At 46.3% G+C, this 57671-nt stretch carries 59 protein-coding genes and 1 pseudogene (2 of these 60 running past the window's edge); 47 read left to right on the plus strand and 13 right to left on the minus strand.

Translation table 11 applies throughout. The annotated features are described in order from the left end of the window. The 5 genes from JOE49_RS15015 to JOE49_RS15035 all read right to left on the minus strand — a co-directional run. Positions 1–757, minus strand: partial view of an efflux RND transporter periplasmic adaptor subunit gene (locus JOE49_RS15015; protein ID WP_209941709.1) — the 5' portion only. It extends 656 nt beyond the left edge of the window; the window shows 757 of its 1413 coding nt (coding positions 1–757); its start codon is at positions 755–757; the stop codon falls past the left edge of the window. 226 nt (positions 758–983) lie between these two features. Next, positions 984–1661: a tetratricopeptide repeat protein gene (locus JOE49_RS15020; RefSeq protein WP_209941711.1), complete on the minus strand. Its 678-nt coding sequence runs from the start codon at positions 1659–1661 to the stop codon at positions 984–986. Between the two features lie 171 nt (positions 1662–1832). After that, positions 1833–2204, minus strand: a complete 372-nt coding sequence (locus JOE49_RS15025) for an iron chaperone (protein WP_160789432.1) — start codon at positions 2202–2204, stop codon at positions 1833–1835. 160 nt (positions 2205–2364) lie between these two features. Continuing rightward, positions 2365–2895 (minus strand): GNAT family N-acetyltransferase, encoded by a 531-nt coding sequence (locus JOE49_RS15030; protein WP_209941713.1) that lies wholly within the window; start codon positions 2893–2895, stop codon positions 2365–2367. A gap of 239 nt (positions 2896–3134) precedes the next feature. Further along, on the minus strand, positions 3135–4169 hold the full coding sequence (locus JOE49_RS15035) for a C40 family peptidase (protein ID WP_069080042.1): 1035 nt from the start codon (positions 4167–4169) through the stop codon (positions 3135–3137). 251 nt (positions 4170–4420) lie between these two features. Here JOE49_RS15035 and JOE49_RS15040 point away from each other — a divergent pair, with 251 nt between their 5' ends. Next, on the plus strand, positions 4421–5572 hold the full coding sequence (locus tag JOE49_RS15040) for an iron-containing alcohol dehydrogenase (RefSeq protein ID WP_025718549.1): 1152 nt from the start codon (positions 4421–4423) through the stop codon (positions 5570–5572). A 95-nt stretch (positions 5573–5667) separates the two neighbouring features. On the opposite strand, the gene JOE49_RS15045 is transcribed toward JOE49_RS15040, so the two are convergent. Continuing rightward, on the minus strand, positions 5668–6264 hold the full coding sequence (locus JOE49_RS15045; protein ID WP_209941714.1) for a TetR family transcriptional regulator: 597 nt from the start codon (positions 6262–6264) through the stop codon (positions 5668–5670). 247 nt (positions 6265–6511) lie between these two features. On the opposite strand from JOE49_RS15045, the gene JOE49_RS15050 reads away from it, so the two are divergent. From JOE49_RS15050 to JOE49_RS15060, 3 genes are all read left to right on the plus strand, one after another. Further along, positions 6512–7633, plus strand: coding sequence for an NADH:flavin oxidoreductase (locus tag JOE49_RS15050; protein ID WP_209941717.1), 1122 nt, complete (start codon positions 6512–6514; stop codon positions 7631–7633). 345 nt (positions 7634–7978) lie between these two features. Beyond that, the gene (locus tag JOE49_RS15055) at positions 7979–8401 is read left to right on the plus strand and encodes a MarR family winged helix-turn-helix transcriptional regulator (protein ID WP_209941719.1); all 423 of its coding nucleotides are present in this window, start codon (positions 7979–7981) and stop codon (positions 8399–8401) included. A 72-nt stretch (positions 8402–8473) separates the two neighbouring features. Continuing rightward, the gene (locus JOE49_RS15060; RefSeq protein WP_025718538.1) at positions 8474–9055 is read left to right on the plus strand and encodes an NAD(P)H-dependent oxidoreductase; all 582 of its coding nucleotides are present in this window, start codon (positions 8474–8476) and stop codon (positions 9053–9055) included. Positions 9056–9243: 188 nt separating this feature from the next. Here JOE49_RS15060 and JOE49_RS15065 read toward each other — a convergent pair. Then, positions 9244–9453 (minus strand): annotated as a pseudogene (locus JOE49_RS15065) (GNAT family N-acetyltransferase); the annotation flags it as partial. Between the two features lie 149 nt (positions 9454–9602). Between JOE49_RS15065 and JOE49_RS15070 the strand changes: the two are divergent. Together JOE49_RS15070 and JOE49_RS15075 are read left to right on the plus strand one after the other, a co-directional pair. Then, the gene (locus tag JOE49_RS15070; RefSeq protein WP_075154067.1) at positions 9603–10040 is read left to right on the plus strand and encodes a MarR family winged helix-turn-helix transcriptional regulator; all 438 of its coding nucleotides are present in this window, start codon (positions 9603–9605) and stop codon (positions 10038–10040) included. Between the two features lie 21 nt (positions 10041–10061). Further along, complete coding sequence (locus JOE49_RS15075) at positions 10062–10892, plus strand: DegV family protein (protein WP_023988146.1); 831 nt, start codon at positions 10062–10064, stop codon at positions 10890–10892. Between the two features lie 73 nt (positions 10893–10965). Here the strand turns inward: JOE49_RS15075 and JOE49_RS15080 are convergent, their stop codons facing one another. The 3 genes from JOE49_RS15080 to JOE49_RS15090 all read right to left on the minus strand — a co-directional run bounded on the left by JOE49_RS15080 (position 10966) and on the right by JOE49_RS15090 (position 15135). After that, positions 10966–11601 (minus strand): hypothetical protein, encoded by a 636-nt coding sequence (locus JOE49_RS15080; RefSeq protein WP_023988147.1) that lies wholly within the window; start codon positions 11599–11601, stop codon positions 10966–10968. A gap of 210 nt (positions 11602–11811) precedes the next feature. Next, on the minus strand, positions 11812–13038 hold the full coding sequence (locus tag JOE49_RS15085) for an MFS transporter (protein ID WP_053325222.1): 1227 nt from the start codon (positions 13036–13038) through the stop codon (positions 11812–11814). A 69-nt stretch (positions 13039–13107) separates the two neighbouring features. After that, complete coding sequence (locus JOE49_RS15090; protein WP_209941721.1) at positions 13108–15135, minus strand: beta-galactosidase; 2028 nt, start codon at positions 15133–15135, stop codon at positions 13108–13110. Positions 15136–15273: 138 nt separating this feature from the next. Between JOE49_RS15090 and JOE49_RS15095 the strand changes: the two genes are divergently transcribed. The 8 genes from JOE49_RS15095 (at position 15274) to coaD (ending at position 22463) form a co-directional block, all read left to right on the plus strand. After that, the gene (locus tag JOE49_RS15095; protein ID WP_023988150.1) at positions 15274–16110 is read left to right on the plus strand and encodes an AraC family transcriptional regulator; all 837 of its coding nucleotides are present in this window, start codon (positions 15274–15276) and stop codon (positions 16108–16110) included. Between the two features lie 193 nt (positions 16111–16303). After that, the gene (locus JOE49_RS15100; RefSeq protein ID WP_023988151.1) at positions 16304–18121 is read left to right on the plus strand and encodes an APC family permease; all 1818 of its coding nucleotides are present in this window, start codon (positions 16304–16306) and stop codon (positions 18119–18121) included. 313 nt (positions 18122–18434) lie between these two features. Then, positions 18435–19553 (plus strand): acyltransferase family protein, encoded by a 1119-nt coding sequence (locus JOE49_RS15105; protein ID WP_071558895.1) that lies wholly within the window; start codon positions 18435–18437, stop codon positions 19551–19553. 171 nt (positions 19554–19724) lie between these two features. Continuing rightward, positions 19725–20357, plus strand: coding sequence for a hypothetical protein (locus JOE49_RS15110; protein WP_023988153.1), 633 nt, complete (start codon positions 19725–19727; stop codon positions 20355–20357). Next, positions 20350–20865 (plus strand): accessory gene regulator ArgB-like protein, encoded by a 516-nt coding sequence (locus JOE49_RS15115; protein ID WP_023988154.1) that lies wholly within the window; start codon positions 20350–20352, stop codon positions 20863–20865. Before JOE49_RS15110 ends, JOE49_RS15115 begins: the two co-directional genes overlap by 8 nt. Before the next feature lie 5 nt (positions 20866–20870). Continuing rightward, a complete protein-coding gene (locus JOE49_RS15120; protein ID WP_023988155.1) occupies positions 20871–20993 on the plus strand; it encodes a cyclic lactone autoinducer peptide in 123 nt (40 codons plus the stop codon). Positions 20994–21307: 314 nt separating this feature from the next. Beyond that, positions 21308–21949 (plus strand): 16S rRNA (guanine(966)-N(2))-methyltransferase RsmD, encoded by a 642-nt coding sequence (gene rsmD, locus JOE49_RS15125; protein ID WP_028542741.1) that lies wholly within the window; start codon positions 21308–21310, stop codon positions 21947–21949. After that, on the plus strand, positions 21942–22463 hold the full coding sequence (gene coaD / locus JOE49_RS15130) for a pantetheine-phosphate adenylyltransferase (RefSeq protein WP_013309846.1): 522 nt from the start codon (positions 21942–21944) through the stop codon (positions 22461–22463). Before rsmD ends, coaD begins: the two co-directional genes overlap by 8 nt. Here the strand turns inward: coaD and JOE49_RS15135 are convergent. Beyond that, positions 22426–23709, minus strand: coding sequence for a nucleoside recognition protein (locus JOE49_RS15135; protein WP_209941723.1), 1284 nt, complete (start codon positions 23707–23709; stop codon positions 22426–22428). The genes coaD and JOE49_RS15135 overlap by 38 nt on opposite strands. A 199-nt stretch (positions 23710–23908) precedes the next feature. Between JOE49_RS15135 and JOE49_RS15140 the strand changes: the two genes are divergently transcribed. After that, positions 23909–24940, plus strand: a complete 1032-nt coding sequence (locus tag JOE49_RS15140) for a YlbL family protein (RefSeq protein WP_209941725.1) — start codon at positions 23909–23911, stop codon at positions 24938–24940. On the opposite strand, the gene JOE49_RS15145 is transcribed toward JOE49_RS15140, so the two are convergent. Continuing rightward, positions 24930–26165, minus strand: a complete 1236-nt coding sequence (locus JOE49_RS15145; RefSeq protein ID WP_209941726.1) for a nucleotidyltransferase — start codon at positions 26163–26165, stop codon at positions 24930–24932. The genes JOE49_RS15140 and JOE49_RS15145 overlap by 11 nt on opposite strands. A 355-nt stretch (positions 26166–26520) precedes the next feature. On the opposite strand from JOE49_RS15145, the gene JOE49_RS15150 reads away from it, so the two are divergent. The 28 genes from JOE49_RS15150 (at position 26521) to JOE49_RS15285 (ending at position 52750) form a co-directional block, all read left to right on the plus strand. Then, complete coding sequence (locus JOE49_RS15150; RefSeq protein WP_023988160.1) at positions 26521–27039, plus strand: YceD family protein; 519 nt, start codon at positions 26521–26523, stop codon at positions 27037–27039. 187 nt (positions 27040–27226) lie between these two features. Further along, positions 27227–27400: a 50S ribosomal protein L32 gene (gene rpmF / locus JOE49_RS15155; RefSeq protein ID WP_007429979.1), complete on the plus strand. Its 174-nt coding sequence runs from the start codon at positions 27227–27229 to the stop codon at positions 27398–27400. 282 nt (positions 27401–27682) lie between these two features. Then, entirely contained in the window at positions 27683–28279 is a 597-nt protein-coding gene (gene fapR, locus JOE49_RS15160; RefSeq protein ID WP_007429980.1) for a transcription factor FapR, read from the plus strand. Further along, the gene (gene plsX, locus JOE49_RS15165) at positions 28263–29255 is read left to right on the plus strand and encodes a phosphate acyltransferase PlsX (RefSeq protein ID WP_160790862.1); all 993 of its coding nucleotides are present in this window, start codon (positions 28263–28265) and stop codon (positions 29253–29255) included. Before fapR ends, plsX begins: the two co-directional genes overlap by 17 nt. 8 nt (positions 29256–29263) lie before the next feature. After that, the gene (locus JOE49_RS15170) at positions 29264–30253 is read left to right on the plus strand and encodes a beta-ketoacyl-ACP synthase III (RefSeq protein WP_023988162.1); all 990 of its coding nucleotides are present in this window, start codon (positions 29264–29266) and stop codon (positions 30251–30253) included. An 81-nt stretch (positions 30254–30334) separates the two neighbouring features. Next, positions 30335–31279, plus strand: coding sequence for an ACP S-malonyltransferase (gene fabD / locus JOE49_RS15175; RefSeq protein WP_160790178.1), 945 nt, complete (start codon positions 30335–30337; stop codon positions 31277–31279). A gap of 51 nt (positions 31280–31330) precedes the next feature. After that, entirely contained in the window at positions 31331–32080 is a 750-nt protein-coding gene (gene fabG / locus JOE49_RS15180) for a 3-oxoacyl-[acyl-carrier-protein] reductase (protein ID WP_023988164.1), read from the plus strand. A gap of 107 nt (positions 32081–32187) precedes the next feature. Beyond that, on the plus strand, positions 32188–32421 hold the full coding sequence (locus JOE49_RS15185) for an acyl carrier protein (protein WP_007429985.1): 234 nt from the start codon (positions 32188–32190) through the stop codon (positions 32419–32421). Positions 32422–32649: 228 nt separating this feature from the next. After that, complete coding sequence (gene fabF / locus JOE49_RS15190; protein WP_023988165.1) at positions 32650–33888, plus strand: beta-ketoacyl-ACP synthase II; 1239 nt, start codon at positions 32650–32652, stop codon at positions 33886–33888. 12 nt (positions 33889–33900) lie between these two features. Then, on the plus strand, positions 33901–34599 hold the full coding sequence (gene rnc, locus JOE49_RS15195; RefSeq protein WP_013309856.1) for a ribonuclease III: 699 nt from the start codon (positions 33901–33903) through the stop codon (positions 34597–34599). Positions 34600–34855: 256 nt separating this feature from the next. Continuing rightward, a complete protein-coding gene (gene smc / locus JOE49_RS15200; protein ID WP_209941734.1) occupies positions 34856–38425 on the plus strand; it encodes a chromosome segregation protein SMC in 3570 nt (1189 codons plus the stop codon). A 38-nt stretch (positions 38426–38463) separates the two neighbouring features. Further along, a complete protein-coding gene (gene ftsY, locus JOE49_RS15205) occupies positions 38464–39480 on the plus strand; it encodes a signal recognition particle-docking protein FtsY (RefSeq protein WP_068940638.1) in 1017 nt (338 codons plus the stop codon). A gap of 162 nt (positions 39481–39642) precedes the next feature. Next, positions 39643–40293 (plus strand): PAQR family membrane homeostasis protein TrhA, encoded by a 651-nt coding sequence (trhA, locus tag JOE49_RS15210; RefSeq protein WP_023988168.1) that lies wholly within the window; start codon positions 39643–39645, stop codon positions 40291–40293. 166 nt (positions 40294–40459) lie between these two features. Continuing rightward, on the plus strand, positions 40460–40828 hold the full coding sequence (locus tag JOE49_RS15215; RefSeq protein ID WP_023988169.1) for a putative DNA-binding protein: 369 nt from the start codon (positions 40460–40462) through the stop codon (positions 40826–40828). 52 nt (positions 40829–40880) lie between these two features. Beyond that, positions 40881–42257, plus strand: coding sequence for a signal recognition particle protein (ffh, locus tag JOE49_RS15220; protein WP_023988170.1), 1377 nt, complete (start codon positions 40881–40883; stop codon positions 42255–42257). Between the two features lie 67 nt (positions 42258–42324). Further along, positions 42325–42597 (plus strand): 30S ribosomal protein S16, encoded by a 273-nt coding sequence (rpsP, locus tag JOE49_RS15225; RefSeq protein ID WP_013309862.1) that lies wholly within the window; start codon positions 42325–42327, stop codon positions 42595–42597. Between the two features lie 23 nt (positions 42598–42620). Further along, positions 42621–42851, plus strand: a complete 231-nt coding sequence (locus tag JOE49_RS15230; RefSeq protein WP_013309863.1) for a KH domain-containing protein — start codon at positions 42621–42623, stop codon at positions 42849–42851. 97 nt (positions 42852–42948) lie between these two features. After that, positions 42949–43464 (plus strand): ribosome maturation factor RimM, encoded by a 516-nt coding sequence (gene rimM, locus JOE49_RS15235; protein WP_013309864.1) that lies wholly within the window; start codon positions 42949–42951, stop codon positions 43462–43464. Next, positions 43464–44282 (plus strand): tRNA (guanosine(37)-N1)-methyltransferase TrmD, encoded by an 819-nt coding sequence (gene trmD / locus JOE49_RS15240; protein WP_209941736.1) that lies wholly within the window; start codon positions 43464–43466, stop codon positions 44280–44282. Before rimM ends, trmD begins: the two co-directional genes overlap by 1 nt. Positions 44283–44506: 224 nt before the next feature. Beyond that, positions 44507–44851, plus strand: coding sequence for a 50S ribosomal protein L19 (rplS, locus tag JOE49_RS15245; protein ID WP_010346403.1), 345 nt, complete (start codon positions 44507–44509; stop codon positions 44849–44851). 101 nt (positions 44852–44952) lie between these two features. Beyond that, a complete protein-coding gene (lepB, locus tag JOE49_RS15250) occupies positions 44953–45579 on the plus strand; it encodes a signal peptidase I (protein WP_013309866.1) in 627 nt (208 codons plus the stop codon). 86 nt (positions 45580–45665) lie between these two features. Continuing rightward, positions 45666–46526: a ribosome biogenesis GTPase YlqF gene (ylqF, locus tag JOE49_RS15255; protein WP_023988173.1), complete on the plus strand. Its 861-nt coding sequence runs from the start codon at positions 45666–45668 to the stop codon at positions 46524–46526. A 210-nt stretch (positions 46527–46736) separates the two neighbouring features. Beyond that, the gene (locus tag JOE49_RS15260; protein ID WP_209941739.1) at positions 46737–47384 is read left to right on the plus strand and encodes a ribonuclease HII; all 648 of its coding nucleotides are present in this window, start codon (positions 46737–46739) and stop codon (positions 47382–47384) included. Between the two features lie 90 nt (positions 47385–47474). Further along, positions 47475–49583 (plus strand): DNA ligase, encoded by a 2109-nt coding sequence (locus tag JOE49_RS15265; protein WP_209941741.1) that lies wholly within the window; start codon positions 47475–47477, stop codon positions 49581–49583. Then, positions 49580–49879 (plus strand): EscU/YscU/HrcU family type III secretion system export apparatus switch protein, encoded by a 300-nt coding sequence (locus JOE49_RS15270; RefSeq protein WP_023988176.1) that lies wholly within the window; start codon positions 49580–49582, stop codon positions 49877–49879. Before JOE49_RS15265 ends, JOE49_RS15270 begins: the two co-directional genes overlap by 4 nt. Next, positions 49879–50262, plus strand: coding sequence for a YraN family protein (locus tag JOE49_RS15275; RefSeq protein WP_028542733.1), 384 nt, complete (start codon positions 49879–49881; stop codon positions 50260–50262). Before JOE49_RS15270 ends, JOE49_RS15275 begins: the two co-directional genes overlap by 1 nt. Positions 50263–50415: 153 nt before the next feature. Continuing rightward, positions 50416–50967: a nitroreductase family protein gene (locus tag JOE49_RS15280; RefSeq protein WP_025723284.1), complete on the plus strand. Its 552-nt coding sequence runs from the start codon at positions 50416–50418 to the stop codon at positions 50965–50967. Positions 50968–51130: 163 nt separating this feature from the next. After that, positions 51131–52750 (plus strand): YifB family Mg chelatase-like AAA ATPase, encoded by a 1620-nt coding sequence (locus tag JOE49_RS15285; protein WP_209941743.1) that lies wholly within the window; start codon positions 51131–51133, stop codon positions 52748–52750. A 377-nt stretch (positions 52751–53127) separates the two neighbouring features. On the opposite strand, the gene JOE49_RS15290 is transcribed toward JOE49_RS15285, so the two are convergent. Next, positions 53128–53556 (minus strand): organic hydroperoxide resistance protein, encoded by a 429-nt coding sequence (locus tag JOE49_RS15290; protein WP_209941745.1) that lies wholly within the window; start codon positions 53554–53556, stop codon positions 53128–53130. Between the two features lie 147 nt (positions 53557–53703). On the opposite strand from JOE49_RS15290, the gene JOE49_RS15295 reads away from it, so the two are divergent. The 4 genes from JOE49_RS15295 to dprA form a co-directional block, all read left to right on the plus strand. Beyond that, positions 53704–54174 (plus strand): MarR family winged helix-turn-helix transcriptional regulator, encoded by a 471-nt coding sequence (locus JOE49_RS15295; protein ID WP_209941746.1) that lies wholly within the window; start codon positions 53704–53706, stop codon positions 54172–54174. Positions 54175–54514: 340 nt separating this feature from the next. After that, positions 54515–55675, plus strand: a complete 1161-nt coding sequence (gene sucC, locus JOE49_RS15300; RefSeq protein WP_053325253.1) for an ADP-forming succinate--CoA ligase subunit beta — start codon at positions 54515–54517, stop codon at positions 55673–55675. Between the two features lie 49 nt (positions 55676–55724). Further along, on the plus strand, positions 55725–56654 hold the full coding sequence (gene sucD / locus JOE49_RS15305; protein WP_025723280.1) for a succinate--CoA ligase subunit alpha: 930 nt from the start codon (positions 55725–55727) through the stop codon (positions 56652–56654). A gap of 227 nt (positions 56655–56881) precedes the next feature. Further along, positions 56882–57671 carry the 5' portion of a DNA-processing protein DprA gene (gene dprA / locus JOE49_RS15310; protein WP_023988183.1) on the plus strand. The gene runs 329 nt beyond the window's last position, so 790 of the gene's 1119 nt are visible here — the first part of the coding sequence; it begins with the start codon at positions 56882–56884; the stop codon falls past the right edge of the window.

Here is a 57671-nt window from a genome sequence, read left to right on the forward strand (position 1 = left end):
CCTTCGCAGCGATAGCAGCTTCTTTCCCGGCTTGGGCTTGCTGTAGGCTGGATTCTGCCGATTGCCGATCTTCCAATGTTGCTCCCTCCTGGATTAAGGAGAGGGCTTCTTGTGTATCCTCCAGGTCCTTGGTGGCATTGGTCAAAGCGAGCTGCGCATTTTCATAATCGTTTTTGGTTGCAGCTCCCTGATCATATAAAAGCTTGGTGCGTTCAGCGGTAGCCTGTGCTTTAGTCAAAGCGGACTGTGCTCTTTGCACTTTGGTACGGACCTGTGCCCTTTCCTGCTCACGGGCACCCTTGTTCACTTTGTTAACTCCAGCTTGAGCTGCTGCCTTTTGCGCGTCGGCGGATTGAATGGAGGCATCTGCACTTGAAACGGCAGCTGTAGCATTTTTGATACCTGCCTGTGCTTCAAGAATAGCTGTACTAGCCTGCTCCAGTTGTAGCTGGTAGCTGGATGAATCAAGCATCGTCAAGATCTGCCCCTGGGATACGGAGTCTCCCACATTGACTACTGTGTCGCGAATCAGTCCGGATAACTCAAAAGATACGGAGGTATCCTCATAGGGCTGTAGTGTGCCTGAAAGGTCAAAAGAAGCAGACAGCGGTTCTTTTTTAACAACCATCGCTTCCACCTTTTGCTTTTGTTGTTCTGCTGCTTCATTATTACTCGATCCTGTAGATGAGCAAGCTGAGGTGAACAGAAGAATGAATATAGCAGATATGTAGAGACTGGGTTTTAACAAGATGATCATCCTTTCTGTCTTTTTGTACTTTAAAGTTTATGTATAAACTCATCAGTTCATAAACGGATTATATGACCTGATTTGTGGCATGTCAACGACTGATTACAAAAAAATGCCTCAAATTCAGGATGCGAAAGAGAGCCGATTCAGGTCCGTGGAAGTACATGGTAGACAAACGTAAAAACGACCTTTCTCAAAAGAAGAGAAAGGTCGTTAAGAAAATAAATATAGCTGTTTAGCCGATTAATTTACGGAATAAGCTACGTACAGCCCACTTGCGCTCACTTCGTTTACGGTATTTGGGCAGAGAGCGATAGACGGCAATGGACTGGTTAAAGGCTACAATGGCCTCATCCTTGCGTCCCAGCATACGGTACATCAAGCCTGTCAGATAATAGCCCTCACTGGAAGAAGACTGAATCTCCTGAAACTGCTGCAGATAATGAAGCGACTTATTGACGTCACGTTCCTTGAAAGCAGCGGCTAAATGCAAATAAGGCTCACCGTATTGCACCCGCGGGTTAATATCCAGTGCTTTCAATAAATGCTGTTCTCCAACCTCCAGATGGTTTGTGTGTACTTCAGCCGTTCCCCGTGCGTTCCAATAGTCTGCTGATTCTTCATAACGGGATTCAATTTCCAATAACAGCTCCAAAGCCTGCGGATATTTCTTGCTTTCGATCCAGATACGTGCCAAATCGAACTTGGCAGCCACATCGTTGGTGTTTAGCGCAATCTGTTGGCGCAATCGAGCGGCATTGCGTCTTCTTTTCCATGGTTTGCTGATGCTGGGCAATACACCGACAAAGCTGCGATCCAATATATAGATCACGATTAGGAGTACGAGCATTGCCAAAAACGGGTTGCCGAGCAAACTCCATAGTAGAGAGAAAATTAAAAATTTCCCAATCATTCTGCTCCAATCCTCCTGTGCATGTAACAATCCATACTTTCCACATTATAGCATAGGGTCACTTTAAGGGTCATTAGCATGATGAGATTTGGAAGGATGGTAGAGGGGGCGAGAAGAGAAATACTTATTTGTGATGCTCGATGTATAGTTTTACGAGAAAAGGAACCTTTTTTATTTCCGCCAAAAGGTTGAACAGTCTGCCTTATCCAAAATATTAAACTCGATCATTTTCTCAAGTAATGAGAAATCAACTGGACTATCCCACTGGATACGTACCAACTGCTTGGTGTGATCATAGCCAGCCTGCACAATTAACTCAGAAAAATGATTAATCCCTGCCTTTTCAGGGGCAACGGCCAAATGATGTTTGGCTACGCTAAAGCCAATAATAAATGTGCCGTGATCCGTAAACATAGGCTGACTCCACGCAATTTTTGCCATTAAATTTGGAAACTTCTTGGTTACCCAAGCCAAAACCTCTTGCGTTCGAGCCCGATGTTGGGGGTTATCAATATGCGCTAAATATTCTGCAAAAGCTTCCATGTTGTTCCCTCCTTAATTAAAAATTATATCGTTCAGAAAAATTCCTCAAACCTATTTGTAATTAAATGGTTTAACTATCATTTTATCGCAGCAACATGTTTCTCAAGGAGTAATTGTCTGTTGAATAATCAAAAATATATTTAGATATAAAAAACACCTTTTATGTCCTGTTATATTCCTCAGCAAGAATAGAGTACAAACATGAATCATGAAACTCACCTTTGTAGTACCAGTGTTCACGCATCAAACCTTCACGTTGCATTCCGATCTGTTGCATAACCTTCTCAGAAGCCTTGTTTTCTGGACGACATGTTGCATAAATACGGTGGACAGCAAGTGTGCTAAATCCAAAGTCTAGTAACGCTCGTGCTGCCTCTGCTGCATAACCCTTCCCTTGATAATCTGGATTCAAAACGTAACCCAATTCTGCATTAGTATCTTTGACATGAATACCCATACCGCCGATCAGGATTCCATTATTTTTCAGACAAAGGGCTAGTTCGTAGTCTTGTCGTGGCTGTTCCTGCTGCGAAGCTAAAACTTGTTCTATATATGCCTTTGTATCTTCTTCTGTATTCGGTCCCCAGGCTGTATATCTAGTAACTTCAGGCAATGACGTGTACGTATGTATACTTTCCCAATCAGATCTGAAAATATCACGAATGATGAGCCGGTTTGTCTCAAATTGCATAATTATTTATTCCTCCTGTCTATAGTCAAAAGACTCTACCTAGTATTTCAAAACGATTAATACCTCAATCCAATTTTTTAAGCGAACGTAGTCTTTAAACGTTATGACCTCCATTTTACAATGAATCCAGACCTTTTGCCGCCTGAACGCAATCCGCAAGGGAGCGTCCGGCAAAAGGCAATTAGAAGATAATGAATGTGGACTGGAATAGCCTACTGTTACTGGCTATCTGGTTCGTCCTAAAACAGCCTGCGCGCTGTTACGAAACGTTTCTGCCATTTATCGTCAAGCGTGTCAAAATGAACGCCGCGTTCTTTGGAGAATGTATGCAGCAATTTGTTGTTCCCTGCATAGATAGCCACATGGCCGATCTCTAGCCCGCGTGCGCTGAAGAACAGCAGGTCGCCTTTGCGCAGCTCGTTCAGCCCGACCTCCCGCCCTTCTTTAGCCTGATCATAAGAGACACGGGGGAGGTCGATAGAGAGCGTATGCTGGAACACTTCCCCCACAAAAGAAGAACAATCAAAGGTCGATGTCTGTCCGGTTGCTGCGCCGAATTCATAAGGGGTACCGAGAAATTTCTCTCCGTAGGCGATGAGTTCATCTCCCTGCCGTTCCGCCAGGGATGGGCTGGAATAGTCGCTGTATTTTGGTTTTGCCGATATGTATCCGGTCAGGTTGTCTTTAGTGCGCACTTCCAGCCAGAGAGCATTGACCTCGCGGATGACGTGAACCTTTTCGCTGGCTGGAATAAGCCGCAGGGAAGGGGAAGCTCCCGATGAATCCGGTTCGCTGCGCAGGTTGACCCTGGAAAGAACTGTTGTGAAAAAATCGTCCCTGGAGGCAATCCGGATTGTCCGGGTAAGGGCATCCCACTTCACTGTGCTCCCAAGTGCTTCGCTCACAAAACGCAGTGGAATCATCGTGTTGCCCTCAACGATCTGTCCCGGAACATTCAGGGACAGCGTTTTGCCGTTTAGGGTAGCAACGAGTTCCCCGATGTGGTAGGTCAGCACCGTGTCGGTTTTGGTTGCTGTTACGGTTTTGCTGAATCCGTTCCAGGAAAGCACAGCTCCTTGCGCCTCAAACAACTGACGCATGGGGACGAGCGTTGTCCCGTCTAGCAGCAGCGGCTCGGCGGCAAGCTGAAGCGGGTGGTCATCCACATAAACGGTCGTCACTGGAGTCAGCGGTACCGACTTCGCATAAGACGGGTTTGCTTGGAGCAGCGATACTGCCAGCAGAGCCAGCAATACTCCCTTGTTGATTGTCATGCTGTCATCACCTCGTTGTTAATGTGTTCATCTAAGTTGTACGAGGCTTCCTCCGATTAGTTGTGTACCAAATATTGGATTCACTAAAAAAACAAAACAAACAAAAATAAAACCAATAAATATCTGTGTTTTATTATTGACATCAAAATAAAATAAAGATAAAATTATAAATGTGAAATATTTCACTTTATAGAATAATTCCGTATTTAGCGAGGCAACAAGAAGTGAATCCTTTAGGAGGCCGATTTTATATGAGCGCACATGTATTTTTTGTACCATCTATCAATCTTATGGGAACAGGCTGTTTGCATGAAGTTGGGCCGTATATAAAAGAACTGAATTTAAACAAAGCTCTAGTCGTTACGGATAAATTTTTGATGAAGAGTGGCATTGCAGGCAAGGTTACATCTTTGCTGGATGATATTGGATTGAACTATGCGGTATACGATGAAGTAAAACCAAATCCGACCTGTAAAAATGTACATGATGGTGTTCAGTTTCTGCAAGAAAACGGATGTGACTTTTTAATTTCGATTGGCGGAGGATCACCACAGGATACGGCTAAGGGAATCGGCATTATTGCTACCAACGGGGGACATATAACCGAGTATGAGGGCGTTCATAAATCCAAGCATAAATCGCTTCCTATTGTAGCTATTAATACCACAGCAGGAACATCGGCTGAAATCACGATCAATTATGTCATTACGGACGAAGAGCGCAAGGTCAAGATGGTTATGGTTGATAAGAATAGTGTAGCTACGATTTCGGTCAACGACCCTGAGCTGATGGTAGACAAACCCGCCGCATTAACGGCAGCTACAGGGCTAGATGCTCTGACCCATGCTATTGAAGCTTTGGTTACACCAGGTTCCTATCCTGTAACGGATGCCACTGCGTTGGCAGCAGTAGAGATTATTTTTAATCATTTGGCTCGTACAGTGAGCAACGGTCATGATATAGAAGCACGTGAGCAAATGGTATACGCTATTTTCTTGGGAGGACTTGCATTTAATAATGCCGGATTGGGTTACGTTCATGCGATGGCGCATCAGCTTGGCGGCGTATACGATTTGCCTCATGGTGTTTGCAATGCCATGCTGCTGCCGATTGTGGAAGAGGAGAACGCCAAGCATGTACCAGAGAAGTTTCGTGCCATCGCTAAGGTCATCGGTTTTGAAGATAAGGGGAAAACGGATAAGGAATGCGCTGACTATGTAATCCAAAGAATCAAAGACCTGTCGAAGGAAGTGGGGATTCCTTCCAAACTTTCTGAACTGGGTGTAAATGAAGTGGATTTGGATCTGCTCGCCGAGAACTCAATGAAGGATGCTTGCGCTCCGGGCAATCCGTTCATACCTAGCAAAGAACAAGTTATCGAGATGTTTAAGAAAATTCTTTAAATAAAAGATGCAATTATTTTACTTAATACTATAAGGGCTGTCCCAGGAACTGATCGAAGTATACTGGGAACGGCCCTTTTTATTCGCATTTTCTGCTAACAGATTTGTGAGACTAGAGATAAGACAACCCCATTGAAGATTAAAGGCACAGCTCTCTCGGCTAAATCTGTAGGAGACTCTTTTTTTCCTTCCACATTCCAGCGAAAGGTTACACCATAAATGGACCAACTTAAAATGGTCGCGGCAAGTTCTAACGTTCTTTGGTCTGTATTATTGGCTTCTCTTGTTATGAGTTGAAGTATGAATTGCTCTAATTGATTCTTAATATGTTCTTCCAGGATCGGTGCCACTGAATTATATTTATGAACGCATTGGTTACTTGAGTCGTGATAGTCACATAACGAAAGAATAAGTTTCTGAATGATCTCCTCCGACAAACGTGCCTCAGCATCAATCCTCTTGATAACATACTCCAAAAATGCGTCTGACAAAAGGGTTTCAAGCAGTGCATATTTATCTTGAAAATGTGCATAGAACGTGGCACGGTTAATGGTGGCTTTTTGGGTAATGTCATTGATCGTAATCGTGTAGAAGTCTTTCTTATTTAATTGGTCAACGAATGCGTCGAGAATTAATCTACGTGTTCGAATGACGCGCGGATCGTTTGGGTTGGGTGAGGTTACACCAGGCATCCTCAAGACACTCCTTTCAGGTAAATTAAATGATTCCCCCATTATAAACATGTGTTGTTTTGTCAACAAGTGAGTTTAGATATACAACAATTTTATAACCCTTTTGGTTAAGCAACAGAATGAACATTTTGTCGGTTGAATGATAAATTAAACATTGCTAACATTTCACTTGCACCCCGTTTGATGGTGCACGAGCTTTTTATATAATCGCTAAAAAGCGAGAAAAGAAAATGGGGAGGTACAATCCTTGAGTAATCAACCGCAAAATGTCCATTCAACAGAAGCTTTATTTCAACCTTATACCATTCATAATCTGACCCTACAGACTCGTATTGTAATGCCGGCAATGGGCCGCGCTTTTTCACCAAATGGTGTGCCAGGACCGGATGTAGCCGCTTATTATCGCCGTCGCGCAGAGAATGATGTAGGTCTTATTATTACTGAAGGTGCAGTAATTGACCATCCTGCTGGAACAAGTGAGCCGAGGATACCTAATTTTTATGGAGAAGCGGCTTTAAACGGTTGGGCTGAAGTGGTCAGACAGGTTCATGAAGCCGGTAGTAAAATTTTTCCACAGCTTTGGCATATGGGGATGGCTCGCCCTTTGGGATCTCAGCCGAACCCAGAAGCGCTGTCGATTGGTCCATCAGGGCTGGATCTGGAAGGAAAAAAAGTGACCGAGCCGATGACAGAAGAAGAAATCGTCAAGGTCATTGGGGCCTATGTCGATGCAGCTGCGAATGCAAAACGACTGGGCTTTGACGGCGTTGAAATTCACGGAGCGCACGGCTATCTGGTTGATCAATTCTTTTGGGAGAGAACGAACCAACGTACGGATCGCTATGGTGGCGATATCATAAAACGTGCTCAATTCGCCATTGAGCTTGTGGAAGCTATTCGTGCTGAGGTTGGCCCTGATTACCCTATTGCCATGCGCCTATCCCAATGGAAAATGAATGATTACAACGCAAAGCCGTTCGATACACCGGATAAACTGGGGCAGCTCCTGAATGTGTTAGTACAAGCGGGCGTGGACATCTTCCATTGCTCGACACGTCGCTTTTGGGTACCTGAATTTGAAGGCTCCGATTTGAGCTTTGCCGGGTGGGTGAAGAAGCTGACTGGAAAAACCACGATTACGGTTGGCTCTGTAGGTCTGGATGAGGATTTTGTAAGTTATATGGAAGGGAAAGGGGCAGGACACCAAGATATTAATGAACTTCTGGAACGGCTGGACAACAATGAATTTGATTTGGTAGCTGTTGGGCGTGCGCTTCTGGGCGATCCTGCATGGGCTACGAAAATACGTGAAGGCCGAATTCATGATCTTCAAACCTTTACACCTGAGGTACTTCAAACGCTCAACTAAAACATATCGTACTTTGAACACCTCTTCATTTCATAAATAACACTGTAAGCCAAAATACTCAAAGTCAGATAAGGAACTTTGGTATTTTGGTTTTTTTATGCGTCTGCGATAGTAGTCCACCATGAACCATTTTAGATTAAGTCATATTTGCTCTAAAGTTGTCTTTTCTTGGGTACTCAAGTATTGAATTTTTTTAAAAAGCTGCTCCATTTAAAAAGCTACTATCTATTTTAGATTTCATTATATCAAACTTAATCGTAGTTCTTTGAATCATTCATATACTAAAACCAGATCAGACTGACACCAACACTTGATATATATAGATGTCTATGTAATAATGCTTGTATGTTAAAAAATAATGCAGCTGCACTGATAGGAACCATTAGAGACTCGATCAATAAATTGATTGTGTCTGAGCTCGAATCGAATGGAATTGAAGGGATTGTTCCTACTCATGGCGGAATCCTAATGTTCCTTTATCAAAAGGACGGGCTCTCCATTAAGGAATTGACGCAAAAAATTTCTCGTCAGCAACCCACGGTCACTGTTTTGATCGACAAGCTAGTGAAGTTGGGGTATGTCGAAAGAAAAAAAGAAAGGGAGGATAGCAGAGTTACCCTGATATATTTGACCGATAAGGGAAGAGAGATAGTGCCTGTATTTGAGATGATCTCCAATAGATTACAAGAAACCATCTATGGTGGTCTCAAAGATGAAGAAAAAGAACAGCTGGAATATTTACTGGAGCATGTAAAAAACAGATTATAAATTTTTTTAAGTAAATGTATAGATATCTATATTAATATCAAAATAACAATAAAACATCTGGAGGTTATTAAAATGAAACATCTTATTATCTATGCTCACTCTAACGCAGAAAGCTTTAATCACGCGATACTCGAAACGGTTGTAAATACTCTGAAAGAAAAAGGTGACGAAGTCGTTGTACGTGATCTATATGCCCTTGATTTTCAACCTGTATTAAAACCTGAGGATACTGCCGCTATGAGAGCAGGGCAAACTCCGGCTGATATCAAAGTGGAGCAGGAATACATCTCACAATCGGATACAATTATTTTTATTTCTCCCATCTGGTGGACAGGTCTTCCTGCCATCCTGAAAGGTTACGTTGACCGTGTATTTGCATACGGATTTGCATATACGGCTGGTGCGGAAGGGATTAATAAGCTGCTTACAGGTAAAAAAGGTTTTATCGTGAATACACATGGTACTCCCAACGCGATCTACGATGAAATCGGTATGACCGCAGGATTGAAGATCACATCAGATACGGGAATTTTTGATTTCGTTGGAATTGAATCCGTCGGTCACTTGCTGCTTGGAAGTATTGGTTACCTTGATGAAGATGGTTATAAAGGACTGCTGAAGCAAGTCCAAGACACGGTTAAAACGGTGCTGTAAAGTCAGTTTATGTTCTCTTAGAAACGTAAGACATTCTTTAATTGATGAGGTCAACCCGTATTTAGTGGTTGGCCTTTTCTTATAGTGCTTATATATCTCCAACATCCCGGTTCATAGATCTTTTGAATTTGTAATAGCATCTTGGGGCAGATATAACTGGACATTCAAGGGTGTGTTGAAGCATGACTCTATGATCTTTCGACGGTTTTGGAATGTCCCTCTACGATTAAGTACATGTAAACGTCAATAGGGTCCTCACGTTCAATTTTAAAACCAAACCGTTCATAAAGACGTCTGGCTGAGCTTCCTTGCAGAACATTTAAGGTTACATGTTTTCCTTTTACATGATTTTGTTCTAGCAGATTTTTTAATATTTGACTGCCGACTCCTTTACCTTGGTAACTGGGATGATCTTATTCGACGCTGAGCTCATTAACCCTTGTATTAAAATTCACAAATATTTCATTGTTATTATCGTGGGCAATTCATTATAGTACATAGTATTAATAGTTAACTGTATGTATTATGTGTTTTGCGGAGGTTCACTATGAAAGATTATGAACTAAGGGACGAATTGAGAGAATCCGTTAACCGGATTTATGACATGGAATTATTCAGTAGCCTGACGGAGCTTGTTCAGGGGGAAAACCATGTGCTTCAATATTTAGTTCAGCATCGGGATGATGAAATTAATCCTTCCTTACTCAGCGATCATCTGCATGTATCCAGATCAAGAATTACGGCAGCGCTTACGGGATTAAGGAAAAAAGGCTATGTGACTATGGAAATGTCTGAGCATGACAGACGACGAATGTGTGTAAGGCTCACAGTAGATGGTGAATCCTTGATCAAACAGAAGCAACAGAGAATTGAGGGTTATTTTGAAGCGCTTGTAGTAGGTTTGGGTGAGAAGAATGTGAAGGATTTTATACGGTTAATTGAGCTTTCTTTGAGTATTATGAATACGGGTTCTATTGAAAAATAACATAATGTGAGGGTGTACCGGGTGAGATATAAAATAATAGCAGACAGCTGCTGTGATTTAACGAGAGAGCTTAGAGAAGAGATGCAAGTTACTACGATTCCGTTAAATATGACGCTGGGAGATAAATGCTTCGTAGATGATGACACATTGGACTTGCCTCAGTTTATGGAAGAAATGAAAGCCTGTACAACCAAAATTGGATCCGCATCACCGTCACCTATGCTGTATAAGGAAGCCTTTCAAGGTACGCATACTTCTTTTGCCATTACATTATCCAGCAACCTGTCCAGTTCGTATTCCAGTGCATTGGTAGGAAAAGATATGGCGGAAGAAGAGGGGGCGGATGTTCATGTATTTGATTCGAAAAGCGCTTCGGCTGGACAGCTCTTGTTAGCTCTAAAACTACGCAAGCTAATCGACGAGGGCTATCATAAAAGCGAAATTATTTCTTCCTTGGAGAGCTTTATCAGCAAGATGAAAACGTACTTTGTTTTAGAAAATCTGGATAATTTGGTTAAGAACGGACGAATGAATAAAATCACTGGAAAGATACTTTCACTCTTGCATATCAGGCCTATTTTAGGCTCGGATGGTGACGGGAATATCGCATTTTTTACTCAAGCACGCGGTCAGAATCAAATTATCGAAAAGCTGGCAGATACTATTGAAAAAAGTGGCCGGGCTACCGAAGGAGAAAGCATCGTCATTACTCACTGCAATAATCCTGGGCTGGCGGAAAAATTGATGAATGCGCTGAAGAAACGCTATCAATTTAAAGATATTCATATTGTGTCCACCAGAGGGATTAGTTCAATGTATGCCAATGACAAAGGGATCATTATGGCCTTTTAAAAATATTCAGGGTTTATCCTCGCTGTATGGATAAACCCTTTTTAGTACACTGAGACTTTGTGGGAGTTCAAGCCTATCTCAATTTTTTAATGAGGACAGAAGCGTTTATACTGGCTTGAGTTCCTCCGGCTTGTGTTTGCAGGGTAACAGCAGTAGTAGAGCTATGGTTTCGCAGAGTAAGGACGTCACCGCATGCCAGAGCGAGGATAGCTTGCCCTGTGTTCTGTTGTGTCCCGGCTCCTGAGCCGTATACAGTTCCCACAGCCAGTGCGCCATTAATAAAGATAGCGAATTGGTTAGGTTCCACACCGGACACCGAAAAGTGAACTTCATATTTTCCAGCATCGGATACAGCAATCTGTGTAGTTCCTGGAACATGAGCAATTCCAGGTGTAAGTATACCGTTCGTATCCAAAATGACATCCCCTTCAATCGGAACAACTTGGGGCTTCACATTATAAATATAACCGAACTGCGCTAAATCACCTATGGTTCCAGGATCCCCTTCAGGCCCTAAAGCGCTATGATTAATATTCACACTTACAAGTTGCTTTTTGACGATGATATCTTTTCCAACCCCTTTCCGTTTCGAGCGGACTTTTCTCTTTGGGGGCTTTTCCTCAAACTTTTTTTCTAACTTATCAAACCAGGCACGGACAAAAACATTTTTTTTACGGCCTTTTTTTCGTTTTAATTCAGGATGACCCAATACAAACACCTCCATATGGTTTGTTGTATACTACTCCATTCATCTAGAGGAGGCATGGATATCTGTCCTGTGATTCATAGGAAACGATCTATTTTGACTAAAAACGGGCTGCTGTACAAGGTGCATTCGTCTAGTATGTAAAAAAGCACCTTTGAATGTGCACTTGGATGACAACCAAGGAACAGACAAAGGCGCCAGTAGAGACGAGTCTCATGATGAAGCGGTTTGAAGCCGTTTTTTGCGCACATATAGGGCGTACAAGATGCCCCCAAGCAGGCACAGGATACAGGCGAAGCCTGCCAGCAACCACGCTGATGAGACTGCTCCACCACGGTCCATGCTATTTCCGAGCCATAAAGGCAGCAGAGCTCCCCCAACTCCACCTGCGCCGATAAGCAGGCTAGTGGTAGATTCTTCTGTACCCGGCATCATTTTGCTGGCAAAAACAAGTGCGATGGAGAAGATGCCGGACATGCCCAGCCCCAGCAGTACAATAAGGATAAAGGCGCCTTCAGTCCCTTTGATCAGCGGGAACACGCACAGCAGCACGGTCGCTGCCAGTGAGCTCAGGGCGACAAAGACACCGTAGCCGTATCGATCGGCAATGTAGCCTGTGAATAACCGGCCGGTAGCCATTGCTAACCAGAAGCAGGTGACACTAAGTGCTGCTTCGGCTTGTGTGAGACCCAGCCGTTCGATGAACATGGAGGGCAGGAAATTAGCCAGGCTCATCTCTGTCCCTACATAGATAAAGAAAAAGACGATAAATAGTGCAAGTAGCTTCCAATTGCCTATAGGGCTATCCTTAGAAGCCTCCACCGTGGGGGATTTGGGTGAGTTAGTGGAACGCGTATGGTTGTCACCTTGGTGTTCCTGTTGGTCTAATACAGCGTCCAGCGTGCCGAAGGACCCGCGCAGCCAAGCTATGACAGTGACGGCTGCAAACATAGAAATGATGGGGAAGGCCAATCGCCACCAACCGAGTGCAATGAGCTGGCTGGCGATAGCGGGCATAGCCAAAGCGCCAATCCCAAAGAAGACTTCCAGACGGCTCATAGCCGCACCCGTTCCTTGAGTAATACCGCTGATAATAATAGTGCCAATGAGTGTTTCTATCATACCGAAGCCAAACCCGGCTGCTGCCCCGACGGCATATAGCCAACCCCAAGGCGGCAGCAATGAGTACAGCACTTCCGCCGCGCATAGCAGGAGCAGGGCGAATACCAGACTTCGGCGTTTGCCGAAACTCCGGGCAAGCCACGGCGACAGCAGGACTCCAGCCAGAAAACCGGAAAATTGAGCGAAGATTAGACTTCCGCCATCCGTATAGTTTCTACCGTAATGCTCTAACAACACAGGCAGTAGGGAGCCTACAACCACGTGTGCCAGGCCGATTAAAAAATAAGATAAGCTGCCGATCCATAGCAGTCGTTTCATGATGAACTCCTTTGATACCTAGATTTGACTCATGCGGCAAGCTAAACTGCATGAGTCAAATCTGAGTGATTATGATAGCTCCAGTACTTGAAAGCCGTAGCCTTCAATAGAAATTTCTCCTTCCAGGTATTTACCGCTGATCAGCTCATTCCCTTTCTGATCATCCAGATGATATTGCTGCGTCTGGGCGTTATGATTCAGAACGAATAGATATGATTTTCCATCTTTGGTCCGTACAGTGGCTTCTACACCCGCAGGAGCGCGCAGCAGGGATGGAATCCCTTTTTGCTCACAAATGTAGCCCAGCAGGCCATCAAGGAAAGCTTCTTCAGGGTCTGAAGCAACGTACCATGCCTCACCTTGACCGAAACGATTGCGTGTCAGCACTGGCATGCCCTGATAGAAATCATCGCCGTATTCGGCCAGCACCTCGGCGCCTTCGCTATGCAACAAGTCGCAGAGCAGACCGCATTTATATTCACCTTGTAATACGCCCACCTTTTCTTTCAATACAATGCGATTGTGTGATTCCGGCAGAAGGGCGTCAATTTCTTCCACCCAGATCCCGAGCAAGTTACGTAGTTTACCAGGATATCCTCCGGTTGTGACCAGATCGTTTTCATTTACAATGCCACTGAAAAAGGTCGTTACGAAGGTGCCGCCATGCTCTGTGAACTGTTCCAGCTTCTCGGCGGTACCCGGCTTGACCATGTATAGTACAGGCGCGATAATGAGATCATATTTCTGGAAATCTGCATCAACAGAAACCAGGTCTACCTGTACATTCCGCCGGAAGAGGGGAGCATAATACTTGTGTACCTGATCCATATATTTCAAGGCAACAGAAGGGCCACTTGATTTTTCCAAAGCCCACCAATTATCCCAATCGAATAAAATGGCTACTTTGGCATTAACGGTCGCGTCAAGTAGCCTGTTGCCTAATGCGCCAAGCTCACTGCCAAGCTGCGCCACCTCGCGAAATACACGTGTGTTCTCATGCCCGGCATGCTCAATGACGGCCCCGTGGAATTTCTCACAAGCGCCGATCGAGCGGCGAAGCTGGAAGAACATGACCGTGTCCGCGCCATGCGCGACTGCCTGATAACTCCATAACCGCATAACGCCGGGACGTTTAAGCGAATTATACGCCTGCCAGTTCTGCTGGCTCGGTGTTTGCTCCATCAGCATAAAGGGTTGCCCATCCTTCAATCCGCGCATCAGATCGTGCGCCATCGCCGTATAGCTTATCGGAGTATTGGCCCCGGGATAGCTGTCCCAAGATACAATATCCATGTACTTAGCCCATTTAAAATAGTCCAGTTGCTTAAAAAAGCCCATCAGATTGGTTGTTACCACGGCATCGGGAACATGTTTTTTAATCGCGTTATATTCCAATAGGTAGCAATCCAGCATACTGTCTGAATTGAAGCGCGCATAATCGAGGGATATGCCCTGAAAGCAGGAGTGATTTTCTCCCCAATGCTCGCTCAGATTATTTGGCGGTACAATTTCATCCCAATCATAGAAGGTGTGCCCCCAGAAGGAAGTATTCCACACCCGGTTTAGCTCTTCCAGTGATCCGTATTTTTGCTTGAGCCACACCCGGAATGCGGTCGCGCAGTTATCACAATAGCAATCCCCGCCGTACTCATTGGACACGTGCCACACGAGGATCGCGGGATGGTTTTTGTATCGTTCTGCAATTCGGTCAGCCATCTGCTCCGCGTATTTTCGATACGTTGGACTGTTCGGACAGGAGTTGTGGCGGCCACCGAATTTCCGCTTCCGTCCGTCAGCGTCCACCCGGAGAACGTCGGGGTAGCGGGTAGCCATCCAAGCAGGGTGCGCTGCCGTGCTAGTAGCTAGACAAACGAAGATATCGCTTTCATAAAGACTGTCAATCAATTGATCCAGCCATTCAAAATGATATGTGATTTCGTCGGACTGAATTTTAGCCCATGAGAATACGTTGACCGTGGCGATATCAATCCCTGCTTGCCTGAACATCCGTAAATCCTCCTGATGCGTGGCCTCATCCCATTGCTCAGGATTATAATCTCCACCGTAAAATACTTTAGGAAGTTTGCTGCTTATCATGCCAATCACCTCTGTATATAAGAATAATTCTATCTTATAATACAAATAACTGCTTTTAAATATAATAAAATGAACGTGTATATAACAATATGGATCTACATGAAGAATACATACCCGCATACGCCGGAGGTGCTTTTTATGATTTTAACTCCCCATCATTTAAGATTTTTCCTGACTACGCGTGAGCACTCTTTACCCCTTTTTATTGAAAGTATCGGATTTAACAGCAGGCAGGAGGATGTGTCCCGTCCAGAGGGTTATCCGTGCTTTCACTGGATTCAGACAGTGTCTGGTGAAGGGATGTTTACATTTAAAGGGGGGACCTTCCGTCTGGGAGAGCAGTCCGGGGTTCTGCTGTTGCCCGGGGAATCCCATGCATACAGGCGGGCGACCAAGGTATGGCGAACGTTATACATTACATTTGACGGCCCCATCGCCGCTGCTGTATTGACTGCACTGGGATTGAAGCATACACGCGGGTATCATTGGGACCCGGATAGCGAGCTGCACAGCTTTGGGGAAACTATGCTCCATTCCATGGTTAGTGAACGTGATTTGTCTGGATTAGATGCTTCGGCCAATATGTATCGTTTTCTGACTCTACTGCGTAAACATGGACAACATAGCTCGATGCCTTCCCTATCCCATAATGTGGAACGTTTAACCCCTGTACTGGCCTTTATGGAGCAAAATTATGCCAGTCCAGATGTGGGCCTAGGTGATATGGCAGTTATGATGAATGTCAGCTCCCGTCATTTAAATACATTATTTAAGCAAGCGTTTGGTGTGACTTCTTATGCTTATCTGATTGTAATTCGGCTGCGGAAGGCCAAGGAAATGATGACGGAATATCCGCAATTAACAGTAAAGGAGATTTCGGAGCGAGTAGGATTCCGAGATGCCAGTCATTTTGTGGCAACTTTCCGCCGAGCTGAAGGAATTACCCCGGAAAGGTTCAAATTACTGTATACATAAGGGTATTTTATCGAAATACTCTTTCTTACTCGGGAATGCTCTTTTTAGGGAGCATTCCTTATTGTTTTTTTCAGGATGAGGGAGTATAAAATAATAGTTCATTTGTTTCATCAAACTGATGTGCAGGTGACATAATAAACATAAGATCCATAGTTCTTTTGCAAAACCCTCATCCAAAGAAGGAGTCAACGAAATGCTGAGTAAAGTCAAAAGATTATTAATCGGTCGTCCGCGAAAGTCGACGGCCCTTGAAGATGAGAAACTGAATAAGCTCAAGGCACTGGCCATTCTGTCCTCAGATGCCTTGTCCTCTGTAGCTTACGGAACGGAGCAAATTCTGCTGGTTTTAATTACAGCAGGCTTCGCTGCCCTATGGTATTCCATTCCTATATCCATTGCGGTATTGGGTTTGCTGATCATTCTGATCCTGTCCTATAGACAGACCATATTTTCCTATCCTGGTGGTGGCGGAGCGTACATTGTTGCACAGGACAATTTGGGAAAGAGTCCGAGTCTGATTGCAGGTGGTTCTTTGCTGGTCGATTATATTCTGACGGTAGCAGTTAGCTCATCAGCAGGTACAGATGCCATTACATCTGCGTTCCCGTCGTTACATGATCATCGGATCGCCATTGCTCTGATTATGATTATCTTTTTGACTATTATGAACTTGCGCGGGGTGACAGAATCTGCCTCGGTGCTGGCTGTACCGATTTACTTATTTGTTGTTGCTATTTTTGTTTTGATTATTAGCGGTATCATTCATTACGTGGCAGGGGGAGCTCATGCTGCAGCACCGCAATTTGGAGCTACGGTATCCAACGTCAGCCTGTTCCTGCTACTGAAGGCGTTCAGCTCGGGTTGCTCGGCGTTAACTGGGGTAGAGGCTGTCTCGAATGCCATTCCGAACTTCCGCAAGCCAGCTGCCAAAAATGCAGCAACTACACTAATGATGATGGGTTTGATTCTCGGGTGTATGTTTATCGGAATTAGTTTGCTGGCTTATTGGTACGGTGTTCGTCCTAATCCGCATGAAACGGTCATTTCGCAAATTGCGAACGCCACTTTCGGGCGCGGTGTGATGTATTACATCATTCAGGGCGTAACGGCGCTCATCTTGTTTTTGGCGGCGAATACAGCCTATTCGGCCTTTCCATTGCTTGCTTTTATGCTCGCGAAGGACAAATACATGCCGCACATGTTCATGGTTCGTGGAGATCGGCTTGGATACTCTAATGGTATCCTGTTTCTGAGTATCTTCTCGGCATTGCTGGTTATCGTATTTGGCGGCAACACAGAAAATCTGATCCCGCTTTATGCCGTAGGGGTATTTATTCCGTTCACGCTCTCGCAACTTGGCATGATGATTCGCTGGATCAAGCTCAAACCGCCAGGCTGGATCGTCAAACTTGCTATTAATACGGTTGGGATGCTGACCACGCTGTCGATTACGCTCATCTTTATTTTCACCAAATTTAGCCAGGTGTGGGTAATCTTTATCTTTCTGCCTTTGGTTCTGTATTTCTTTATGAAGATCAACAGGCATTACAAAAATACGGCTGAACAACTGCGCATTGATATTACCAAGGATAAACCTATGGTGAAAGGCAATACGATTATTATTCCGGTGGCAGGTATTACGCGAGTCGTTATGAATACGATCAGCTATGCCAAAACCTTGTCGGATAATGTGGTTGCCGTATATGTGGGTGTGGATGATGAGGCGATTCAAAAAATGGAACAGAAGTGGGAAGAGTGGGACGTGGGCATACGTTTAGTAGTGCTGAGATCCCGTTATCGCAGCATCATTAATCCGCTCCGCAAGTTCATCGATACAGTAGAGTGGAAAAAAGCAGACGAGGACCATATCACTGTTCTCATTCCACAATTCATCACCAAGCACTGGTGGGAAAATATTCTACACAATCAGACCAGCTTACTGATGAGAGCTTATTTGATTAATTACAAAGACGTGATCGTAACGACCGTACCTTTTCATTTAAATAAATGAGGATTTTGCAAAAATCCCATAAGCGACTTCCGATGAACAGGATATAGATCGAAATGCTTTAGTTCGTCTATATCTTGCACTTCGGAGCGACTGGAATCGAATTTTGCAAAATCCTGAAATAAAGTCACTGCCAATTAGCCCATACTCATTTGCGTGAGCTGACTATAGCAAGGACAAAATGAACATCTTTTGGCCGCATTTCTTTGCGGTCGGAGGGTGTTTTTTTTGCATAACGGAGATATTTACTTTGTTGATACATTTTGTGTATTATAGATACGAAATGTATCATTCGAGACTGTTATGGAGGGATACGATGCCCGAAGCCAAGGGGAAAATGGAAGATGACAAACTGCAATTTGTAGATACGCTGAGGGCGCTGGCTATTATTGGAGTTTTACTTGTGCATGTCAGCCAGCATGTGGACGGATTAAACGGATGGTTGCAAAAAGGCTTGAGTATAGGAGCTAAAGGTGTCGCTTTATTTTATATGGCCAGCGCTTTTACGCTATTTTTATCCTTGAGCAGACGTTCGGGTGACAAGAGGGAAAGAATTTCAGCTTACCTGTTGCGTCGTTTTTTTCGGATTGCTCCTTTGTATTACGTGATGTTAGGAATCTATTTGGTTGTGAACGGGACAGGTCCACGATTTTGGCTTGGAGATCAGGAGGGAGTCACTGCCGCCAATATCGCAGCTCATGTCCTGTTTTTGAATGGTCTGAATCCGTACTGGATCAACAGCATTATTGGTGTGGAATGGTCCATTGCGGTGGAATGTATGTTTTATCTGTTTATCCCCCTATTATTTAAGCTGATTCGATCAGTCCGCCATGCGACCTGGTTTGTTGTGATGGCACTTGTGGTAAGCTTCGGGCTAAATACGGTATTTGTTCAATATCCGTGGATTAGTGATCACTCTTTATGGGGGCACTATCTGTATTTATGGTTTCCGAATCAATTGCCTGTCTTTGGGCTAGGTATATTGTTGTTTTTCATTTGGAAAGACGAGCGGCATTGGAAAAGTATAGACCGGGTCAGTGGAGGTTGGCTGCTGGTTTCTGTGCTATTTGCGTTTTTTGGAGGCATGACCGATTATCTCATAGGTGTCGGGTTGCTGCTGGGAGCGTATGCTTTGTATCACTGGCAGCCGATCTGGCTGCTTAATCGGGTGTGGTCATGGATCGGCCGCCTTAGCTACAGCATGTATTTGACGCATATGCTGGTTCTGGGACTAATCGTACAGGTTAAACTACCTTTTGCTCCCCTAGTCAGCCTCACACTTATGTTTATCATGACGTTGCTATTCACCATCGGACTATCCTGGTTTACCTACTCGTGGATTGAACAGCCCGGCATCCGTTGGGGGAAAAAGCTTATCTCACGTATGAAGCCTGTGCACAAGCAGGGAGATTCGGTCAAAGAAAGTGTTGCCTAAGCTGCAACTTGAAACAGCATCCGATAACATTTGGTTGAAGTGCTTGAATAAATCTATGAAATAATTGAAAAGACCTCTTGAAAAGTAGCTCCCAGCCCTTTATATTCGATGTACATCCAAGTTTTTGAATACACCGATGAGGTTTGTTGGAATTGTAAAGGAGATGCACGCATGCTTTTGAAGCCAATCGGCTTTTTGCTTTTCTCCACGCTTGAGGGAGTAGCTGTTTTTGCGCTGATTTTGAGTATTTTTAAAGTTAAAATGACCCCTTATCTATGGCAGGCCATTTTTGTTAACCTGATTATGAATTTGCAAAGTTATATGCTCCGAGAGGAGTTTTCCTTTTCGTATTTGGTGCCTGTCGTAAATATGCTGCTTTTTATTTTTTTACTTGCTACGGTCGTGAAGATTCCGATTGTGTGGTCCGGTATTATGACGGTTACAGGTTATTTTGCATATGCCGTTGTTCAGTCGGTATTCCTAAAAGTCATGTTCGGCAACCTTCCGGTTTCTGAGCTGCAGGATGGGTCCTTGAAGGGCTATCTGCTACAAGTGGTAAGCGCGGCAGTAGGACTGCTTATTTCATTGATGTTGTATCGAAAAGGGATCGGCTTTTCCCCTAATTTCAAGAAGCTAAAGTTCAAAGAGGAATATGGAATTGTCATCACGCTGATTATCCTGTCGCTCATTTCAACTTCTATTGTGCTCTACTATAACGAGGTATGGTTAAATATGATATTTTTTGCACTGGTTTCGGGATTTTTCATCTATTATGCAATCGGAAAGGAATACCGGGATGATTGAAGCGATGGCTTTCAAACTTGCTAACCAGATCAAACGTACTGTGCCTGATCATCCGGCCTCTGTCGCGGTACTTAAATACGCACTTGCTCTCATTCTGAATGCGTCCATGATCATCGTGTTAACACTATTCGCCTCAATCTTCACGGGGCGGATGGTAGAGGCTGTAATGATTCTCGTCGCTTTCGCCCTGCTGCGCCAAATATCAGGAGGCATTCATTTGAAAACGGGCATGGCATGTGTGTTGGTGACCTCAGCAGCTTTTACTTACATATCCTGCATGGCCTTAAATAGTTGGTGGACAAACCTGTTTACCGGAATAGCTCTCATTCTCGTTTTATGTTTTGCCCCGTCCAGAATTGAAAAGCAGTCGCGCATTCCAGTACAATTTTATCCCCTCTTGCGACTGTTATCCTCCTTGCTTGTATGTACTAATTTTGTAATCGGTTCCTCTGTAGTGGCTATTGCTTTTTTGGTCCAGAGCCTAACATTGATCCGGGGAAGGAGGTGAGTGGAATGATGAGGAAAATGGTATATGGATTAGCTACATCGTTGTCTATGTTTGCAACATTTGCTGTATCAGTGGCGAGTTACGTGTATGTTTATCAAGGGGATACACCCGAGGAACTGCTGAAATAAACAAAATGCCGAAATAGAAAAATGATACATAGAGCTGCTATTAAGCAGCTTCTTTTTATGCAAAAAAATCAGGCGCTCCATTAAAGAGCGCCCGAATGGGAGAGGAGAAACCGGACGAAGAGCTTATGGGGAAACGTAAGTCTTCTCCGCGGTTGTCTACGACATTGGTTGAATGCCGATATCCTAAGGATGCCCAGGGAATGGTTTTTTATACCTGCCTCATCCTAAGTTTTTCAAACGGCGGTGCATGTGGTACGATAGCGTCATAATCTTATATGGTTATGAACACATATAGAAAATAGGTGAGTTTCAGCGTGAGAGTGGTATCGGGTAGTGCCAAAGGAAGGCCGTTAAAGGCAGTTCCCGGCACAGGGACGCGGCCGACCACGGATAAGGTCAAGGAAGCGCTATTTAGCATGATAGGTCCTTATTTTGATGGGGGAGTCGCACTTGATCTGTTTGCTGGCAGTGGTGGCCTGGGTATAGAGGCGCTTAGCCGGGGAATGGACAAGGCTGTTTTTATTGATATGGAATCCAAAAGCATTGATGTCATTAAAGAAAATTTGCGAAAAACTGGATTGGAAGGACAGGCTGAAGTGTTCCGCAATGATGCCGGACGAGCGCTCAAGGTGCTGGCAAAACGTGGAGCTCTTTTTGATGCTGTTTTTCTGGACCCACCCTATCGTCTCAAACACGGAGATGAATTAATGAGCCGTATGGCTGAGTTGAACTTGCTTCGTTCAGATGCAATCATCGTGCTGGAGTATGAATCGGGACATGAATATCCGGAAAGCTTCGGGCCGTTCGAACAGGTCAGAAAAGCAGTTTATGGTGAAACGGCGTTATCTATTTATCATTTTGCAGCCGATGTTTTGTCGGATGTCGTAGAACATACAGAAGCCGGAGGGGTCAAATTCGGCATCAGCGAATCAGACGGGGAGGACCATCATGATTGAGCACAAACCACGTATTGCTGTATATCCGGGAACTTTTGATCCCGTGACGATGGGGCATCAGGATATTATTCAAAGAGCAGCCAGACAGTTTGATCTATTGATTGTCGCGGTTCTTAACAATATTAGTAAAAATCCGCTGTTTTCACTTGAGGAACGAATGGAGTTACTGCGAACGGTAACTCGCGATATCCCGAACGTTGAAGTGGACAGCTTCCGTGATCTGACAGCTAATTATGTACGTCAAAAAGGGGCCCAGGTTATTGTCAGAGGAATTCGGTCGGTGACTGATTTTGAATATGAGCTACAATTAGCCTCTACAAATCATAAGCTGAACCCGGATGCGGAAACGATCTTTATGATGACCAATCCAGCTTATTCATATCTGAGTTCCAGTATGGTGAAGGAAATTGCGCATTTTGATGGCAAGGTTGTAGATCTGGTGGCACCGGAGGTGGAAGACGCACTGCGTGCGAAGGTCAACGCGAATCGCGGCGGCTCCACCATGAAGTCATAAAGGAAAAGGCCAGCAGGGTAACTATAATTGTACCCAGCAGCGCAATGGACAGTACGGTTAGTTGCCAGGGGTACATAGATGTTCCTTCTATTTGTGTTAGTAAGCCGCTGGCTCCGGTCATGACAGGATGCGTGGCGGATTCATTTACGCTTTCCACAAAAGAAGACACAGAACTGCGACTGACGTAAGCGGGAGTTGTATTGCTGACGATGCGGTTAAGCGGGACCCATGTCGCTAAGGTAAGTCCAAAAGCAATGATCCCATGGAGCACTCGTGACAGGGTGAAGGTGATGCCCTTGTCGGAAGGTCTGGTGACGGCGGTAATTTGAAGCCAGCCGCACAGGCCGCCCCAGCCCAACACAGCACTGATCAGGGCTGCTTGTGTACGGAGATCGTAGGGCAGACGGCTGATTTCATAGGAACCCAAATGGATTTCCATCCAGGCAGGCCATATGAAAGAAAGCGATCCTTGGCCTGTGTATATGGACAGCAGTCGAATTAGTACGGAAAAGAAAATAATGAATCCACCTGTCACCATCAGCGTCTGTACAGCATGGGATACGGTTTCGCCCAACAGTTTTCCGAAACTGCGGCCGTCCCGTTCTCTGGCAGAGCGGGTAGCTTCCCATGCGGATCGGATCAGGGAGGGAGAAGTACGGGAAACTGAGGTGCGCCGTAGGGCAGCTGGCGTTTCCCGTTTTTGCAATTCTTTGGACGATACAGGTAGTCTGGCGGTGATCCAGCCTGCCAGCAGCCCGGAAATCCAGTGAACTGCAAGTAACATCACGCCTGCGGTAGCATTGTGCAGTAGCCCTGTCCCGATGACGAGCAGGATGGTAATCGGATTGCAGAAATGAGCGATAGAGGTTAGACGTCGAAGCTGAAACGCAGTCATATCCTCCTGTTGTGCCCATTGGCGCACCGCTTCCGCTGCAGCGGGGAATCCCGCGGTCAGGCCGAGGGCCAACACCCAGCCGCTTCGCCCGGGTAGACGGAACCAGGATCGCATAAACGGCTCCAGCAGGATACCTAGTCCATGTACTAGACCAAAGGCGATGAGCATTTCGGACAGCATCAAAAAAGGCAGCATGGCTGGGAAAATAATACTCCACCATAGCTTAAGGCCTTGAGTAGAGGCTTGAAATACTTCTTCTGGTGAGGCGACAACAGCCAGTACAAGCAAAATGGCTCCAAGGCCAAGCAGTATGGTTGTCCAATAAGGAGCGGAATGGGCTTCCTTTTGCATCAAAGAATTCACCTCTCATAAATATACTAAGGAGAGTGGGATGCTGTCTCCAGTGTTTATTCATGTTCGTTGTCTTGGGATAGGTTGTTCGTATACGTTGTCGTAAACAATGTATGCTTTTTCGGAAGGCTTGAGAACAGGTGGCGCAGAGGCACTTGGATAAAATAGGAGAAGTTAGGCTGCAAGGGGGGGAGAAGCAATGAAACGAATAAACCGGAAAAGAGCTTTTTTTACAACCGGTTATATCTTAATGCTGGCTGCAATGGTCTATGTGCTGGTCTATATGCCAACCCCTTATCTGATCTATGGACCAGGTGGGGCTAATGAGATCAAACTGATGGTTAAAGTCCGGGAGGGTGACAGCATCGAACGGGGGACCTTTATGATGACGACGGTATCGGCGCGTTATGCCAATGTTATTATGTTGGGCCTGTCCAAGCTGGACCGCAATTCGGAGATTCAGCGCAAAGAGGATCGTCTGCATGGAAGAAGTGAAGACGAATATGCGGCAGAGCAGGTATGGTATATGGGGGATTCCCAATCTTCCGCGATGGAGGCTGCCTACACCCGTGCCCATGTTCCCTATCGCATTGTGCCAGATTACGTGTATGTATTTAAGGTCCCGGGATCGAACAGCGTGTTTGAGCCTGGAGATGAAATATTGGAGCTGAACGGCGTGCGAGTGACCGATAATCGTTCCATTCGGAAGGCTTTGGAGGACGAAAAATCGGGAAAAATGGCTAAAGTGAAGCTAAAGCGCGATGGTAAGTTGCTGATCGTTCAAGCTCCCTTAACGACCATCATGGACAGTGAAACGGGTAAGCAACGTTCTGGATTTGGCGTCAGTATTGCCACGGTACAGAAGGTAGAGCCGAAGGATGAACGTAAAACGATTCATTTTACATCTACGGATGTTGGCGGTCCTTCGGCAGGTTTGATGTTTACCATGGAAATCTATAACCAACTGACACCAGGTGATCTGAGTAAGGGATATCGTGTAGCCGGTACGGGTACTATTGATAAGGACGGTCAGGTTGGAGCGATTGGTGGTGCAAAGTATAAAATAGTTGCTGCTGACCGTCAGAGTGCGGATTTGTTTTTCGTCCCTGCGGATAATTATAAAGAGGCGAAGGCCAAAGCTGAGCAAATGGGAACCCGGATGAAGCTTGTTCCGGTTCGCAAGCTTGGCGATGCGCTGAATTATATGGAAAAGCTGCCCATCAAACCATAATGGGCGGTCGCAAGTAATCAGCATACATGTCGCGGATGGCGGGACGTGGCATCCCGGCTGCGTGTATGGCGGCTGCGGCTGTATCCCAGTCCAGCTGAGGATATGATCCGGCAGACAGCTTGACCCATACCGGAAGGGTGGCTGTCTGCTTCATACGTGCCAGCAGCTCGCGTCCAGCCCTGTTAAAGCCGAGCACGCGGATATAGCCCGGACCTTTCGCCAGCTCAGCAGGAGTCATATCGGTTTTGGCATGATTCAGCAAAATATGTGTACACATCCGCTGAAGCTTCGTACGAGTATAGCGCCTTGTCTTGATCGCGGTGAGCAGGGCCTCCACAGAAGGCTGAGGGAGCGTGTACAGCGATTGCCGCAGACGATGCTCCAGCCCTTCGGTGACCTCGTGCAGCTCCGCCAGCTGCTGCGGGCTACGTGTGATCAGGGCGTTCAGCAACGGCTGGCTGAACGCTTCCCAGTGCAGCGGCGCGCGTTCAGCTTGCCACTCGCGCCGCAAAATCTCCAGTGTCGCCGCAGGTATGTAGAGCGACGCGGCCTCCGGCCCGCCGTCCAGCAGCAGACGGCGGATGGCCGTGGCGCTGGCGATGACTCCGTCCGCAGGGGCCACGGCTTCGTGGTAGCCCGATCCTGTGCGGGCTACCGTGAAGGGCTTGATTGTGCTGCCCAGTCTTTCCAGCGCAATCAAGTAATGCAGCCCCAACGTATTGTTGGGCTGCTGCATGAGGGCGGCGAGCGCAGCGCCGTCCGCTCCTTCGGCCGCGAGCGCGGCTGCGGCTCCCGCGTAGGCAGCGGGATAGCTCGTGCCGCTGCTCAGGCGCTGCGCGATGCCGGCCTTGAGCTCGGCCGGCTCTGCCGCCAGCACGCGGGCCAGCGCGCGCAGCGGGGCGATGTCTCCGCTCTCGCTACCGAAGCAGAGCGCGTCGACGATGCCCGTCGCATGGAGCAGGGCGACCGCTCCGCGGGCAAACCATTCTGCAGGCTGGACGGCATAGGCCACAGGCAGCTCCAGAACTAGGTCCACACCCATGGCGAGTGCCATTTCGGTTCGGGACCATTTGTCTGTAATCGCGGGTTCGCCCCGCTGAAGGAAAGGGCCGCTCATCACAGCCACTGTGCGCTGTGCACCAGTGATGCGAAGAGACTCCTCCCAGTGATGGACATGTCCGTTATGCAGAGGATTGTACTCTACAATCATACCGAGTGTTTTCAAGACCGTATGTCGGCTCCTTTCTTAAAGTAACTTATTGGGTAACTATTTTGATAATAATGGTTAAGTACCCGTGAATGATTGTTTTCAGGGCAGCTATACTGTTTTTCATCGTCGGCATGAACAAGACCATTGAGACCTGGACGAAAAAGCTTTATACTCGCATTATTGTACACGAAGAGTGGCGGGGGTACGAATACTCATCGGTACATGTTTAGCACAATGCATTTTTGCTTCTGCATAAAACTTGTCGAACCATTGGAAAACCAGTGGATTTGTGAGTGGTGTAAAGTGAAAGGTGTTGACAAACGACTCGATCAGTCGGTATAATAATTTTTGTTTGTTTGGAGTGATAGTGATGCAACTATTTTTTCGAAAAGTAGCAACAAGTGACGGTCCTTTTCCTATCCGTGAATCTCTTAATGTGAGTGAATTGGTGGATGATCGTGCTGATGTTACGGCCGTTTCCCCGCTGGAGACCGACTTGGTCGCCGTTAGTCTGGGTCAAGGCTTGATGAGCGTGGAAGGCACGTTGACCGCAGGTCTGGACATGCTGTGTTCACGCTGTTTAAGCCCGATGCACGAGGATTTAAAGATTGAATTCCGTGAACGGTTCAAGCAAACCTCTTCGAGTGTTGAAGAGGAGGATGAAGATGGCGATTTTATCGCAGTGACGGAGGACTCCTTCGACATTGCACCGTATTGTGAAGAACTGTTTGTACTGCATGTGCCGTTTGCGCCTTTGTGCAGTGAGGATTGTCAGGGAATCGCACCAAAGACCGGACAAAACTGGAGTATTGGCTCCGATGACAGTAACGATGGCGATACGGAAAAGATTGATCCGCGTCTGGCAGGGCTTAAGGATTTTTTTAAATGAGAATTGAGTTCAATTCTGAAAAATCATCATCCGCTTGTGCCGGAGAGTTACTGAACCGATGCGTGGATGTTGCAGGCTTGATTCACCGGCTGTAAGATAATTGCTTCTGGCATTTTCTTTCAGTCTTGAATGAGATAAGAAGTCATACCCGCTATGCGGGGGTGATCTGGTTAAGGAGGTGGGAATAATGGCAGTACCTCAACGGAGAACATCCAAAACTCGTCGCGACAAACGTCGTACTCACTTTAAACTGGCAGTACCAGGTATGGTGAAATGCTCCGAATGCGGCGAATTGAAACTTGCTCACCATGTGTGCAAAGTTTGCGGAACGTACAAAGCTAGAGAGATCATCTCTCAATAATGTCCGATAAGCGGATTCTTTGGAATCTTCGCAGGAAGAGTAGCGCTTCACTTCAGTGAGGCGCTACTTTTTTTTGTCTGCATGCTTCCTTTTTACGTCAGCATGCTATATACTGTTTTAGTACCAGGTTCTAAGAAAGAAGGGCCGAAGAGGTTCCTTTATACATACAAGAAGACAAATCGGCTTGAAGTTTCGCCGTTAGAAAGTGAAGTAAAGTAACCCGAACTGTCGTCTGAACGACAGTTTATTGTAGGGAAAGGAGGCGTCACTGACATCGAACGTTTGCCGAAGAGACAGAGACAGCAGCGGCTGACTCAATTAATTGATGATAATCCGTTCGTAACGGATCAGGAATTGACAAGACAGCTGAAGGTAAGTATTCAGACTATTCGGCTGGACCGGATGGAACTGGGAATCCCAGAATTGCGGGAACGGCTAAAGCTGATGGCTGAGCGCTCCTACGACCAGGTTCGTTCCTTGCCTTTGCATGAAGTGATCGGGGATATCGTTGATCTACAGTTGGATCGAAGCGGTATTTCGATTTTTGAGATTAAAGAGGAACATATTTTTTCGCGTACTGGCATTGCGCGGGGGCATTATGTATTTGCTCAGGCCAATTCATTGGCCGTTGCCGTGATTAATGATGAGATAGCATTGACTGCATCAGCGGATATACGCTTTGTCCGCCCGGTTCATTTAGGTGAGAAGTGCATTGCCAAGGCATATGTACGCTCAAATCCAGAACAAAAAGGGAAGGCTAAAGTGGAAGTCTTTGCCTACGTAGGAGAAGAAATGGTGTTCCAAGGCAACTTTGTCATTTATCGCTCCACGGAGGAAGAGTATAGCGAAGGAGGAAGTCAGCATGCGGATCGCCATTGATGCCATGGGGGGAGATAATGCTCCTGAGGCGACAGTAGAGGGCGCGCTATCTGCGGCAGCGGAATGGAAGGATACGGACATTACGCTGGTTGGTGACCTGGAACGAATTGAATCGGTTCTGAACGGTAGGGCGTTGCCGACGAACCTCAGCATTCGCCATGCATCCGAAATGATAGATGCGCAGGACGAGCCTGTAAAGGCAGTGCGCCGTAAAAAGGATGCCTCGATGGTCGTAGCTGGTCGAATGGTCAGAGAAGGCGAAGCGGATGCCATGATATCCGCAGGTAATACAGGCGCGCTAATGACCACAGGGTTGCTGGTGGTTGGAAGAATGGAAGGCATTGAACGTCCGGCTCTCGCGCCGATGATACCAACGATAGATGATCAGGGTATTCTGGCGCTGGACTTGGGAGCCAATATGGATGCCAAGCCTGAGCATCTTGCCCAGTATGCACTGATGGGGAGCTTGTATCGTCAGAAAGTTCACGGTGTGACTTCTCCAAGGGTGGGTCTGCTGAATGTGGGGACCGAAGCTGGGAAGGGCAATGAACTGACGAAGTTGGCATATCCACTTATTGAGCAGTTACCTGTCAATTTTGTGGGTAATGTTGAATCGAGAGATGTGTTAACCGGGAATTGCGATGTACTGGTGTGCGATGGATTTGCTGGAAATATCATGCTAAAATCGCTGGAGGGTACAGCCGGAGCCATATTTTCTCTCTTAAAAGAGCAATTCACCAAATCCTTGAAGACCAAGCTTGCGGCAGCCTTGATTATGCCTGAGCTTCGCAGTCTGAAAGGTAAATTGGATTATAAAGAGCATGGCGGGGCTCCTTTGCTGGGTTTGAGTGGACTCGTCCTGAAAAGTCACGGTTCGTCTGACGGCGTTGCCGTCAAAAATGCGGTAAGGCAGGCTCGTACGGCCTTGCAAAACCGATTGGTAGAAAGTATATCCAAGGAAATCAGCAGGAAGTGAGTGACGATATGAATAAATTACGGCCGGTTGGTGTTATCGGAACAGGGAAATACGTACCTGAGAAAATTCTGACCAATAAAGATTTGGAAGCAATCGTAGAAACAAGTGATGAATGGATTGTCAGCCGTACAGGGATTCAGGAGCGCCATATTGCGGCTCCAGAGCAGGCTACATCTGATTTAGCTTATGAAGCAGCAATTAAGGCGTTGGAGTCCGCGGGTATGACGGCACAGGATCTGGATTTAATTATTGTAGCTACGGTTACACCGGATATGGCGTTTCCGTCAACTGCCTGCATTCTTCAGGACAAATTGGGAGCCAAAGGCGCAGCAGCTTTCGATTTGTCTGCGGCATGCTCGGGTTTTGTATACGGACTGGCTACGGCAACGAGCTTCATTAAGACAGGTATCTATAATAATGCATTAATCATTGGGGCAGACTGTCTTTCTCGGATTACAGATTATACCGACCGCAATACCTGTGTTCTATTCGGAGATGGTGCAGGAGCTGTAGTGATTGGCGAAGTGCCTGAAGGTAGAGGATTCCAATCCTTTGATCTCGGGGCTGAGGGTGCCGGAGGCAGCTTACTCAAGTTGGAAGCAGGAGGCTCGCGTTTGCCTGCGAGTGCAGACACACTGGAAAATAAACAGCACTATATTTACATGAACGGACGCGAAGTGTTCAAGTTCGCGGTTCGTGTTATGGGAACGGCAACGGTCGATGTGTTGGAAAAAGCAGGGCTGTCCAAAGATGATATTGATCTGTTCGTTCCGCATCAAGCCAATGTTCGCATCATCCAATCGGCTATGCAACGTCTGGATTTACCAGAGGAAAAGGTAGTTGTTAATGTTCATAAATATGCGAATACATCGGCAGCATCAATCCCTCTCGCTCTTGTGGAAGCAGCTGAGGAAGGCCGCATGAAGGAAGGCGACCGTGTATTAATGGTGGGCTTTGGCGGTGGCTTGACCTGGGGAGCGTCGGTTCTTGTCTGGTAATAAGATGGAATTTTTGATATAATATTGAATTTGTGTAGTGTTTTACAGGACAAGCATTGGATACAGAGAGGTGCATACACGATGGGCAAAACGGCATTTATATTTCCCGGTCAGGGTTCACAAGCTGTAGGTATGGCTAAAGATGCTTATGAAGCAGTTCCAGCTGCAACAGAAGTATTTCGCCAAGCGGACGAACGGTTAGGGTTCGCACTAAGCACACTGATTTTTGAAGGGCCGGACACAGCTTTGAAGCAAACATCCAATACGCAGCCTGCACTGTTAACGGCGAGCATTGCGTTGTATGAAGCGTTCAAGGAAAAAATGGGCATTCATCCCGATTATGTGGCTGGACACAGTCTAGGAGAATACAGCGCGCTAGTCGCTTCCGGTGTCCTCGCATTTGAGGATGCGGTTGAAATCGTTCGTACACGTGGCGAGTTCATGGAGCAGGCCATTCCTGATGGGCAAGGCGGGATGGCTGCTGTGTTGGGAGCTGATCGTGAAGCATTGGCAGCATTGTGCCGTGATATTACGGAGTCTGGTCAACTGGTCGAACTAGCCAACATCAATTGTCCTGGACAAATTGTTGTATCTGGTACGAAGGAGGGCGTAGCTGCTGTCGCTGAACGTGTGAAGGAAGCAGGAGGCAAGCGCGCTATTTCTCTGGAGGTTAGCGGTCCTTTCCACTCGTCATTGATGAAGGAAGCAGCGACCAAGCTCTCCGGCAAGTTGGAGGCTGTAATTTTCTCGAAAGCTCAGGTTCCGGTTGTTGCTAATGTAACAGCTAAACCTGTACGTGAGGGGAGCGAAGTTCGCCAACTGTTGGTGGATCAGGTCTATTCTCCGGTACTGTGGGAAGACAGTGTAGCATGGCTACTAGAACAAGGTGTTGACACCTTTGTTGAGTTTGGACCGGGAAGTGTATTGACTGGACTGGTTAAAAAAATCGACAAAACGGTTAAGCTGTATAATATAAGTAGCCTGGAGTCGTTTGCTTCTGTAACGGAAGCCTTGGAGGCCCGTTAAAAGTATAATCATTGCCTTAACGGGTTATATACTTGCAAGGGGGGGACTATGATGTCTAAGCCATTGAGTGGAAAAACGGCGCTCGTTACGGGAGCGTCGCGCGGAATTGGCCGTAGTATTGCGCTGGCGCTGGCTGAAGCAGGTGCTAATGTGGCGGTAAACTATGCTGGTAGTGAAGCGGCTGCGACTGAGGTAGCAGAGCAGATTCGTGCCAAAGGTGTAGAGGCTATTACAGTTCAGGCAAATGTCGGTCGCGCTGACGAAGCAGATCAGTTGATCAAGGATGTGATTGGCGCTTGGGGCAAGATTGACATCCTGGTGAATAATGCCGGCATAACAAGAGATAATTTAATCATGCGCATGAAGGAAGAGGAATTCGATCAGGTGATCGAAACGAATCTGAAGGGTGTGTTTAATTGTCTTAAGTCGGCAACACGTCCAATGATGAAGCAGCGTTCTGGCCGAATTATCAATATCTCCTCCGTGGTTGGTGTACTTGGCAACGCAGGCCAAGCCAACTACGTTGCTGCTAAAGCAGGGGTAATTGGTCTTACCAAATCCTCTGCTCGAGAGCTTGCTTCGAGAGGTATTACAGTGAACTGTGTGGCTCCTGGATTCATCGATACTGAGATGACGCAGGTACTGGCTGATGATTTGCGTGACAATATGCTGAGCGGTATTCCGCTGGCCCGTCTTGGACGGCCTGAGGAAATTGCTGACGTGGTGCTGTTCTTGGCCTCGGATGCTTCCTCATATATGACGGGCCAGACTTTGCATGTGGATGGCGGCATGTATATGTAGTAGCATGTTGCAATCCGCATGCCCCGATGAAGAGTTGTCAATGAAAACTCTCTTCTATGGCATTTTAATTGTAATTTTCGTATAATACCTAAGAGGAGGTGAGCCGGATGTCCGATGTATTGGAGCGCGTAAAACGCATTGTCGTTGACCGTTTGGGAGCCGACGAAGCCGAAGTTACACTTGAAGCATCTTTTAAAGATGATTTAGGCGCTGATTCTCTCGATGTAGTTGAATTGGTAATGGAATTGGAAGATGAGTTTGATATGGAAATCTCTGATGAAGATGCAGAGAAAATTACAACTGTAGGTGAAGTTGTGAAGTACATACAATCTCATACCTAATTCATGTCATCAAAAGTCCCGTTCTGTTACAGGCGGGACTTTCTCCTAATTATACAGATTGAACTAAAGACGGAATTGCCGCGTGTTTTTGAGTCTGGCTCAGCTTCACTTAGTCAAAGGCTGAGGAGTATGCGGCATTACTAACTTTAGTTGATTCTATATTATTTTTACGCACAAGAGAGTGCGGTCTTAAAATACAATATGCAGTAGACATAGAGGTGATTATCTTTGAAACAACGTGTTGTCATAACAGGAATGGGTGTAATCACTTCGCTGGGACAGGATTTGAACACACTATGGGATAATCTGATGGCTGGAAAATCCGGCGTCAGTGAAATCGAAGCTTTCGATACAAGTGAGTACACTACGAAAATAGCCGCTTCCATTAAAGATTTTAATCCAGAGGATTATATTGAACGTAAGGATGCGCGTAAAATGGACCGCTTTGTGCAGTTTGCGGTTGCTGCTAGTAAATTGGCGCTTGAGGACAGCGGACTTGTAATCGGAGAAAATGCGGATGCTGAGCGTGTTGGTGTATCTGTCGGTTCCGGTATTGGTGGATTGGGAACTTGGGAGGATCAGCACAACGCACTGATTGAAAAAGGACCTAAACGCGTAAGCCCTTTCTTCATCCCGATGATGATTGCTAATATGGGTTCCGGTCAAGTGTCAATTTCACTCGGTGCTAAAGGCCCCAATACATCACCGGTTACGGCTTGTGCCACGGGCAGTCATGCTATTGGTGATTCCTTCCGCATGATTCAGCGTGGTGACGCAGACGCCATGATTTGCGGAGGAGCTGAGGCGACTATTCGTCCGATTGGTATGGCTGGATTTTGTTCCATGCGAGCAATGTCAACGCGTAACGACGAGCCTGAAAAGGCAAGCCGTCCTTTTGATACCGAAAGAGACGGGTTTGTTATGGGCGAAGGCTCTGGTGTTCTTATTCTAGAATCGTTGGATCATGCTTTGAAGCGTGGTGCGCGTATTTACGGTGAAGTGATTGGCTACGGTCTTTCTGGCGATGCCCATCATATGACGGAGCCTGATCCAGAGGGAGCAGCACGCTGCATTAGAATGGCGATCCGTGATGCTGGATTGAATCCTGAAGAGATTGATTATATCAATGCACATGGTACATCTACGCCAGTCGGTGATAAATCCGAAACGGAAGCAGTCAAGAAAACGCTGGGAGAGCATGCCTATAAGGTAGCGATCAGCTCAACTAAGTCGATGACAGGGCATTTATTGGGTGCAGCGGGCGGCGTTGAAGCCGTGATCTGTGGTCTCGCCCTTCAGCATCAGACGATTCCGCCAACGATTAATTTGGATAATCAAGACCCGGCATGCGATCTTGATTATGTACCTAATAAGCCGAGAAAAGCGGAACTGAATGTGGTTATGTCCAATTCCTTTGGTTTTGGCGGTCACAATGCTACGGTTATTCTAAAAAAATATGAAGCATAAGGGGTCAGTTCGTTGAGTGGAGACTTGAAGCAATTACAGCAGAAACTTCATATTCAATTCAACAATCGGCAGCTTCTGAAGCAGGCCTTTACGCACGCTTCCTACGTAAACGAACATCGGTTCAGTCAGCATGCAGACAATGAGCGTCTTGAATTTTTAGGTGACGCTGTTCTGGAACTGACGGTGTCCGAGCAATTGTACAATCAGTACCCTAACCGACCCGAAGGCGAACTCACCAAGCTGCGTGCAGCTATTGTCTGTGAGCCTTCTCTGGTGAAGTTTGCTGTCGGGCTTGAGTTTGGGCAATATGTACTGCTTGGAAAAGGTGAAGAGTTGACAGGTGGACGTACTCGTCCGGCTCTGTTGGCTGATGTATTCGAAGCGTTCGTAGGTGCGCTTTATTTGGATCAGGGTCTGGAGGCCGTCCGGTCGTTTCTGGAACGTTATATTTTTCCTCAAATTGTATTAAACGGTAAGCTTCAGATGAGTGATTTCAAAACAGAGCTTCAGGAACTGACGCAGCATCATAACATGGGGATGCTTGAATACAAGATTGTAGAGGAGCGCGGACCAGCCCATGAGCGCGAGTTTGTAGCTGAGGTATATATGGACAGCGAACGGCTAGGGGCAGGTACGGGACGCTCCAAAAAAGAAGCTGAGCAGCAAGCGGCGGCAGTAGCTTTAAACCGTTTGAAGCTGGCAGAATCGTAATCGGTACCTGAGCAGCCCGGACGGGTTACGCAAGCAGGGGACACAAAGTAAGAGCAAAGGGCAGTCCGCGGGGAGTCCCGGCCCGTAATGGCGAATGGACTGCGTTTTGCTCTTTTTTCGTGGCTTTGCTGGTGTAATGTGAGTGTCGGTACTGTGCTTTATACAAGCTAGTTTATGCTACAATAGGGATAATTCATATCAATCAGGTGTACGGTGTTGTACAAGCATATTTGAAATGTTAGAGGTGAGATTGAGCATGTTTTTAAAGCGCATTGAGCTGGCGGGCTTCAAATCGTTTGCAGATAAAACGGAAATGGAATTTGTCCGCGGCATTACGGCAGTCGTCGGACCCAACGGAAGCGGAAAAAGTAATATTTCCGACGGGATTCGTTGGGTGCTTGGCGAACAGAGTGCCAAATCACTGCGTGGCGGCAAAATGGAGGACATTATTTTTGCGGGTAGTGATGCTCGTAAGGCTGTTAATTACGGTGAAGTATCGCTTACGTTGGATAATGAAGATCAGGCGTTGCCTCTGGATTTTGGTGAAGTCACGGTAACGCGACGTGTACATCGAAGTGGGGATAGTGAATATTTCATTAATCGGCAATCATGCAGACTCCGAGATATTACAGAGCTGTTTATGGATACAGGGATTGGTAAAGAAGCTTATTCAATTATTGGACAGGGACGCATTGAAGAAATTCTGAGTACCCGATCTGAGGATCGTCGAGGTATTTTTGAGGAAGCCTCGGGTATCGTAAAGTATAAATCGCGTAAAAAAGATGCGGTTCGCAAGCTGGATGAAACGGAGCAAAATTTACTGCGTATTCACGATTTGGTTAGTGAACTGGAGGATCAGATTGGACCGCTTAAGGAGCAGTCTGAAAAGGCGATTCATTTTAAAGAGCTGCGCGGTGAATTGAAATCCAAAGAAATTTCAATGTACGTCCATCAAATTGAACAAATTCATACTTCGTGGAGCGATGCGACTTCCAAACTAGCTTTGCTGCAGCAGGAGCAACTTCAGTTGTCTACGGTGGTGTCCCGCCACGATGCGATGCTGGAAAGCGACCGCAACGAATTACGCCAGCTGGAGGAGCAAGTAGAGCGGTTGCAAAGGGATCTGCTGCAATACAGTGAAGCGACGGAGAAAAGTGAAGGCTACGGCGAATTGCTCAAAGAGCGCACACGCAATCTGGAGGCTAATCGGGAACAATTGATCTTATCACTTAGCACAAGCGAATCACGGCATTCCGAGCGCAGGAGTGAACTGGATCAACTGAACGAAAAGCTGTCTGCACTGAATGTAGAGCTTGACGAGTTGCGTGGGCGGCTGTCTGACGAAGAAGCCAAACTGATTGGTGTTACAGGCGGAATCAGCCAGGAGCAGGAAGAAAGCCTAAAGGGTGGTCTGCTGGAGCTGATGAATCAAATGGCACAGGCCCGTAACGAAATTCGTTATACAGACCAACAGAAGGAAGCATTGGAACGGCGTGTGACTCGCGTAAGTGACGAATCCGGCAAATGGGAAGCCCAGAAAGTACAGCTTGAACAGCGCAAAAAGGGATTGGAAGCTGCTGTTCAGAAGCTAGGGCAGGAAATAAGTAGTTTGCGTAGTGGCTATATTCAGGGAAGTGAAAAGTACCAAGCCCTGCAAAAACTTCTGGAAGAAAACCAGGGTACGGTTCGTAAATGGGAACAAAAACGAGAGGCTCTAATTTCACGGCGAGATACGATGAAGGAAATGCAGGATGACTTTGACGGCTTCATGCTTGGAGTTAAAGAGGTATTGAAGGCTGCACGAAAAGAAACCTTGCACGGTGTACATGGAGCGGTAGCGGAGCTGATTCGAGTGCCTGAGCATTTAGAGCAGGCGATGGAGACCGCTTTGGGTGCTTCAGTTCAGCATATCGTGATGGAAAATGAATCCGTATCCAGACAGGCGATCAGTTTTCTAAAGCAACGTCAACTGGGCAGAGCGACATTTTTGCCTATGGATGTTATCCGCCCGCGTCAAATCGGTGCGGGGGAACGCCAAATTGCAGAAGGCGCTGAAGGCTTTGTCGGGATCGGTGCAGATCTTGTTCAGTATGATGATCGATATGCCGGAATTGTAGGCAGTCTCTTGGGGAATGTGGTCATTGCCCGTACGTTGGAAGATGCAAACCGTATTGCGGCCCGTTGCCAATATAGATACCGCGTGGTCACTTTGGAAGGCGATGTTGTCAATGCAGGGGGTTCCATGACTGGGGGAAGCCAGTTCAAGAAAAATGCTAATCTGCTTGGACGTAAGCGTCAGCTAGATCAGTTGGATCAAGATATTGTAGATACGGAGCAGCAAATTGCAAGGTTGCGCCAGAGTGCAATAGATACCAAACGCCAGTTGGAGGAGACACAGATCCGTCTGGATGAGTTGCGCCAGGGCGGCGATGTGAAGCGCGGTGAAGAGCAGCAGATGGCAATGGAACTCAAGCAACTAGAGCATGAACTTCGTCATGTTCTGGAGCAGGTCGCTGCGTCTGGTCAGGAGAAAAAGGGCTTTGATCAGGAAATCAAGGAGCTGGAAACTTCCCGTGAAGAAGCGTTGGTAAAGTTGGCTGCGCTAGAGGAAGAAGAGAAGAAAACGCATCAGGCCATTCACGCTGCCGAATTCGCCCGTAAAGCCAACGAATCTGCCAAAGAGCAGCTGCAGGGAGAGCTCACGAATCTCAAGGTAAGAGAAGGAAAGCTGGACCAGGAGCGCTTTTCATTGGAAGAGCAGCTGCGCAGATTGCGTGGGGATTATGATACTCTTGGTAAGGATTCGAGACAAAACAAGACCTTGCTTGCTTCCATCGAAGCAGATTTGCTGACCAATGAGCAGGAGACCGTGAAGCAGATTGAAAATCTCAATCAATACCGTTTGAAAAAGGAAGAAGCCGCACAGCAACTGGAATTCAAGCGGGCTGCACGCAGTAGCTTGTCCAAAAAGCTGGAAGTGGCTGAGAACGACACGAAAGAACAGCGAATTCAGCTCAAGTCAGTGGAGGAGTTGCTTCGTCAAACGGAAATTGGAGTAAATCGACTTGATGTGGAACTGGAAAATGTTCTGAAAAAATTAAGTGATGATTATGAACTCAGCTATGAGTTAGCCAAGCAGCGTTACCCTATACCTGAAGATATTGAAGGTACGCAGAGTGAGGTAGAAAGGCTCAAACGTGGTATTTCCGCGTTAGGTGAGGTGAATCTAGGTGCCATTGAGGAATACCAGCGTGTGCATGAGCGTTATACGTTTCTTGATGAGCAAAAGTCTGATTTGGTGGAGGCCAAGACAACGCTTTATCAGGTTATTCGTGAAATGGATGAAGAAATGTCCAAACGCTTTAAGACTACATTCGATGCTATTCGGCGCGAATTTGGAACGGTATTCTCCAAGCTGTTCGGAGGCGGACGTGCTGATCTCGTGCTGCTTGACCCGGAACGCTTGCTGGAGACGGGAATCGACATCGTAGCTCAACCACCGGGAAAAAAACTGCAAAACTTGCAGCTACTGTCGGGCGGTGAGCGTGCGTTAACAGCGATGGCGTTACTATTTGCCATTTTACACGTTAAACCTGTTCCATTCTGTGTACTCGATGAAGTAGAGGCTGCATTGGACGAAGCAAACGTGGTGCGTTTTGCCCAGTATTTACGAGAATTCTCGGAGCAGACACAGTTCATTGTAGTCACACACCGCAAGGGCACAATGGAAGAATCAGATGTGCTGTACGGGGTTACGATGGAGGAAGGCGGGGTTTCCAAACTCGTATCTGTCAAGCTGGACAACGATGAAGCTGAGATTGCCTGACATTAAATAACATACTTTCAGACCAACGGAGGGAATCCATGAGTTTCTTTAGGAAATTGAAGGAAAGCATTGCAAACAAAACTGAATCTGTCACAAAACAGTTCAAAGATGGTTTGGAAAAAACACGTAAAGGTTTTGTTGAAAAAGTAACAGACTTGATGATTCGCCGTAAAAAGATTGATGAGGAATTTTATGAGGAACTGGAAGAAATTCTGATCGGAGCGGACGTAGGCGTCAACACGGTTATGAACCTCATTGAAGACCTGCGAGAAGAAGTGAAAAAGCGCAAAATCGAGGACGCATCCGAGTTACAGCCTGTATTGTCGGAGAAGCTGTCTGAGTTGCTGCGGGGTAATGACAATAGTCAGCTCAAAATGAATCCTGACGGGATTACAGTCATTTTATTCGTGGGAGTCAATGGCGTCGGCAAAACAACAACCATTGGCAAGTTAGCTCACCGTTTTAAACAAGAGGGCAAAAAAGTATTGTTGGCTGCTGGGGATACGTTCCGCGCGGGTGCGATTGAACAGTTGGAGGTATGGGGCGAACGGGCAGGTGTAGAGGTTATTAAGCAGCAATCCGGTTCCGATCCGGCTGCAGTTATGTTTGATGCCGTACAGGCTGCCAAGCAGCGTAAAGTGGATGTTTTGTTGTGTGATACCGCAGGACGTCTTCAGAATAAAAGCAATCTAATGGAGGAACTGAACAAAATTTTCCGTGTGATTCAACGCGAAATTCCAGATGCTCCACATGAAGTGTTGTTGGTACTTGATGCGACGACTGGACAAAATGCACTTAACCAAGCCAAGCTGTTTGGTGAGAAAAGCGGTGTAACCGGGCTGGTACTAACGAAGTTGGATGGTACAGCGAAGGGCGGAATTGTTGTGGCCATCCGTCAGGAGCTGAATTTGCCTGTTAAGCTGGTGGGCTTAGGTGAAAAAGTGAATGATCTTCAACCGTTTGATTCCGAGCAATTCGTTCATGCGTTGTTTGCGGGGTTGATTCAGGAAGAGACGGTCGAAGCAACTGCTACAGGTGAGGAAGAACAGAACTGATACGTTTAAAGTAGGCTTTCATGCTACGTTTGGGACTAAGTAGCCATCCTGTTGCTGCTCAAGTTCGCCCAGATGTATAATGAAAGCAAGAAGTCTGTCGATGCCGTATATGTAATGTATCTTGTATGTAAAATATAAATCAGGAAGCCGGGTGAAAAACCGATGGCAAACACCTATACCTACTCCCGACGGGAAGAAGTAGCCAACGCCATTACACATGGAATTGGAGCCGTTTTAAGCGTAGCAGCGCTTGTGTTGCTCATTGTTTTTGCTAGCATGAAAGGAACCACTTGGCATGTCGTCAGCTTTACGATTTACGGGATTACGATGTTGCTGTTGTACACCAATTCAACGTTGCTTCATAGCCTGCGTGAAGGGAAAATGAAAGATTTGTTCGAAATATTCGATCATTCTTGCATTTACCTGTTCATTGCAGGTAGCTACACCCCGTTTATGCTCGTTGCACTGCGAGGTACTATGGGATGGACGCTGTTTGGAGTGATTTGGGGGATTGCACTGTTTGGTGTGTTGTTCAAGGCGTTTTTCACCAAGCGCTTTCTGTTTATGTCTACCGTGTTTTACATTGTGATGGGCTGGCTCATCACCATTGCCTGGAATCCTCTGGTTGCGACTGTTCCCGCCGGAGGGATGACGTTATTGTTCGTAGGTGGTCTTATGTATACGTTGGGCACGATTTTCTATGTGTGGCGGGCATTTCCATATCACCATGCGATCTGGCATCTGTTTGTTTTAGCAGGCAGCATACTTCACTTTCTGGCTGTTCTGCTGTATCTTACTCCAGTAAGGGTTTAAGTAACAGTGGGCAAAAAGCCGATCCGTACTTCCGTTTAAGGGCAGTGGATCGGCTTTTTTTTGTATGACAAGGGATAACGCTTGACATCTTCTTTTCTTTTATGTATCATAAGGAACGTTGAAAAGAACTGTAAAGTGTTTTTCCTTGACGATGGAGGTATACAAGATGAGTCAGGAGAATCGGCTGGAAAAGACAAACCGGATTAACCGACTGTTTGACTTCTATGAACCTCTGCTTACAGAGAAGCAACAGATGTTTTTAAAATATTACTTCCATGATGATTTTTCTTTAGGGGAAATTGCATCGGAATTTCAAATTAGCCGTCAGGCAGTGTATGAACATATTAAACGTGCTGAACAGGTATTGGAAATGTACGAGGAAAAGCTTGGTTTGCTAAGTAAGTATGAGCGTAGAATCCAAGATCTCGAAGAATTAAATAAGACGTTGTATGAGGCATTCGGTAAAATCGGTGAGTCCGATGAAGGCACTCTGCAACATGTCCATCAAATTGTAAATCGCCTGCAGGAATTGTAGGACATATAGATATAAGAACAAACAACCCTGGTAGACAAGGAGGTGCGAAAGTATGGCATTTGAAGGATTATCGACTCGCTTGCAAAATGTATTCAGTAAACTGCGCGGCAAAGGAAAAGTGTCTGAGGATGATGTAGCTCAGGCGATGCGTGAAGTACGATTAGCTTTGCTTGAGGCGGACGTTAACTTCAAGGTTGTAAAGGACTTTATTGCCAAGGTAAAGGAGAAATCCGTTGGTAAGGAAGTGATGGACAGCTTTACGCCAGGCATGGTCATCATCGACATCGTGAACAAGGAACTGACCGAGTTGATGGGTGGCAGTCAGGCCAAGCTTGCCAAAGCAAACAAACCGCCTACGGTCATTATGATGGTGGGTCTCCAGGGCGCAGGTAAGACGACGACGTCTGGTAAACTGGCGAAATTGTTGCAAAAGCAAAATCATCGTCCATTGCTTGTAGCTGGTGATATTTATAGACCAGCCGCGATCAAGCAACTTCAGGTTCTGGGGGAGCAGATTAATACTCCTGTATTTACACTGGGAGATCAGACAAGCCCGGTAGAAATTGCGAAACAGGGTTTGCAGCATGCTAAGGATAATGGTAATGACTACGTTATTATAGATACTGCGGGTCGTCTTCATGTTGATGAAGAGCTCATGGAAGAGTTACGTCAGATTCATACCAACGTCAACCCGGATGAAGTTCTACTGGTTGTAGATAGCATGACGGGGCAGGACGCGGTTAACGTTGCAGAGCACTTTAATAGTAGCTTGGAGTTGACGGGAGTTGTACTGACGAAGCTGGATGGTGACACTCGTGGTGGTGCAGCTTTATCAGTTAAGGCTGTGACGGGATGCCCGATCAAGTTTGCTACATTGGGTGAAAAGCTGGATGCGATGGAGCCGTTTCATCCTGAACGGATGGCTTCACGGATTTTAGGCATGGGTGACATGTTGTCCCTGATTGAAAAAGCGCAGTCCAATATCGACGCCGATAAGGCGAAGGAAATGGAACGTAAAATGCGTAATGCTGAGTTTACTTTTGAAGATTTTCTGGAGCAAATGGATCAAGTTAAGAAGCTTGGCCCAATCGACCAGATTCTTGATATGATTCCCGGTATGGGCAACATGAAGCAAATGAAAGATATCAAAGTGGATGACAAACAGATGGGCCGGATTGAGGCTATCGTTCATTCTATGACCACACAGGAAAAGCAAAACCCAGACATGATTAATCATAGCCGACGCAAACGTATTTCTGTAGGCAGTGGAACATCACTGGCTGAGGTAAATCGTCTGATAAAGCAATTTGACGAAATGCGTCGCATGATGAAGCAGTTCTCAGATATGATGGGACCTAAGGGTGGCAAAAACAAGGCTATGAAGCAGTTGAAGAGTATGGGTAAAGGTATGAAGTTTCCTTTCCGCTAAGGCCGTTAGGCCCTTGGAATTATGGGATAACAATATACAGTCTACTTTTTGAAGGAGGTGAATTTTCGTGGCAGTTCGTATTCGTCTGAAACGTATGGGTGCACATAAAGCTCCTTTCTATCGCGTCGTGGTATCTGATTCTCGTTCCCCGCGTGACGGTCGTTTTATCGAAGAAATCGGTTACTACAACCCAATCACAGTACCAGCGGTTGTAAAAATTGATGAAGATAAAGCGCTGAAATGGTTGCAAGATGGTGCACAAGCATCCGACACAGTCCGTAACTTGCTTAGCAAAGCGGGCGTAATGAAAAAGTTTCATGAGTCTAAACTACAGAAATAAGGTGCTGATACGGAGGGTCAACCATGGAAGAATTAGTGATAATCATTGCTAAGGCTTTAGTCGATCATCCGGAAGATGTAACCGTGAAGACCTTGGAGAAGGATCGGCTTGTTGTATATGAGCTTAGTGTGCATCCTGAGGATGTAGGCAAAATCATTGGTAAGCAGGGTCGTATCGCCAAGGCGCTTCGCACTGTGGTTGCATCAGCAGCCGTTAAGATGGATAAACGGGTTACCGTAGACATCATATCTTAAAGATATACGAAAGTGGGTTAGGATGTATGTCCTAACCCTTTTTCGTACATGATGAAGATGATATGGAGCGGGACCGATTACAAGCAGGAGGAACACGATGCAACAATTGTTTAATGTCGGAAAAATTGTGAACACCCATGGAATCCGTGGGGAGCTTAAAATATTAACGACGACAGATTTCCCAGAAGATCGTTTTGCTAAAGGTAGTGAGCTTTTGATTGTTCCGGCGGAAGGTAAAGCACCGATCCCCGTAACTGTTGAAACAGCGCGTTTTCAAAAAAATATGGTTGTCGCTAAATTTAAGGAATATCACAATATTAATGAAGTTGAAAAATATAAAGGTACATTGTTGAAGGTATCTGCTGAGCGGTTAGGCGAATTGGAAGAAAACGAATTCTATTTTCATGAAGTAGTCGGCATGGAAGTGGTGACCGAAGACGGAAATGAGCTCGGCGTGGTCAAAGAAATTTTGACTCCGGGAGCCAATGATGTATGGGTAGTCAAAATGCCTAAAGGCAAGGAACTGCTATTGCCGTATATAGAGGATGTTATTTTGGATGTAAACGTGCGTGAAAAACGGGTTACGGTACGGTTAATGGAAGGTCTGCTGTAATGAGGGTGGATGTGCTGACCCTGTTTCCAGAGATGTTTGATGGAGTATTTAATGCAAGCATTCTGGGAAAAGCAAGGGATAAGGGAATTGTATCACTGCAAGCGGTTAATTTTCGTCAGTATGCTGGCAACAAGCATGGACAAGTGGATGATACGCCCTATGGCGGTGGGGGCGGCATGGTTTTGAAGCCTGACCCTATTTTTGCTGCGGTGGAAGCGCTGTTGGATAAATCAGAGCAACCAACATTAGAGACAGCCGATGAAGTTATCCAACATGAAGGGGTAGAACGTAACACAGACATAAAATCTCCGCGTATCATTTTGATGTGTCCACAAGGCGAGACTTTTACGCAAAAGAAAGCGGAAGAGCTGGCCAAAGAGGACCATCTTATTTTTATATGTGGGCATTATGAGGGTTATGATGAGCGTATTCGAGAGTATTTGGTGACGGATGAGCTTTCTATCGGAGATTATGTATTGACTGGTGGTGAGCTTCCAGCCATGACCGTCATTGACAGTGTGACACGGTTGCTACCAGGAGTGCTGGGGAACGAAACGAGTGCAGTAACGGACTCGTTTAGTACGGGGCTGCTGGAGTACCCCCATTATACCCGGCCTGCGGAGTTTCGGGGATGGAAAGTACCCGATGTACTCCTGTCAGGGCATCACGTCAATATTGATTCTTGGAGACGCCAAGAGGCGTTACGTCGCACGATGGAACGCCGACCAGACTTGTTGGAACAGGCTGAACTGACAGGCAAGGAGCGCACGTGGATTGAGGAGCAGCGCAAATCTGACTGTTTGGGGGATAAGCAATAAAGCGCCTTAGACATGAGTGGATTTGAAAGCAGGCAGTGACCTGTTTTATAATGGAGTCAATTAAATAATGTTTGGTCAAATCCCTTTTTGTTGTTGCAATGCGGTATCCTCCATGATACAATACATCTGTTGTGTGTAATACGGTGGTCCTCTGTGGATGATGAAGGAAACAGTTGTGTTTCCAGAAGAAGCATGAACACCTGTACGGAAGGAGGGAGTCATAGATGAATATCGTCCAAGCGATCACTGAAGAACAACTGCGTAAAGATTTGCCTAACTTTCGTCCTGGTGACACTTTGAAAGTGCACGTGAAAGTTATTGAGGGAACTCGTGAGCGTATCCAGTTGTTTGAAGGTGTTGTAATTAAACGCCGTGGTGGTGGAATCAGTGAGACTTTTACAGTTCGTAAAATTTCTTACGGTGTAGGTGTGGAAAGAACTTTCCCGCTTCATTCCCCGAAAATCGATAAAATCGACGTGGCTCGCCGTGGTAAAGTGCGTCGTGCGAAGCTTTATTATCTTCGTGAACTACGCGGTAAAGCAGCGAGAATTAAAGAAATTCGTCGTTAATACAACGAATAACGAAAGGGGCTTGGTTACAAGCTCCTTTCGTTTTTTCTACGTACATAGGGAACTGTGGATTATTGACCGTAAAGAGAGGACAGTGAGCTATGGAGCAAGAAGTAGGACAAGGAGCTGTACAGCAGCCAACTGATCAGGATGGTACGCCCAAGCGTAAACCAAAAAATGAGATTTTTGAGTGGCTCAAGGCCATCATTATTGCGTTAGTGCTTGTCTTTTTAATCCGCTGGCTTCTCTTTAAGCCGTTTATTGTGGATGGCCCGTCGATGCAGCCTAACTTTCATACCGGAGAACGCGTCATTGTAAATGAGATTTTGTATGATTTCCGTGCCCCTAAACCAGGCGAAGTGATCGTGTTTCATGTGCCGGAGGAAGGAAGAGACTTTATCAAACGCGTCATTGCCGTTGAAGGAGATACGGTCAAGGTAGAAGGTGACACGATTACAGTAAATGGTAAGCCGATTCAGGAAGCTTATTTGAAAGCTCCTTTAGAAGAAGCGCATCAGAATGGCGAGCTTTACAACAAGTTTACAAATTTTCCAAATGAGAAGTTTAAGGATGGAAAAGTTCCGGCAGGGCATATTTTTGTAATGGGAGATAACCGTTCCAATAGTACAGACAGTCGGATGATTGGATATATTGATTTGAAGGAAGTCGTAGGTCGGGCTGACGTTATTTTCTGGCCGGCGAAAGATATGCAGTGGATTAACCACTAGAATAACTAATAAGCAGCATAGCTGCCGTAATCCTAACTAAGAGCCTAAGGGTAAAAGTAGGAGTTACGATCAATGGGGTGATGACGGTGACGATTCAATGGTTTCCTGGTCATATGACCAGAGCGCGCCGCCAAATTGAAGCAAAATTAAAGTTAATTGATTTGGTCATTGAGCTGATTGATGCTCGATTGCCGCTCTCCAGCCGAAATCCAATGATTGATGATATTTTGCAAGGCAAGCCGCGGATGATTATTTTGAATAAAGCAGATTTGGCGGACCCGGTAGTATCACAGCAATGGATTGCCTATTTTAAGGAGCAGGGGCATGTGGCCCTTCCGGTGGATGCCACAACTGGGACGGGACTAAAAGAAATTCCGATTCAGGCTAAGCTGCTGCTTAAGGAAAAGATAGATCGGCAGATTAGGAAGGGAATGAACCCGCGTCCTATGCGTGGGTTGATTGTTGGTATTCCGAATGTCGGTAAATCGACACTGATCAACCGAATGGCGGGACGTAATATTGCAGCTACGGGTGACCGTCCAGGGGTAACGAAGGCACAGCAGTGGATCAAGATCGGAGAAATTGAATTGCTGGATACACCAGGTATTCTATGGCCTAAATTTGAGGATCAGAATGTAGGCTATCGTCTGGCAGTTACGGGTGCGATCAAGGAAGAAATTCTGAATGTCGAGGATATTGCCTTTTTTGCGACTAAATATTTGGTTCAGTACTATTGGGATGCACTGGCAGAGCGCTTTGAGCTCACCGAACGTCCTGAAGATACAGAAAATCCTGATGAAATTGTCAACGTTATGGAAGCGATCGGACGTAAACGTGGCTGTATTGTTAGCGGCGGACGTGTAGATCTCGAAAAGGCGTCAAAAATCATTTTGCGTGAGCTGCGTGCAGGGAAGCTGGGACGATTCAGTTTGGAAGCTCCTTACTGATTTTACTGGTACACCGATGCAGAACATAGCATTTTGTGGCAAGGAAGAACCTTCCCCATCTCTCCGGAGAGGAGGAAGGTTTTTTTTGGTATTTGAAGGCAGTTAGAAAAGGGTTTTGGACGGTGAAGGTCTGTGGTAAGCTGAATTCAATCGCTAGAGCTACGGCATGAATGACGCGTTAAACTACATATAGATGGGCAGGTATTGAATATGGAAAATAAAGAGATTGTAGTGAAGGACATGCTACATTATGAAAAAAAATGCTGGGAGCAGTCTTGTGAGCGGATTGCAGGTATTGACGAGGTAGGTCGTGGATGCCTGTTTGGTGATGTTGTGGCCGCAGCAGTCATTTTACCAGTGGGTGAGTTACTGGAAGGTGTGGATGATTCCAAAAAATTGACGGACAAGAAGAGAGAAGCATACTACGAGCTGATTATGGAGAAGGCTATTGCTGTAGGAGTTGGCTATGTAGACGCGCACACGATTGATGATATCAATATTAAGCAGGCAGCTCGTTTGGCTATGAAGCAGGCTATTGAGGCTTTACATGTATCTCCTGATTATTTACTGGTGGATGCAGAAAAGGTAGATGTGCCTATTCCTCAGCTCTCTATTATTAAAGGAGATGCGAACAGTCAGTCCATTGCGGCGGCCTCTATCATCGCCAAGGTAACCCGTGATCGGCTGTGTAAAGGTGAATGGGATGCGAAGTATCCGGAATATGGGATCGGTATACATAAAGGTTACGCTACCAAGTTGCACAGGGAACAAATTTTGGCGCTAGGACCTACAAAGATGCATAGACGCAGCTTTCTGGGCAATTTGTTGACGGAGCAACCGACACTGTTTGATCTGTAGTTACTTATTATGAATCGGGACAATGCCGATATAAAGTATAACTAATACCATAAGCCCCTTTGAATGGGGGAGAGTGAGAGGAGGGGCGATATGAACATCGGATCTGTATTTCGTGGATTACTTGGAGATGTGAAGGCTGGAGAGGCTAAAAAACTTGATATGCAGCCAGGTCAGGTCGTACGAGGAGTCGTGCTAAAGGTGTCTGAGGACGGCGGTGAGGCTGTGTTGCAAATACAAGGTTCTCAGGTCAGGGCAAAGCTGGAGACCCCTCTTCAACCTGGACAGACTACAACGTTTCAGGTTCAACCGGCTTCCCCCAGCGGAATGACGGTGCTTAAGCCTCTGAACGATGTGGCCAATACACCACAGCAAACCGTAGCGCTGACAGATGTATTGGAATCGGTGGGACTGCCGGATACAGCTCAGAACAGGGAGCTTATACAGGCAATGCAAAAGAATGGTGTGCCGTTGACGTCGGAAAATGCGTCTTCTTTGCGAGAAGCTATGGCGAAGCAAAGCGGCAATGTACAATTGGGAACGTTTGTGCAGGCGGCGGCAGTTGCCTTTCAACGGGGACTTCCATTGACGGCAGAAAGCATAAACGGATTGCGTCAAGCGATGTTTGGGCCTCCTTTAAATGATCTGTTGTCTTCGCTGGAGCAAGAGCTTGAAACGGTATTAAAACAGCAAGCACAGGGAATATCCACTGATCGTTCAGTGGGGGAATCGACAGCTATAAAGAACGCTGACCGAATGTCTGCTAGTCCAACAGGTGCTTCTTCTGTGGTGGTAGATGGACAGGAAGGCCAAGCTCCTACATTGTCCAAGGATGCTTCTGCCGCTGCAAAGCAGACAGAAGCTGGACAAACCACAGGCGGCAAGGAATTTTTAAAAGGGACTCAAGCAGCCAACCTTGCTACTGCAGTGAGTGAAGCGAGTGCTTTGGCAACAGATTCAGATACTGCGACGGGGGCTACATCTGCAGCCAAAGGGACTGCTTCAGGAGAATCGGAGGCAACCAATGGACGCGGAGCGACAGTGGCATCGGAAGCTGGCGTAAATGCGTCAGAATCGAGTGCTGATGCATTAAATGGTCCTCGCACCAGAGTGGAGCAGTCACAGCAAGCTACTGCGGCAAGCACACAGCTTAAGGAGGCGGATGGCGCTCCAGCGGCTGTCACGGCAGAGCCTGCGGGGGCAAAGCCCGCCTTAACCGCAGCCACGGCTGACCGTCCCTCCGCACAGCAGGCTGGTGCCCCTGTGCCGCAATCCACAGCAGGCAACACTGCTGCGCCAGAGGTGCCGCTCCAGCGGCTGCGCACGTTGCTGCAAGAGCTACGCGCGGCGGTGCCACCCGCGCTGAGCACGGCCGTGCCAGAGCAGCCCGCAACGGAAGTGGCGCAGCCAATGGCCGGCGCTTTGCGGGCTGCAGACGCCACTGCATCGCAGCCTGTGGCGTCCAGCCCGCAGCTCACCCCCACGGAAGACCCGTGGGTAGGCCGCGTACTGAAGCTGCTCGGTGCAGAGCACGAGCAGCAAGTGCACCGCGCGACTACACAGGTCGCGCAAGGGGCGGCGGCACGTATGGAGCCGCCAGAGGGAATGCCCCAGACGCTGCCGGGATTAGCGGCTGCGTCTGGGGACACGGTGTCAGCAGACGCAGACACCGTAAAAGGGGCACTGCTCCAGCTGATGAGCAGTGACGACCTGCCGCCCGCTTTGAAAGAGGCGGCTCAGCAGGTTGTACAGCACCTGACAGGTCAGCAGTTGCTGCTCAATACAGACCGAACGGCGCCTTTTGCACAAGTACACATGTTTATACCATTCGTTGGACCGGACGGTCGCGAAACAGCTACGATCCAGATTCAGTCCCGCCGCGGCAAACGGGGAGAGCTGGACGCCTCCAACTGTCGTCTTTGGTTTGATTTGGACATGAAGGGACTTGGACCGACCCTGGTAGATGTCCAGGTTGTAGATCGGATTGTAAGTGTCAAGCTCCATAATGATCATGAATGGGCGGCTTCGTTGTTAACCAGTGGGCGTGAGTCCATTCACACAGCGTTGGAGTCACTAGGATACCAGCTTCTATCGCTTCGTACCGAGCCCATGCCCATAAGGACTGAACAGAACAGCCTCGCCTCTTCTGAAGTACAAAGCTATGTGCCTCAGCCGTATAAAGGAGTCGATCTTAAAATATGAAAGAGCCGTTGGAACCTCCTTCTCCTTCCATAAAGAAGGCGGTCGCCCTTAAATATACGCCTGGTGAGAGCGAAGCACCGATTGTCGTTGCCAAGGGGAGCGGCCGTATTGCGGATAGCATTTTAGAAAAAGCCAAAGAACATGGTGTTCCCGTTCAGGAGGATGCTGCGCTGGTTGAAGTACTATCCAAACTTGATTTGGACGAACAAATCCCTGCTGAGCTCTATCAGTTGGTGGCAGAGGTGCTTACCTATATATATCAAATGGATCGGCTTGCTTCAAGGGATGACTGGTGATGTGGAATGAAATGAAGGCTGGAGGCAAGGATCAACGGAAAGCTAAAGGAGCGATGGGCGAAGAGGCAGCGGCTTTGTTTTTAAAAAACTTGGGTTACCGAATCATAGAGCGTAATTGGCGATGCCGCAGTGGTGAAATAGATCTGATTGCCAAGCAGGAGCATACACTCGTGTTTATTGAGGTACGTAGTCGAAGTAGCTCCAAATATGGAACGCCAGCAGAATCAGTTACTGCGCGTAAAATAGCCCAAGTTCGCCAAACAGCCGCTGTATATTTGCATATGAACGGGATTGGAGATGCTCCAATCCGCTTTGACATGATTTCTGTACAATTAACTGACGAAAAGGCAGTTGTTACAGACCATTTAATAGGCGCATTTTAAGAGTAAGAGCTTTTTCGAAGCTAAGAGTGCGGGACTGAATTCATATGTACAGGTTGACAGGAAGGAAAGCTACAGGTATATTTTATTGAGAATAGTTATCATTTTCATCTGAAAATGAATATCGAGAAGTTGTACCTGTGAAGGAGGATTTACGTGACAAAACATACCTTTAGTGAACATGTCATAGATGTAATTCAGGAACGCCGGACGATTAAACGATTTAAATCCGACTCTATTCCGGTAGATACGATCAAAGAATTGCTGGACGTCGCTGTGTGGGCTCCTAATCATAAAATGCGTGAACCGTGGCGTTTTCTGTTGTTTGCTGGTGAAGGACGGAAAAAGCTTGCAAAAGCAATTGCAGCAGATATCGGTAAGGACAACAAGTTTGAGAGCGGCATTTTGCACAACCCGATCCAGCTTTTAGTAGTGCTGGAAGAAGACCCGCGTCAAGCGGTTTGGGATGAGGATTTTGCAGCGGTCAGCGCGCTTGTACAAAACTTTATGCTTGCCGCATGGAGCAAAGGAATCGGAACGTTTTGGGTGACAAAGCCATTTTTGTATTCGCCTAAGTTCCGTGAGCACTTGGGAATTCAACCAGGTGAGAAGGTAATAGGAATGATATATGCAGGCTATCCTGACGTTATCCCGGAATCAAGACCACGTACTCCCGCAGCCGATAAGCTGACCTTGTTTGACAAATAATCTGTCGTCAGATAAACTTAGTCAAGAATTTTGAAAGCATAGTTCGGAGCTAAAATTTCGAACATCACATTTGCAAAGAATGAAAATTTGGAAGCACCTTTTTTCATATATGCAATGATTCCCGAGAGGGAGCATTCCAATATGAGGAGAGGTGCTTTTTGATATGTATGGAAAATTACACGGAGCTTGTCTGTATGGAATAGATGGTGTTCTGATTGAAGTTGAGACTGATTTGTCCAATGGCTTGCCTCAGACAGCGATTATAGGATTGCCGGATTCGGCGATTCGAGAGGCAGTGGAGCGTGTCAGAGCAGCAATTAAAAACTGTGGCTTTAAATATCCGTCCCAGCGTGTCACGATTAATTTAGCTCCTGCTGATTTGCGTAAGGAAGGTTCAGCTTTTGACCTTGCTATCGCTTTAGGGTTGCTGACAACCAGTGAACAGGTCGTTTTACCCGTGGGAGAACGGACGCTGTTTATTGGCGAGCTGGCACTGGATGGCAGTATTCGCCCTGTAAATGGGGTGCTGTCCATGGTTGATCTGGCCAAGAGAGAAGGATTCAACTCCGTGCTGCTTCCCCAGGAAAACGCAAGCGAGGCTCGTCTGATTACGGGTATACGTATTTACGCTATACGTCATCTAGCAGATCTTATCCCGATTGAAGATCGTGCACAGGGGACTGTTGATAGCCAAGCGACAAATCAGAGTTGTACTACCAGTAAACAAGTCATGATCTGTTCCTATGACCATTTACCTCAAGCAGAGCATATACCGTTGTGTGAGAAAGAAGAGATAACTAGCAACATGGAGGATTACAGCGATGTGCTGGGTCAGCTGCACGCCAAGCGTGCGTTAGTCATCGCTGCAGCCGGGATGCATAATATCTTGCTTATGGGACCGCCAGGGGCTGGGAAAACAATGCTCATCCGCAGGTTGCCATCTATCCTTCCGCCTTTGACTGAAAAGGAGGCGCTTGAAGTCACCAAAGTATACAGCGCTGCCGGGAAGTGGAAGGAGTCATCGCCTCATCTGATGAATATTCGTCCCTTCCGGTCGCCTCATCATACGATCTCTGCTGCTGGTTTGGTGGGTGGGGGAGGTATACCCAAACCAGGAGAAATCAGTCTTGCACACCGGGGGATCTTATTTCTGGATGAGTTGCCTGAGTTTAGCCGTCATGTACTAGAAGTGCTGCGCCAACCTTTGGAAGACCACAATGTTACGATCAGTCGTTCACGTGCTGTTTTTAAGTATCCGGCGCATTTTTTACTTGCTGCCTCTTTAAATCCGTGTCACTGTGGCTTTTTCGGAAATGATACGGAACATCAGCGCTGTACCTGTTCACCTGCAGCAGTAGCCCGCTACCGTTCACGTATTTCCGGTCCACTGCTGGATCGGATTGATCTTCAGCTTGAAGTATCGCAGCCGAAGGATTGGCGGGAGGAAAAAGAATCATTATCATCCGCTGAAATGCGAAGGCAGGTGCTGGCTGCTCAAGCGATACAAATCTACAGATACAGCAAGCTTCCCTTTTCATGGAATAGTGAGCTGTCTGGTCAGATGCTTCGTAAATATGCCGTATTAGAAAAAAATGCAGCGGAGTTGCTTGATCAGACAATGGACGCGCTCGGTTTAAGCATGCGTGCGTATGATCGAATTCTCAAGCTTTCGCGTACCATTGCAGACTTACATGACTCAGAGAAAATTTTGACTTCACATGTGGCTGAAGCTATTCAATACCGCCATATGGATAGAGCAAATGCCAGTTTTCCCGAAAGTTAAAAAGGCGATAAAACTTAATAGTTATAACACGATCATTTTTTATGAAAGAGTTTTTCCAAAGGGTATGTGCAATAGAAAATGAAAAAAAAGGACAAAAAAATCTCCAGACAATAAAGATCTGGAGAAGAAAAATAAGATTATGACATTAGTGATTATACTATGAGTATATCAGTTTCGTATATACGTTTATGCAGCATCTCCCATGTTACTTGATGGAAAAAAACAAACAGTCTTTAACGAAGGGATAGCTGAAAGGATAATAAACCCCTCGACAAAAACGGTTGAGGGGCTTGTTGTGAAATTCATTCTAACGAGTACTATTAAATTCATGAAGAGAGATGGAGATGTCCCCCCCTACATAGGTAAGAAAATCTGAGTTACAAGACGTTCAGTTTCACTTCAATATTACCGCGGGTAGCGCGGGAGTATGGACATTGTTCATGTGCGCCTTCCACGAGCTTTACTGCAGTTTCATGATCGACGCCTTTTACCAATACATCGAGGTTTACTCCGATTCCGAAGCCGCCGTCTTCCACTTTGCCGAAATGGACCGTAGCTGTTACTTCAGTACCTTCATGCTTAACACGTTGCATGCGAGCAACCATATTTAAGGCACTGTCAAAGCAAGCGGAATAGCCTGCTGCGAACAATTGCTCTGGATTCGTACCTGCACCGCCTGTGCCGCCCATTTCTTTTGGGGTATCAATATCTAAACGAAGTTCAGGGGAAGAAGACTCGATATAACCGTTACGTCCACCAACCGCTTTTACTGTTGTTTCATACATTTTTTGTTGAATGGTCATCATAATCCAATCACTGCCTCTCGCTCAATTTATATTTTATACAATTTAATTTATCAAAATAATTATTGTTTGTAAAGTATTTTGTGCAATTAGCATGTAATTTATTATATAATGTGCTAAAATAATGACGAAAGTAGGTGATCAGACAGCATGGAAAACAATCCTAATGAAGGTACAGCGTTGAAACTTGATAATCAGTTATGCTTTGCCATATATGCATGCTCCAGAGAGATTACGAAGCTATACCAGCCTTATCTGGAAAAGCTAGGTGTGACGTACTCGCAATATTTGGTACTTATCGTGCTCTGGGAGCGTGAAGAGTGTACAGTGAAGGAATTGGGTGAGGCACTATATTTGGACTCCGGCACACTAACTCCGCTATTGAAGAGATTGCAGAACGCCGGGTTGATCGATCGAAAGCGTTCTACTCAGGATGAGCGTAAGGTGCTGATTTCTTTGACGACAGAGGGAAGCGCATTGCGGGAAAAAGCTCTGTCTGTACCAGGATGCATCCAGGAAAAAACAAGTATGGATCATGATCAATTTGGGTTGCTTCTGCTTCAGTTCAATGATCTGCTTGATCGTGTTCATCAAGCGAATGTACAAATTGAAAAATCATAAGGTATTTCCAGTTGCTCTTGCGAATCTTATGGCATGATTGTTCTAAGCTGAAAGAAAAAATACCTAATAATGCTTGAAGAAATAAAGTGCCTCTTAATGCGGATTAGGTAATCCCATGTTGTAGAGGTGCTTTTTTTTTTGTGTGAATTTGTATTAATGGTAATATCCAATAATATCCAAGCATTCGATTTTGGGAATGATAATGATATCAAAATACTGTAATTCATGAGGTTAAATTATAAGGAAAGCGTTTTAAAAACATGTTACAATGATGTAGGTTTAGTATAGATTTCCTTGTGAACCGCCCTTGTTGCAGTCATGTTGATAGGAGGATTCCAGAATGAATATCCATGAATATCAGGGTAAAGAAGTATTAAAGCAGTACGGAGTGGCTGTACCGAACGGTAAGGTTGCCTATACGGTGGAGGAAGCCGTTGCTGCGGCAGAATCGCTTGGAAGCGCTGTTACGGTGGTAAAAGCACAAATTCATGCTGGTGGTCGCGGTAAAGCGGGTGGCGTGAAAGTTGCCAAAGGTTTGGATGAGGTGCGGACTTTTGCTTCTGAAATTTTGGGTAAGGTGCTGGTGACGCATCAGACCGGACCTGAAGGTAAAGAGGTCAAACGCCTTTTGGTTGAGGAAGGCTGCGATATTCGTAAAGAATATTACGTCGGCGTTGTCGTAGATCGTGCGACTGGACGTATCGTAATGATGGCCTCAGAAGAAGGCGGTACGGAAATCGAAGAGGTGGCTGCAGCCACTCCGGAGAAAATTTTTAAAGCGGTTGTTGATCCAGCGATTGGGCTTCAGGTGTATCAGGCACGTAAGTTGGCATATGACATTAATATTCCTAATGAACTGGTAAACAAAGCGGTCAAGTTTATGCTGGCGCTATACGAAGCTTTTGTGGACAAGGATTGTTCGATTGCAGAAATCAATCCCTTAGTCGTTACGGGTGATGGGAATGTACTGGCGTTGGATGCCAAACTGAATTTTGATTCTAATGCGTTGTTCCGTCATAAGGATATTTTGGAATTGCGTGATTTGGATGAAGAGGATGAGAAGGAAATTGAGGCATCTAAATACGATCTAAGCTATATCGCTCTGGACGGAAATATTGGTTGTATGGTCAATGGTGCGGGTTTGGCGATGGCAACCATGGATATTATTAAATATTACGGTGGCGATCCGGCCAACTTCCTAGACGTAGGGGGCGGTGCGACGACGGAAAAGGTAACCGAAGCGTTCAAAATCATTTTGTCCGATCCGAAGGTAGAAGGTATTTTCGTGAACATTTTCGGCGGAATTATGCAGTGTGACATCATTGCGAACGGCGTCGTGGAGGCTGCCAAACAGTTGGGGCTGACTCGTCCGCTTGTTGTCCGTCTTGAAGGGACGAATGTTGAGCTCGGCAAACAGATTTTAGCGGAATCCGGTTTGAATATCGTGGCAGCCGATTCCATGGCGGATGGCGCCCAAAAAATCGTCGAACTTGTTCAATAGCCTGTTTGCATTCCGATATGCCGAATAAACGATAGGGGATGTGAAGATCGTGAGTATTTTGGTCGATAAGCATACAAAGGTGATTACACAGGGGATTACGGGAAAAACGGCGTTGTTTCATGCCAAGGGTGCACTTGATTACGGTACACAAATGGTAGGTGGCACCTCTCCAGGTAAGGGAGGCACCGAGGTAGAAATTACACTGGAGAACGGACAACAGGTCAAATTGCCAGTGTTTAATACAGTGAGCGAAGCCAAGGAAGCTACTGGCGCTACAGCGAGCGTGATTTACGTGCCACCAGCTTTTGCCGCAGATTCCATTTTGGAGGCTGTAGATGCGGAATTAGATCTCGTGATTTGTATCACGGAGGGCATTCCGGTGCTTGATATGATCAGGGTCAAACGTTTTATGGAAGGTAAAAAGACCGTTCTGATTGGCCCTAACTGCCCGGGCGTTATTACGCCAGGAGAATGTAAAATCGGTATTATGCCAGGTTACATTCATCTACCAGGTCATGTAGGCGTTGTGTCACGTAGTGGTACTTTGACCTATGAAGCAGTGCATCAGTTAACGACCCGAGGTATAGGACAATCTTCTGCGGTTGGTATTGGCGGTGACCCCGTTAAAGGTTCAGAATTCATTGATATTTTGCAACGCTTCAATGAGGACCCCAACACTCATGCTGTCATTATGATCGGAGAAATTGGTGGTACAGCCGAGGAAGAAGCTGCCGAGTGGATCAGGGATAATATGACGAAGCCGGTGGTTGGTTTTATCGGTGGTGTGACTGCGCCTCCAGGCAAACGGATGGGGCATGCAGGTGCCATTATTTCTGGCGGAAAAGGAACGGCCAAAGAGAAAATTGCCACGCTTGAAGCCTGCGGGATCAAGGTGGCACCGACTCCTTCCGAAATGGGCTCGACACTGGTAAGTGTGCTGGAAGCACGTGGTATTTTGAATTTGTGTACGACACATTAAATCGTGTTCCTTCATTAATATACAGGCCATAAAACTGCATCGAAATTTGCCGCAGGCTAGTGTATAATGAAAGAAAGGTAAGCAACCTTTTTATCTTCTGAAACAGGGGATGAAAAGGTTGCTTTTTTTGCGTTAAGACAGGCTTGTCAGGGAAACGCTTGCAAAATGATTCATTGTGCCACAAAATAAGGGAGGGTTCACTCTTCCGTGAATGGGGGAACCATAGTTTGGAAGAAAGATGGCTTTTGTTAGGCTTACATGAGTTAGAGGGAATCGGAAGAAAAACAATTCAGCGTATTTGGTCGAGTGACTATCAATTGCATGAGCTACTGCATTTTAGCGAACAGAAGTGGATCGAGATAGGGTTAAGCCCTGCTCAGGCACGCATTGCGGCTCAGTGTTATGATGAAGAATGGGTGCATGAACGATATCAGCGAGTTCAATCCGGTGATATTGGAACGGTAACTTATGTGGACGAGGATTATCCCCTATTAATGAAGGAAACAGTTGACCCACCTTGGGTAATGTATACAAAAGGGGATAAATCACTTTTGCATACATGTTCTATAGCCATGGTAGGAACCCGCGTTCCCACCGCTTATGGACGTAGAGCAGCGGAGATACTAACAGAGGGATTATGTAATGCAGGGATTACAATCGTTAGCGGATTGGCGAGAGGGATTGACAGTATTTGTCACGAAACAGCCCTGCGTCGGGGAGGAAACACGATTGGTGTACTGGGAACAGCGATTGATCAAATTTATCCTCCCCAAAATGCGTCTTTATTTGCAGAGATGGCTAGCAATGGCTTGATCTTATCAGAGTATCCTCCAGGCACAAGGTCGCATCCAGGAATGTTTCCACAACGTAATCGGATTATAGCCGGTCTAACGAAGGGAACGCTTGTTGTCGAAGCAGATGCAAGAAGCGGCTCCTTGATTACCGCTGATGCTGCACTGGAGGCAAATCGAGATGTGTTTGCTGTTCCCGGACCCATTACGTCACCGAAGAGTAGAG

Source organism: Paenibacillus sp. PvR133 (assembly GCF_017833155.1).
Lineage (GTDB): Bacteria > Bacillota > Bacilli > Paenibacillales > Paenibacillaceae > Paenibacillus > Paenibacillus polymyxa_B.

Excerpts from the sequence above, each read along its gene's own strand:
- sucC (WP_053325253.1), top strand. The coding sequence starts at position 54,515 with ATGAATATCCATGAATATCAGGGTAAAGAAGTATTAAAGCAGTACGGA.
- JOE49_RS15285 (WP_209941743.1), top strand. The coding sequence starts at position 51,131 with ATGTATGGAAAATTACACGGAGCTTGTCTGTATGGAATAGATGGTGTT.
- ftsY (WP_068940638.1), top strand. The coding sequence starts at position 38,464 with ATGAGTTTCTTTAGGAAATTGAAGGAAAGCATTGCAAACAAAACTGAA.
- JOE49_RS15140 (WP_209941725.1), top strand. The coding sequence starts at position 23,909 with ATGAAACGAATAAACCGGAAAAGAGCTTTTTTTACAACCGGTTATATC.
- trhA (WP_023988168.1), top strand. The coding sequence starts at position 39,643 with ATGGCAAACACCTATACCTACTCCCGACGGGAAGAAGTAGCCAACGCC.
- trmD (WP_209941736.1), top strand. The coding sequence starts at position 43,464 with ATGAGGGTGGATGTGCTGACCCTGTTTCCAGAGATGTTTGATGGAGTA.
- JOE49_RS15295 (WP_209941746.1), top strand. The coding sequence starts at position 53,704 with ATGGAAAACAATCCTAATGAAGGTACAGCGTTGAAACTTGATAATCAG.
- JOE49_RS15045 (WP_209941714.1), bottom strand. The coding sequence starts at position 6,264 with ATGCCTGGTGTAACCTCACCCAACCCAAACGATCCGCGCGTCATTCGA.
- fabD (WP_160790178.1), top strand. The coding sequence starts at position 30,335 with ATGGGCAAAACGGCATTTATATTTCCCGGTCAGGGTTCACAAGCTGTA.
- smc (WP_209941734.1), top strand. The coding sequence starts at position 34,856 with ATGTTTTTAAAGCGCATTGAGCTGGCGGGCTTCAAATCGTTTGCAGAT.
- JOE49_RS15060 (WP_025718538.1), top strand. The coding sequence starts at position 8,474 with ATGAAACATCTTATTATCTATGCTCACTCTAACGCAGAAAGCTTTAAT.
- JOE49_RS15150 (WP_023988160.1), top strand. The coding sequence starts at position 26,521 with ATGCAACTATTTTTTCGAAAAGTAGCAACAAGTGACGGTCCTTTTCCT.
- JOE49_RS15030 (WP_209941713.1), bottom strand. The coding sequence starts at position 2,895 with ATGCAATTTGAGACAAACCGGCTCATCATTCGTGATATTTTCAGATCT.
- JOE49_RS15020 (WP_209941711.1), bottom strand. The coding sequence starts at position 1,661 with ATGATTGGGAAATTTTTAATTTTCTCTCTACTATGGAGTTTGCTCGGC.
- JOE49_RS15070 (WP_075154067.1), top strand. The coding sequence starts at position 9,603 with ATGAAAGATTATGAACTAAGGGACGAATTGAGAGAATCCGTTAACCGG.
- lepB (WP_013309866.1), top strand. The coding sequence starts at position 44,953 with ATGGAGCAAGAAGTAGGACAAGGAGCTGTACAGCAGCCAACTGATCAG.
- rimM (WP_013309864.1), top strand. The coding sequence starts at position 42,949 with ATGCAACAATTGTTTAATGTCGGAAAAATTGTGAACACCCATGGAATC.
- JOE49_RS15105 (WP_071558895.1), top strand. The coding sequence starts at position 18,435 with ATGCCCGAAGCCAAGGGGAAAATGGAAGATGACAAACTGCAATTTGTA.
- JOE49_RS15100 (WP_023988151.1), top strand. The coding sequence starts at position 16,304 with ATGCTGAGTAAAGTCAAAAGATTATTAATCGGTCGTCCGCGAAAGTCG.
- JOE49_RS15230 (WP_013309863.1), top strand. The coding sequence starts at position 42,621 with ATGGAAGAATTAGTGATAATCATTGCTAAGGCTTTAGTCGATCATCCG.
- JOE49_RS15090 (WP_209941721.1), bottom strand. The coding sequence starts at position 15,135 with ATGATAAGCAGCAAACTTCCTAAAGTATTTTACGGTGGAGATTATAAT.
- JOE49_RS15095 (WP_023988150.1), top strand. The coding sequence starts at position 15,274 with ATGATTTTAACTCCCCATCATTTAAGATTTTTCCTGACTACGCGTGAG.
- ffh (WP_023988170.1), top strand. The coding sequence starts at position 40,881 with ATGGCATTTGAAGGATTATCGACTCGCTTGCAAAATGTATTCAGTAAA.
- JOE49_RS15055 (WP_209941719.1), top strand. The coding sequence starts at position 7,979 with ATGTTAAAAAATAATGCAGCTGCACTGATAGGAACCATTAGAGACTCG.
- JOE49_RS15170 (WP_023988162.1), top strand. The coding sequence starts at position 29,264 with ATGAATAAATTACGGCCGGTTGGTGTTATCGGAACAGGGAAATACGTA.
- JOE49_RS15215 (WP_023988169.1), top strand. The coding sequence starts at position 40,460 with ATGAGTCAGGAGAATCGGCTGGAAAAGACAAACCGGATTAACCGACTG.
- JOE49_RS15110 (WP_023988153.1), top strand. The coding sequence starts at position 19,725 with ATGCTTTTGAAGCCAATCGGCTTTTTGCTTTTCTCCACGCTTGAGGGA.
- plsX (WP_160790862.1), top strand. The coding sequence starts at position 28,263 with ATGCGGATCGCCATTGATGCCATGGGGGGAGATAATGCTCCTGAGGCG.
- fabG (WP_023988164.1), top strand. The coding sequence starts at position 31,331 with ATGTCTAAGCCATTGAGTGGAAAAACGGCGCTCGTTACGGGAGCGTCG.
- JOE49_RS15115 (WP_023988154.1), top strand. The coding sequence starts at position 20,350 with ATGATTGAAGCGATGGCTTTCAAACTTGCTAACCAGATCAAACGTACT.
- JOE49_RS15275 (WP_028542733.1), top strand. The coding sequence starts at position 49,879 with ATGTGGAATGAAATGAAGGCTGGAGGCAAGGATCAACGGAAAGCTAAA.
- JOE49_RS15265 (WP_209941741.1), top strand. The coding sequence starts at position 47,475 with ATGAACATCGGATCTGTATTTCGTGGATTACTTGGAGATGTGAAGGCT.
- coaD (WP_013309846.1), top strand. The coding sequence starts at position 21,942 with ATGATTGAGCACAAACCACGTATTGCTGTATATCCGGGAACTTTTGAT.
- JOE49_RS15270 (WP_023988176.1), top strand. The coding sequence starts at position 49,580 with ATGAAAGAGCCGTTGGAACCTCCTTCTCCTTCCATAAAGAAGGCGGTC.
- JOE49_RS15135 (WP_209941723.1), bottom strand. The coding sequence starts at position 23,709 with ATGCAAAAGGAAGCCCATTCCGCTCCTTATTGGACAACCATACTGCTT.
- rplS (WP_010346403.1), top strand. The coding sequence starts at position 44,507 with ATGAATATCGTCCAAGCGATCACTGAAGAACAACTGCGTAAAGATTTG.
- JOE49_RS15025 (WP_160789432.1), bottom strand. The coding sequence starts at position 2,204 with ATGGAAGCTTTTGCAGAATATTTAGCGCATATTGATAACCCCCAACAT.
- JOE49_RS15040 (WP_025718549.1), top strand. The coding sequence starts at position 4,421 with ATGAGCGCACATGTATTTTTTGTACCATCTATCAATCTTATGGGAACA.
- JOE49_RS15290 (WP_209941745.1), bottom strand. The coding sequence starts at position 53,556 with ATGATGACCATTCAACAAAAAATGTATGAAACAACAGTAAAAGCGGTT.
- JOE49_RS15035 (WP_069080042.1), bottom strand. The coding sequence starts at position 4,169 with ATGACAATCAACAAGGGAGTATTGCTGGCTCTGCTGGCAGTATCGCTG.
- JOE49_RS15260 (WP_209941739.1), top strand. The coding sequence starts at position 46,737 with ATGGAAAATAAAGAGATTGTAGTGAAGGACATGCTACATTATGAAAAA.
- JOE49_RS15185 (WP_007429985.1), top strand. The coding sequence starts at position 32,188 with ATGTCCGATGTATTGGAGCGCGTAAAACGCATTGTCGTTGACCGTTTG.
- JOE49_RS15085 (WP_053325222.1), bottom strand. The coding sequence starts at position 13,038 with ATGAAACGACTGCTATGGATCGGCAGCTTATCTTATTTTTTAATCGGC.
- rpmF (WP_007429979.1), top strand. The coding sequence starts at position 27,227 with ATGGCAGTACCTCAACGGAGAACATCCAAAACTCGTCGCGACAAACGT.
- JOE49_RS15120 (WP_023988155.1), top strand. The coding sequence starts at position 20,871 with ATGATGAGGAAAATGGTATATGGATTAGCTACATCGTTGTCTATGTTT.